General features: G+C 66.7%; 47 protein-coding genes and 3 pseudogenes (1 of these 50 only partly in view). 17 read left to right on the top strand and 33 right to left on the bottom strand.

Annotated elements, in window-relative coordinates; genetic code table 11:
- The first annotated feature begins 8 nt into the window (after positions 1-8).
- The 5 genes from QXK92_RS28870 (at position 9) to QXK92_RS28850 (ending at position 10,064) form a co-directional block, all read left to right on the top strand.
- The gene (locus QXK92_RS28870; protein ID WP_306247543.1) at positions 9-1,247 is read left to right on the top strand and encodes a cation:proton antiporter; all 1,239 of its coding nucleotides are present in this window, start codon (positions 9-11) and stop codon (positions 1,245-1,247) included.
- A 91-nt stretch (positions 1,248-1,338) separates the two neighbouring features.
- Positions 1,339-4,518, top strand: a complete 3,180-nt coding sequence (locus tag QXK92_RS28865) for an adenylate/guanylate cyclase domain-containing protein (RefSeq protein WP_306247540.1) — start codon at positions 1,339-1,341, stop codon at positions 4,516-4,518.
- Between the two features lie 120 nt (positions 4,519-4,638).
- Positions 4,639-6,648: a PE domain-containing protein gene (locus QXK92_RS28860; protein ID WP_306247539.1), complete on the top strand. Its 2,010-nt coding sequence runs from the start codon at positions 4,639-4,641 to the stop codon at positions 6,646-6,648.
- A gap of 108 nt (positions 6,649-6,756) precedes the next feature.
- Complete coding sequence (locus tag QXK92_RS28855) at positions 6,757-7,506, top strand: ABC transporter ATP-binding protein (RefSeq protein ID WP_306247537.1); 750 nt, start codon at positions 6,757-6,759, stop codon at positions 7,504-7,506.
- Positions 7,506-10,064, top strand: a complete 2,559-nt coding sequence (locus QXK92_RS28850) for an ABC transporter permease (protein ID WP_306247534.1) — start codon at positions 7,506-7,508, stop codon at positions 10,062-10,064. The genes QXK92_RS28855 and QXK92_RS28850 overlap by 1 nt, the downstream gene beginning before the upstream one ends.
- A gap of 14 nt (positions 10,065-10,078) precedes the next feature.
- Here the strand turns inward: QXK92_RS28850 and QXK92_RS28845 are convergent, their stop codons facing one another.
- From QXK92_RS28845 to QXK92_RS28830, 4 genes are all read right to left on the bottom strand, one after another.
- On the bottom strand, positions 10,079-11,305 hold the full coding sequence (locus tag QXK92_RS28845) for an acyltransferase (protein WP_306248006.1): 1,227 nt from the start codon (positions 11,303-11,305) through the stop codon (positions 10,079-10,081).
- Between the two features lie 99 nt (positions 11,306-11,404).
- Complete coding sequence (locus tag QXK92_RS28840) at positions 11,405-12,799, bottom strand: cytochrome P450 (RefSeq protein WP_371934609.1); 1,395 nt, start codon at positions 12,797-12,799, stop codon at positions 11,405-11,407.
- Positions 12,800-13,099: 300 nt separating this feature from the next.
- Positions 13,100-14,341 (bottom strand): HNH endonuclease signature motif containing protein, encoded by a 1,242-nt coding sequence (locus tag QXK92_RS28835; protein ID WP_306247530.1) that lies wholly within the window; start codon positions 14,339-14,341, stop codon positions 13,100-13,102.
- A 105-nt stretch (positions 14,342-14,446) separates the two neighbouring features.
- Positions 14,447-15,100: a TetR/AcrR family transcriptional regulator gene (locus QXK92_RS28830; RefSeq protein ID WP_306247528.1), complete on the bottom strand. Its 654-nt coding sequence runs from the start codon at positions 15,098-15,100 to the stop codon at positions 14,447-14,449.
- A 105-nt stretch (positions 15,101-15,205) separates the two neighbouring features.
- Here QXK92_RS28830 and QXK92_RS28825 point away from each other — a divergent pair, with 105 nt between their 5' ends.
- From QXK92_RS28825 to QXK92_RS28810, 4 genes are all read left to right on the top strand, one after another.
- A complete protein-coding gene (locus tag QXK92_RS28825) occupies positions 15,206-15,952 on the top strand; it encodes a hypothetical protein (RefSeq protein WP_306247526.1) in 747 nt (248 codons plus the stop codon).
- Entirely contained in the window at positions 15,835-16,581 is a 747-nt protein-coding gene (locus tag QXK92_RS28820; protein WP_306248003.1) for an SDR family NAD(P)-dependent oxidoreductase, read from the top strand. Before QXK92_RS28825 ends, QXK92_RS28820 begins: the two co-directional genes overlap by 118 nt.
- Positions 16,582-16,680: 99 nt before the next feature.
- On the top strand, positions 16,681-17,658 hold the full coding sequence (locus QXK92_RS28815) for an alpha/beta fold hydrolase (protein WP_306247524.1): 978 nt from the start codon (positions 16,681-16,683) through the stop codon (positions 17,656-17,658).
- Between the two features lie 118 nt (positions 17,659-17,776).
- A complete protein-coding gene (locus QXK92_RS28810; RefSeq protein WP_306247522.1) occupies positions 17,777-19,792 on the top strand; it encodes a serine/threonine-protein kinase in 2,016 nt (671 codons plus the stop codon).
- A 58-nt stretch (positions 19,793-19,850) separates the two neighbouring features.
- Here the strand turns inward: QXK92_RS28810 and QXK92_RS28805 are convergent, their stop codons facing one another.
- From QXK92_RS28805 to QXK92_RS28780, 6 genes are all read right to left on the bottom strand, one after another.
- Positions 19,851-21,569, bottom strand: coding sequence for a PE domain-containing protein (locus QXK92_RS28805; protein WP_306247520.1), 1,719 nt, complete (start codon positions 21,567-21,569; stop codon positions 19,851-19,853).
- Between the two features lie 107 nt (positions 21,570-21,676).
- Positions 21,677-22,450: an enoyl-CoA hydratase gene (locus tag QXK92_RS28800; protein WP_306248001.1), complete on the bottom strand. Its 774-nt coding sequence runs from the start codon at positions 22,448-22,450 to the stop codon at positions 21,677-21,679.
- 2 nt (positions 22,451-22,452) lie between these two features.
- The gene (locus QXK92_RS28795) at positions 22,453-23,922 is read right to left on the bottom strand and encodes a wax ester/triacylglycerol synthase family O-acyltransferase (RefSeq protein WP_306247518.1); all 1,470 of its coding nucleotides are present in this window, start codon (positions 23,920-23,922) and stop codon (positions 22,453-22,455) included.
- A gap of 180 nt (positions 23,923-24,102) precedes the next feature.
- Entirely contained in the window at positions 24,103-24,975 is an 873-nt protein-coding gene (locus QXK92_RS28790) for an alpha/beta fold hydrolase (protein ID WP_306247516.1), read from the bottom strand.
- Between the two features lie 60 nt (positions 24,976-25,035).
- The gene (locus QXK92_RS28785; RefSeq protein ID WP_306247515.1) at positions 25,036-25,191 is read right to left on the bottom strand and encodes a hypothetical protein; all 156 of its coding nucleotides are present in this window, start codon (positions 25,189-25,191) and stop codon (positions 25,036-25,038) included.
- Between the two features lie 181 nt (positions 25,192-25,372).
- A complete protein-coding gene (locus QXK92_RS28780; RefSeq protein ID WP_306247513.1) occupies positions 25,373-25,825 on the bottom strand; it encodes a hypothetical protein in 453 nt (150 codons plus the stop codon).
- 198 nt (positions 25,826-26,023) lie between these two features.
- On the opposite strand from QXK92_RS28780, the gene QXK92_RS28775 reads away from it, so the two are divergent.
- A complete protein-coding gene (locus tag QXK92_RS28775) occupies positions 26,024-26,428 on the top strand; it encodes a hypothetical protein (RefSeq protein ID WP_306247511.1) in 405 nt (134 codons plus the stop codon).
- A 41-nt stretch (positions 26,429-26,469) separates the two neighbouring features.
- On the opposite strand, the gene QXK92_RS28770 is transcribed toward QXK92_RS28775, so the two are convergent.
- Positions 26,470-28,689, bottom strand: a complete 2,220-nt coding sequence (locus tag QXK92_RS28770; RefSeq protein WP_306247509.1) for a serine/threonine-protein kinase — start codon at positions 28,687-28,689, stop codon at positions 26,470-26,472.
- Positions 28,690-28,885: 196 nt separating this feature from the next.
- On the opposite strand from QXK92_RS28770, the gene QXK92_RS28765 reads away from it, so the two are divergent.
- Positions 28,886-32,245, top strand: coding sequence for a patatin-like protein (locus QXK92_RS28765; RefSeq protein ID WP_306247507.1), 3,360 nt, complete (start codon positions 28,886-28,888; stop codon positions 32,243-32,245).
- Here QXK92_RS28765 and QXK92_RS28760 read toward each other — a convergent pair.
- Positions 32,229-32,903, bottom strand: a complete 675-nt coding sequence (locus QXK92_RS28760) for a GAP family protein (RefSeq protein ID WP_306247505.1) — start codon at positions 32,901-32,903, stop codon at positions 32,229-32,231. The two genes, QXK92_RS28765 and QXK92_RS28760, sit on opposite strands and share 17 nt — an antisense overlap.
- A 38-nt stretch (positions 32,904-32,941) precedes the next feature.
- The gene (locus tag QXK92_RS28755; protein WP_306247503.1) at positions 32,942-34,123 is read right to left on the bottom strand and encodes a TDT family transporter; all 1,182 of its coding nucleotides are present in this window, start codon (positions 34,121-34,123) and stop codon (positions 32,942-32,944) included.
- 139 nt (positions 34,124-34,262) lie between these two features.
- Between QXK92_RS28755 and QXK92_RS28750 the strand changes: the two genes are divergently transcribed.
- Positions 34,263-34,502, top strand: coding sequence for a hypothetical protein (locus QXK92_RS28750; protein ID WP_306247501.1), 240 nt, complete (start codon positions 34,263-34,265; stop codon positions 34,500-34,502).
- Positions 34,503-34,892, top strand: coding sequence for an integrase (locus QXK92_RS28745; RefSeq protein ID WP_306247499.1), 390 nt, complete (start codon positions 34,503-34,505; stop codon positions 34,890-34,892).
- Positions 34,893-34,895: 3 nt separating this feature from the next.
- On the opposite strand, the gene QXK92_RS28740 is transcribed toward QXK92_RS28745, so the two are convergent.
- Together QXK92_RS28740 and QXK92_RS28735 are read right to left on the bottom strand one after the other, a co-directional pair.
- Entirely contained in the window at positions 34,896-35,621 is a 726-nt protein-coding gene (locus tag QXK92_RS28740) for a DUF2510 domain-containing protein (RefSeq protein WP_371934354.1), read from the bottom strand.
- A gap of 51 nt (positions 35,622-35,672) precedes the next feature.
- Positions 35,673-36,341, bottom strand: coding sequence for an LppP/LprE family lipoprotein (locus QXK92_RS28735; RefSeq protein WP_306247495.1), 669 nt, complete (start codon positions 36,339-36,341; stop codon positions 35,673-35,675).
- Positions 36,342-36,702: 361 nt separating this feature from the next.
- Between QXK92_RS28735 and QXK92_RS28730 the strand changes: the two genes are divergently transcribed.
- Positions 36,703-38,196 carry an LCP family protein gene (locus QXK92_RS28730; RefSeq protein ID WP_306247493.1) on the top strand — a complete coding sequence of 498 codons (1,494 nt, stop codon included), beginning with the start codon at positions 36,703-36,705 and terminating at the stop codon, positions 38,194-38,196.
- A gap of 7 nt (positions 38,197-38,203) precedes the next feature.
- On the opposite strand, the gene QXK92_RS28725 is transcribed toward QXK92_RS28730, so the two are convergent.
- The 6 genes and pseudogenes from QXK92_RS28725 to QXK92_RS28700 all read right to left on the bottom strand — a co-directional run bounded on the left by QXK92_RS28725 (position 38,204) and on the right by QXK92_RS28700 (position 42,621).
- Positions 38,204-38,989 carry an SDR family NAD(P)-dependent oxidoreductase gene (locus QXK92_RS28725; protein ID WP_306247491.1) on the bottom strand — a complete coding sequence of 262 codons (786 nt, stop codon included), beginning with the start codon at positions 38,987-38,989 and terminating at the stop codon, positions 38,204-38,206.
- A gap of 22 nt (positions 38,990-39,011) precedes the next feature.
- Positions 39,012-39,620: pseudogene (locus tag QXK92_RS28720) on the bottom strand (hypothetical protein); the annotation flags it as partial.
- A gap of 39 nt (positions 39,621-39,659) precedes the next feature.
- Positions 39,660-40,028 (bottom strand): annotated as a pseudogene (locus QXK92_RS28715) (cellulose binding domain-containing protein); the annotation flags it as partial.
- A 243-nt stretch (positions 40,029-40,271) separates the two neighbouring features.
- Positions 40,272-40,541 (bottom strand): annotated as a pseudogene (locus QXK92_RS28710) (PE family protein); the annotation flags it as partial.
- Between the two features lie 250 nt (positions 40,542-40,791).
- A complete protein-coding gene (locus QXK92_RS28705; RefSeq protein WP_306247489.1) occupies positions 40,792-41,625 on the bottom strand; it encodes an SDR family oxidoreductase in 834 nt (277 codons plus the stop codon).
- 54 nt (positions 41,626-41,679) lie between these two features.
- Positions 41,680-42,621: an enoyl-CoA hydratase gene (locus tag QXK92_RS28700; RefSeq protein WP_306247487.1), complete on the bottom strand. Its 942-nt coding sequence runs from the start codon at positions 42,619-42,621 to the stop codon at positions 41,680-41,682.
- Positions 42,622-42,739: 118 nt separating this feature from the next.
- On the opposite strand from QXK92_RS28700, the gene QXK92_RS28695 reads away from it, so the two are divergent.
- Genes QXK92_RS28695 through QXK92_RS28685 form a run of 3 tightly spaced genes read left to right on the top strand, consistent with a single transcriptional unit; the run spans position 42,740 to position 45,024 of the window.
- A complete protein-coding gene (locus QXK92_RS28695) occupies positions 42,740-42,904 on the top strand; it encodes a hypothetical protein (protein WP_099051228.1) in 165 nt (54 codons plus the stop codon).
- Positions 42,904-44,397: a trehalose-6-phosphate synthase gene (locus QXK92_RS28690; RefSeq protein ID WP_306247477.1), complete on the top strand. Its 1,494-nt coding sequence runs from the start codon at positions 42,904-42,906 to the stop codon at positions 44,395-44,397. The genes QXK92_RS28695 and QXK92_RS28690 overlap by 1 nt, the downstream gene beginning before the upstream one ends.
- A gap of 48 nt (positions 44,398-44,445) precedes the next feature.
- Positions 44,446-45,024, top strand: coding sequence for a hypothetical protein (locus tag QXK92_RS28685; RefSeq protein ID WP_306247476.1), 579 nt, complete (start codon positions 44,446-44,448; stop codon positions 45,022-45,024).
- Between the two features lie 18 nt (positions 45,025-45,042).
- Here the strand turns inward: QXK92_RS28685 and QXK92_RS28680 are convergent, their stop codons facing one another.
- The 12 genes from QXK92_RS28680 to QXK92_RS28625 form a co-directional block, all read right to left on the bottom strand.
- A complete protein-coding gene (locus QXK92_RS28680) occupies positions 45,043-45,534 on the bottom strand; it encodes a mammalian cell entry protein (protein WP_306247475.1) in 492 nt (163 codons plus the stop codon).
- A complete protein-coding gene (locus QXK92_RS28675) occupies positions 45,534-46,265 on the bottom strand; it encodes a mammalian cell entry protein (RefSeq protein WP_371934608.1) in 732 nt (243 codons plus the stop codon). The genes QXK92_RS28680 and QXK92_RS28675 overlap by 1 nt, the downstream gene beginning before the upstream one ends.
- A gap of 11 nt (positions 46,266-46,276) precedes the next feature.
- Positions 46,277-47,947, bottom strand: a complete 1,671-nt coding sequence (locus tag QXK92_RS28670; protein WP_306247472.1) for a virulence factor Mce family protein — start codon at positions 47,945-47,947, stop codon at positions 46,277-46,279.
- Positions 47,948-47,958: 11 nt separating this feature from the next.
- Complete coding sequence (locus QXK92_RS28665; protein ID WP_306247470.1) at positions 47,959-49,113, bottom strand: virulence factor Mce family protein; 1,155 nt, start codon at positions 49,111-49,113, stop codon at positions 47,959-47,961.
- The gene (locus QXK92_RS28660) at positions 49,110-50,516 is read right to left on the bottom strand and encodes a virulence factor Mce family protein (RefSeq protein WP_306247468.1); all 1,407 of its coding nucleotides are present in this window, start codon (positions 50,514-50,516) and stop codon (positions 49,110-49,112) included. Before QXK92_RS28660 ends, QXK92_RS28665 begins: the two co-directional genes overlap by 4 nt.
- 10 nt (positions 50,517-50,526) lie before the next feature.
- Positions 50,527-51,603 carry a virulence factor Mce family protein gene (locus QXK92_RS28655; protein ID WP_306247466.1) on the bottom strand — a complete coding sequence of 359 codons (1,077 nt, stop codon included), beginning with the start codon at positions 51,601-51,603 and terminating at the stop codon, positions 50,527-50,529.
- A complete protein-coding gene (locus QXK92_RS28650; protein ID WP_306247464.1) occupies positions 51,590-52,645 on the bottom strand; it encodes an MCE family protein in 1,056 nt (351 codons plus the stop codon). Before QXK92_RS28650 ends, QXK92_RS28655 begins: the two co-directional genes overlap by 14 nt.
- On the bottom strand, positions 52,645-53,847 hold the full coding sequence (locus QXK92_RS28645; RefSeq protein WP_306247462.1) for a virulence factor Mce family protein: 1,203 nt from the start codon (positions 53,845-53,847) through the stop codon (positions 52,645-52,647). The genes QXK92_RS28650 and QXK92_RS28645 overlap by 1 nt, the downstream gene beginning before the upstream one ends.
- A 5-nt stretch (positions 53,848-53,852) precedes the next feature.
- Entirely contained in the window at positions 53,853-54,695 is an 843-nt protein-coding gene (locus tag QXK92_RS28640; protein ID WP_306247460.1) for an ABC transporter permease, read from the bottom strand.
- A 44-nt stretch (positions 54,696-54,739) separates the two neighbouring features.
- On the bottom strand, positions 54,740-55,504 hold the full coding sequence (locus tag QXK92_RS28635) for an ABC transporter permease (RefSeq protein ID WP_055581978.1): 765 nt from the start codon (positions 55,502-55,504) through the stop codon (positions 54,740-54,742).
- 97 nt (positions 55,505-55,601) lie between these two features.
- Entirely contained in the window at positions 55,602-56,687 is a 1,086-nt protein-coding gene (locus tag QXK92_RS28630; RefSeq protein WP_306239861.1) for an IS630 family transposase, read from the bottom strand.
- A gap of 137 nt (positions 56,688-56,824) precedes the next feature.
- On the bottom strand, positions 56,825-57,671 hold the 3' portion of the coding sequence (locus QXK92_RS28625; protein ID WP_306247458.1) for a 3-oxoacyl-ACP reductase. 59 nt of this gene lie beyond the right edge of the window; the window shows 847 of its 906 coding nt (coding positions 60-906); its start codon lies beyond the right edge, outside the window; its stop codon occupies positions 56,825-56,827.

The following is a 57,671-nucleotide window of genomic DNA, read 5'->3' as shown; positions in this document are numbered from 1 at the left end:
TGTAGCCGGTGAATACCCAAACCGCCTTTCTTCTCACGATCTCAGTGCTGTGCTACGCGGTCGTCTCCGGACTCGTCCGGCGCTGGTATGTGGCTCCCGCGCTGATCTTCACAACACTCGGGATCGCGCTGGGTCCCTTCGGCTTCGACCTGATCGAGGACGAGGCCAGCACCGGGGTGTTCACCACCCTCGCGCAGTTGGCGCTGACGGTGATTCTCTTCAACCAGGCTTCGGTGCTCGACCCGCGGGCGCTGCTGCGCCGGGGAGGCTTGACGCTGCGCCTGCTGGTGGTGGGAGTGCCGATTGCGATCGCCCTCGGGACCCTGGTCGCGGTTCTGCTCCTGCCGGTCCTGAACTTTTGGGAAGCGGTGTGTCTGGCCGTGATCGTGGTGCCCACCGAAGCGGCACTGATCGATGCCGTCCTGGAGGATCGGCGCATACCTGAGGACGTGCGGCACGCCCTGGCGGCAGAAAGCGGCTTCAACGACGGCATCGCGTTGGCGGCCCTGCTCGGCGCCCTGGCCCTGGCATCCGACCGGGCCCATCACGCGCCGGAACATTGGGCGTGGTTCGCTTTCCGCACCGAGATCGTCTCGGCAGCTGTCGGCGTCGGCATCGGGTTGATCGGTGCGACGGTGATCTCCCGATCACGGGAGCACGGGTGGATGAGTGACACGTGGGCCCAGTTGGCCACGCTGTCACTGGCGCTGATCTGCTACGGCGTTGGCGAGCGCCTGCACGCCAGTGGCTTCGTCACGGCATTCGCCGGTGGTCTGGCCTATGCGATGGTGTGGTCCAAAGCCGGCGATAGCAACAGAACCACCCAGGTCTCGGACGCGGCCGGCGAGCTCCTCGAACTCCTCGTCTTCGCCCTCTTCGGCGGGTTCGCGCTGATACCCGTGTGGCGTGAGGTCGACTGGCGACTGGTGCTGTTCGCCGTCGTGGCGGTGATTGTGGTGCGAGTGATCGCCGTCGCGACTGCCATGCTCGGCAGCCGCCTGAAAGTGCGGAACACGTTGTTCATGGGGCTGTTCGGGCCGCGCGGAATCGGAACGCTGGTCCTGGGGCTGATCGTGATCGAGCGCGGAGAGATTCAGCAAGGTGCCGTCATCACTCAGGCGGTCGTGGTGGCCGTGACGATAAGCCTTGTCCTGCACAGCCTCACGGCACCGCTGACCGTTCTGCTGGGCTACCCCTCAGGTGGTCAGGTCAGGAAAGCCCACCGGAAGCGGACGAAATCGCGGTAGCGCGCCGTCAAAAGAATGTTTGCTGCAGGCGTTGACGTCGGCGAAGATAAATCCGGATAGCACCGGGTTATCTCGTCGGGGGTGACGCCACGTGAACGATAGGGACGGGCCCGCACTGATCGACGCGCTGCTGGATCGCGCGGTGGCGGCACTCGGCAGCGGTGACCACGCCGCGGCGACGGCGTTGGCCGGGCAGGTGCTGGCCGCCGACGAAGGCAATGCCGACGCCGAGGAACTGCTTGCCGCACCGTCTCGTGGGGGCGAGATCCGGCGGCTGACAATCCTTTTCGCCGACCTGGTGGATTCCACCGCCTTATCGACCCGGATCGAGCCAGAGACGTACCGCTTGGTTGTCGGCCGGTATCGCGAACAGGTGCTGGACATCGTGAACCGCTTCGGGGGCCACATCGGCTCGACTGCGGGTGATGGTTTGCTGGCCGTGTTCGGCCACCCGGTCGCACACGAGGATGATGTGCGGCGCGCCGTACTCGCCGGCCTGGAGATCACCCGTGCGGTACCAAGGCTGAGCGCGAAAGCGAAGGCGCGCTTCGGGTTTGAGATCAGCGTGCGGGTCGGTGTGCACCGCGGTGTGGTCTATCTGGACACCACCGCGGCTGACGTGTACGGGCTGGGCGCCAACCTGGCGGCGAGGGTGTGCAGCCTGGCGCCGCCGGGTGCGGTCGTCATCTCCGAACCGGTGGCCCGCCTGGTGCACGACGCGTTCGACCTGGAGGCCCGGCCCGCCGCGCCGGTCAAAGGTGTCGAAGGCTTGATCGACCATCACCGGGTCGTCGGCGAACGGTCCCGGCCGGCCCGGGCGGCCACCGGCCCGCTCGTCGGCAGGGACCGCGAATGGCAGCACCTGCAGAACAGCTGGGGCCTGGCGCAAACCGGCCGGCTGAGCGCACCGGTGGTGTTCTGCGGTGAGCCCGGCATCGGGAAGAGCAGGCTGGCAGCGGCCGCCCAGGAGCTGGTCGGAGGACAATCCGGGAACACGGTGGTCGAGCTGATCGGCTCACCCTTCCACGCCGATGCCGGCCTGTATCCGGTGCGTGCCCTGATCGAACGGCATTGCGGCATCGGCCGTCTCACCGGTCCGGCCGAGCGCCTCACCCTGCTGAAGGCCGAATTGGCCAGGCTCGGAATGGATTCCGTTCGCCTCGTTCCCCTGCTGGCACCGGTGCTGGGCGTCGACGCGCAGCACGGGTATCAGGCCGCTGCCGACGAAGGCAGCGAACTTTACGAACTGATCGCCGAGGCGGTGCGGGACTACCTGCTGGCCTGCCTGCAGGGCGCGCCGGGGTTGGTGATCGCGGAGGACGCGCACTGGTTCGATGCCACCAGCCTCGAGGTGCTCGGCAGCCTGCTCGACGGAGGAGGCGTTCTGCTCGTCGTCACGGGACGAGACAAGGGCTGGTTGCCGGACAGCTGGCGGGCGACGGTGTTCGATCTGGAACCCCTGACGGAGCGGGAGTCCGATGAGCTGATCGTCGCACTGAATCCGGGGCTGACGCCGCAGGAGCGCGCCACTGTCCAATCCCGTTGTGACGGTGTGCCTTTCTACATCGAGCAGGTGGTATCCGGCATCACCGAGGTCGGCGTGCCCGAAGCGCTCTACGAACCGTTGTTCGCCCGGCTGCGGGCAAGTGCCGAGGTGGTGCCGGTCGTCGAAGCGGCAGCCGTCATCGGTCGCTACATCGACACCGGCCTGCTGACAGCCGTCGCCGAGGTGGACCCCGAGGATCTCCGGCGCGCCCTCGACGAGTTGGCGGACGCGCAGGTCCTGGAACGGTGGAACACCGACGGGTGGCGTTTCCGCCATGAGCTGTTGCGCGAGGTCGCGATCGAGTTGGCACCCCCCAGCGTCCGCCGGACGCTGCACGCCCGAGTGGGCGACGCCCTGTGCAGCGTCGGCGGTGAGCCGGACTGGGGCCTGGTCGCCGGCCATTACCGGCAGGCCGACCGCTTCGACGACGCCGCCTCCGCCTACCAGCAGGCCTCGGCAGCTGCGCGGCGCCGCGGCGCCCTGACCGAGGCGCGCGCCCATCTGAGCCAGGCGTTGGCGCAGCTGGACCAGTGTCCGCCCAGCCCGGACCGGGACCGCCGCGAGATCGCTTTCCGGTTGGGGCGGGGTTTCCTCACCGGAAGCGCGGTCAGTCCGTCGAGTCCCGTGGTGGCTCCGGACCTGGAGCGGTGCCTCGAACTGATCGGAGCCGACGTGCCCGTCAGCAACCAGGGGAAGACGTCGACCGCGGAGGAGTTGTTCTCCACGCTGGGCGTGTTGACCGGCTACTACACGGGGCGCGCGGATCTCAGCCGCGCGACGAAGGCACTCGAACTGCTCCGCGCCGCCCTGGATCAGTGGCAGCCGGGATCGTGGCCGCGCACCGATGCCTGGGCCGGCGTCCTGGCGTTCTTGCGGGGCGAATTCTCTTATGCACGTGAGAAATTGGAGCTGGCGACCGACCCCGGCCCGGCCGCCAATCGGCGCACTGAGACCGTGGGCTACCTGCCGATAGACCCGATCGTGGCGGCGCGCATCCATCTGGCTCTGGTCCGGCTGGTCCAGGGCAGCCTGCCCGCGGCCGAGGCGGAGTTGGCGCGCGCCGCGCAATCGGTTGAGGGCATGGGTTTCCCGCAGGGCCCCTACAGCCTGGCGTACCTGCGGTTCGTGGAGATCTGGGTGCACATCGAGACCGGTCAGTTCGATCGCGCAGCGGCACTGGCCGTCGAATTGATCGAAGACGCCCAGCGGCACGGCTTCAATCAATGGCGGCTGCGTGGCACGATTCAGCGGGCCGTCGCGGAAGCCCTGGCAGCGACCGGCGGACCATCGGCCGCGGTCGATGAACGCATCACCGATATCGCCGCGCTGGTCGACGAATTGCGCTCGGCCGATCTCAACGTCTATCTCACGTTCTTCGAGGGTGCGCTCGCCCGGGTGATGATCGCCGGCGGACACCGGGACGCCACACGGCTCGACGCCGCTCTTGCGATGGCCCGCGAGACCGGCATGTCTTTCTATGATTGCGAACTGCTCAGGCTTCGATCGCAGCTTCAGCCGGACCCCGAGGCGCAGCGCGCCGACCTTGAAAGTGCCCTGCAGCTGGCCCGCCGCCAGGGCGCGAACCTGTTCGAATTACGTTGTGCACTAGGCTATTTCGAACTGGTCGGACCGACCGCGGGCCTTGCTCTCGTGGAGGCGATGAGCCGCATCCCGGCAGACAGCGGCCTCGCCGAAGCGGCCCAAGCAGCCGCCGCGCTGGGCTGATCGCGAAGGCTCAGAGAGCCAGCGAGAGTGCGAAATTCGGCCCTGGCTCGGCGGTGATGCTGTGGCAAGATGCTCGTGTCGCCACCGACTCTGATCACTCACCGAGCGGAGAGAAGTCGCATGTCTTTTGTCATCGCAGGGGTTGAGGAGATCGCGACGGCGGTCGCCGACGTGTCGGGCATCGAAGCTGCCGTCACCCGGGCCAACTCCGCTGCGGCGGTGCCGACCACGGAGTTGTTGGCCGCCGCCGAGGACGAGGTATCGGCGGCCATCGCAAAATGGTTCGCCGACTACGGGTCGGCATATCTGTCGGTCAGCGGCCAGGTGGCACAGGCACAGACCCGGTTCGCGCAGTTGCTGAGCGCCGCCCAGACCTCCTACGCCACCACCGAGGCTGCGATCACGGCGTCATTGCGCGTCGCGACCGCGGAGGCGGCCGGTCCGGCGGTGATCGACGACATCCTGGCTGCGGTCAACGCGCCGACGAACTTCCTGTTGGGCCGCCCGTTGATCGGGGACGGAGCTGACGGCTTGCCGGGCACCGGGCAAGCCGGTGCGCCCGGCGGGATTCTGTGGGGCAACGGCGGCGCGGGTGGATCGGGTGCGGTGGGCCAGCGGGGCGGTAGCGGCGGCAGTGCCGGGTTGATCGGCAACGGGGGGGTGGGCGGCGAGGGCGGTATCGGCGGGGGCGCCGGCGGCACCGGCGGTACCGGCGGTTGGTTGCTGGGCAACGGCGGCGCCGGCGGTGTCGGAGGAATTGGCCTGGGGCCCATCACCGCCGGAAGCGGTGGGCTGGGTGGGCGGGCGCTGTCCTTCTTCGGCGCGCCCGGGGCCGCCGGCAGCGGCGGAGATCATCCGGCTGTTCTGCAGGTGTCGCAGCAACAAGCGCTCGCTCTGCTCACGACGGCGCCCGACATGAATTTCCTGCTGATCGGCACCGACGGCACGAATCTGGCCGCCATCCTGGCCGACCCGGCCGGCACCCCGAACTTCCACGCGTTGATGCAACAGAGCGTCACCTCCGCGTCCACGATCGTCGGGCACACCACCATCTCCAACCCGTCGTGGACGACCATCCAGACCGGCGTCTGGATGGAGACAGCCGGCGTGAGCAACAACGTCTTCACCCCGTGGACGTACGACACCTGGCCGACCGTGTACAACCAACTCGAGGCCACCTGGGGCGACCTGGTCAACACCACGGTGATCGCCAACGGCGAGGGCACCACAAGCGGCATCAACACCCGAATCGCCGGTGCCGGTGCGTTCCCCGCCGACCACATCGAGTTCGTCCCGCAGATCCCCGGCGACACGGACTGGATAGCGACGCAGAACCTGGTCGGCCAGAAGGCCCAGGCCGCGATCCTGGCCGCCGACCCGAGCAAGGGCAATCTGATCTTCGCGTCCTTCGCCGGTGTAGACAACAACGCGCATCAGTACGGCGGCGACTCACCGCAGTACGCGGCGGCCCTCCGGAACCTGGACTACAACCTGGGTAAGCAGTCCATCGGCGGCGGTGGCCTGTTGGGTGCGGTCGCGCAATGGGAGCAGGACTACGGCGAGCAATGGTCCACGCTGGTGGTCACCGATCACGGCGAGATAGGACCGGACCAGTTCGGCCGCGGTCACGGCTTCCAATCCCCGCGTGAGACAGCGACATTCCTGATCTTCGACCAGGCCGGCAACGATCTGCGCGACGGGTGGATCAACAATTCCTGGCAGACCGTCAGCACGACGCCGACGATCCTGCAGCAGTTCAATATGGCGCCGCCGTCGTACATGCAGGGGGCACCGCTGACGTCGGGGGTCTTCGACAACACCTACGTCGATCCCGGCAACAACCTCTTCAGCGTCCTCAATGCCACATTCGCCGCGCAGGGTTACCCCGACCCCGTGACGAACTACGTATTGGACTCGCGCACGGTTGCGGCCACGATCCCCTATCTGGTCTACGGGCCCATCCAGAACATCGTCGACGCGGTGCCCGAACTGTTGAAGGTCCCCGTCTCCTGGATCGGTGCGGGCGTCTATCAGGCGCTGAACATTCCCACGCAGATCTGGTGCCGGTTCACCGGAGTGACCGGGAACCAGATCATTCCGCCGGTGCTCAACCCCTTCCTTGGCGGGTAGAGCAGCCGAAGAAACCGGCGCGATTGCAGTAGTGCACTACTCAGACGGTCGTAACTGACCGGGACGACGATCAGGCGGTCACATCCCGAACGGGAAGGCCTGATTCAGATGATCTCTGATGCGATCCGCGACCAGCGCAGTGATCACAGCGGTGCCGCCACGGAGCCGGTACTGCAGCTCACAAGCGTCCACAAGACCTACTCGCGGGGCGATGAGCAGGTGCAGGTGCTCGTCGACTTCGACTTCACGCTGCGCGGGAGCGAATTCGTGGTGGTGACCGGGCCGTCGGGGGCAGGCAAATCGACCCTGCTGCACATCGCCGGCGGGTTGGACGCACCAGACGGCGGGACGGTCGCGGTGGCCGGCCGAGACGTCTGGTCAATGAGTGCCGGCGCGCGCGCCGCGTTCCGGCGGCGCAACCTCGGTTTCGTGTTCCAGTTCTTCAACCTGGTGCCGATGTTGACCGCAACCGAGAATGTCTCGTTGCCACTGGTTCTGGACGGTGTACCGGCCCGATCGGCCGACGCACGCGCACAGCAGCTGCTGGCGCGGGTCGGCCTCGGCGACCGCGCGCGGCACCGGCCGGGCGAGTTGTCCGGCGGTCAGATGCAGAGGGTGGCCGTGGCCCGCGCACTGGCGGCCCGGCCCGCCATCGTTCTTGCCGACGAACCGACCGGCAATCTGGACAGCCAGTCCTCCAATGAGGTGCTGGATCTGCTGCGCTCGCTGGCTGACGAAGACGGCGCGGCGGTCGTGATGGTCACGCATGACCAGGCGGCCGCGAGCTACGGCTCGCGGCAACTGCACCTCGTCGACGGGCGTTCCCGTGCAGCCGGCGCGCCCGCCGGGGAGCGATGATGCGAGGGCTGCGTGCCGGATGGGTGTCCTTCCGGCGTATCCACCTCGCAGCCCTGATCGCCGACTGGCGCCGCACCCTGCTCAGCGTGATCGGCGTCGCGCTCGGCGTGACAGTGGTGCTCGGAGTTCTGGTACTCAAAGCCGAACTCGTCCGCCCGTTCGACTCGTTCGGCCCGTCGCTCGCCCACGCAGCGGACAACGGGGTGATCGAGGTTGCGCCGAAGGTAAGTGGCCAGCTGCCGGTCGAGACGGTCAACCGGTTGCGCGCCGACGTGCCAGGAGCGGCCGCGGTGATCCCGGTCGTCGCCGGTCTGACCCCCGTGGATGTAGCCGGCGGTGCCCACGGCTTCTTCGTGCTCGGCGGCTCGTGCCAGATCGAGCTGCTGGTCGGCTCGTTCGATTGTGAGCGACGCGCCCACGATGCCGAACCTGCCGCGGGACCTGGTGTGCCGCTGCAGGTTCCGGCGGTGATCGCGCAGCGTCACGGCCTGAAACCGGGTGACGAGCTGCACATCCCCGGGCTGCCCCCCGGTGCCGCCCACCTGGGTTGGACGTTTCCGGAGTTCGACCGCGTCAAGGACATCAACGACGGCTACGTGCTGTTGGCTCCTTCCACGGACCTAGCGGCGCGTCTGGTCGGAGCACCCGGGTACGTCACAGCCGCGTTCGTCGTACCCAGACACGGCAGCGAGGTCACCGCCGACGTGGACCGCGCCATAGCCGGCGTCGCGACGGCCGGGCCGCCGCGACCGCAGCTACCGGCGGTGTTCGAGAACGGCAAACAGAGCTTCAACCTCACCGTGCTGGCCGGCATCATCATCGGGGTCCTGATCGCCGTGAACACCATCCTGCTGGCGGTGGAGGACCGGCGCGCGGTGATGGGCACCATCGGCGCTATCGGCGCGAAACCGGCCGGCTTGTTCGGCGGCATGCTCTGTGAAGGCGCCGTGGTGGGACTGCTGGGCGGATTATGTGGCGTGCCAAGCGGTTTCCTGCTCGGAACGTACCTGGTGGAAACTTTCGGACGATCGATGCTGGCGGGCTCCGGTGGCACCATCACGGCGCACTTCACGCCGAACTTGATCGTGATCGGCGCGGCGGCGGGGGTCGTCTGCGGAATGCTCGCGATGGCCGGGCCCGCGACCAAGCTGCTTCGCGAAGGACCACTGGCATCGATGACGACCGTCGGCGGCATACAGCGGGCCCGGACCATCCCGCTCTGGCCGCTGGTTGTCGGGGCGCTTCTGATGACCAGTGCCGTCGTTGTGCTGAAAGTTTTCGAACGCGGCTCGCTGCCACTGAACGTCGGCATCAACGGGATGACCGTAGGGCTGTGCGGACTGGTGTTGGTGACGGTGTGGGTTGCCCCGCGGGCCGCCGGACTCTTGATCCATGCACTCACAGTCGCGCGTCCTGCGATCGGCCGCCTGCTGGGCGCGGACTTTCGTCGCTATACGCTGCTTTTCGCCTGCTCCGCGGCACTACTGGCGGAGGGCACCAGCTTGGCAATCGGGTCACACGCCATGCAATTGCTCGGCACCGACCAGATCGCCGCGGAGAAGGCCGACCGACTGCCTTCGGCTCTGTTGATTTCTGCCCAATCTGTGCTGGATCAGCGGGATGGGCAGCTCTCGGACGACACATTCGAGCTGGTGACCGGCGCCGCCGACGGTCGGAGCGTCTCGACGCGCTGGCGATCAACGATCGCGTCGGGAACGTTGTCGCGCTTGGTCGTCGGGGTCACGCCGGGCGATTGGTACAGCCAGGCACAGTACGAGCCGACCGATGACCGCGACGCATTCTGGGAGGGGCTGCGGGCAGGGGAGGTCGGGCTGAGCGAGATCGCTGCCAGCCGGCTCGGCGTTGCCGCGGGCGACATCGTCGAGTTGCCTACCGTGAAAGGCCCGAAGCACTACCTGGTCGCCGGAACATTCCGGCCACGGATGGTCAATGACGCGGCCTTGGGTGACATCGCGCTGGTGTCCGAAAACCTGGCGCGTGCCGATTGGGCCGCCGTGCGCGATCAGATCGCGGTGGCATATTCCTCGGCGGCCGAGGCCACTTCTCACCGCGGCGACTTCGTCAGCCTCGGCGCCGGCCTGTGGGTGTACGACAACGAGCGCTGGCGTGCGGTGGCCACCAACGGAATCACCCGCTTCCTGGAGCCGTTCACGATCGGGGGGTACGTGGTGATGGCCGCCGCCGGCCTGAGCGTACTGAATGTGTTCGTGTTGGGACTGGTGCAACGCAAACGTGAACGAGCCGCGCTGCGGGCGATCGGGGTGACCACCGGGCAGGAGCAGGCCGTCATCCTCGCCAACGCCGGCCTGCTCGGCTTGCTGGTCGCTGTCGTCGCTGTGCTCGGCGGTGTGGGTCTCACCTACCTGTGGTCGCTGGGTTCACCGGTGTACTACGGCATCAGAATCGAGTGGGGTGTGCTGCAGACGCCGCTACGGACGGGGGTGGCTGCGGTTGCGGTGCTGATGCTGTCCGCCGCGGCGTACCCCGTGATCTATTCGCGCCGACTCGAGACTGTCGAGGTGTTGCGCAGCAGTTGATGCGGGCCGCCGCCTCAGGCGTGAATCGCACGGTGCACGGGCGGGATGTCGTCGCCGACGATCCGGAACCGGTGCAGGTGTTCCTGAATCGCCGGACTCGACAGGGCCTGAAACTCGTTCGGCGGCAATGCCATCTGGAAGACCAGTCCGCGGCCGCCCGCCCCGTCCATCAAGATACCGCCGCCCGCTACCGGTAACTGCATCACCGTCGTGCAGTAGGACGGGAAGGTGTCCTCGAACCGAATGCGATAAACACCGAAGCCACTCACGTTCGAGATAAGCGGATTCCATTGCGCCGGATTGAAGTTGGCGGTTACACAGCGAGCGGCCCGCCATGGGCCGGCATCGTCCAGGAATTGCTGGTTGATCCGCATGTCGCAGTGTTCATCGGCGAACCGGTTCACGTTGTGGCGAATGCGTCTTGCCAGAGAACCGGCAGGCTCGCCACTGCGCAGGTCCAGGTTCAGCGTCGTGACGATGTTGCCGACCAGCATCGGATCGAGGCCACAACGATTCCGCGCGTTTACCACAATCGCCAGAGTGCGACGATCCATCGCGGGCTCCGCCATCATCAGCGCTTCGCAAATCTGCGCGCAGACAACGTCATTGGCAGACAATCGCAGCTCTTCAGCGAAGACGTCGCGCATGCGGGCGATTTCGTCTTCTCCAAAGTAGAGCGTGAGGGTGCGCTGTTTGTGCGCATCCTTGGCCAGGTAGACCGCACTACGCGCGAGTTCCGCCAATCCGAGACAACGCACCCCGGGCTCCCGGGCACCGTCGGCGGGCAGATGCTCGTCCAGGTAGGCGGCGCGGTCTTCGACGATCAACGGTCGACTCAGTGGCTTGTCCGCTGCGGCGGCACTCCACGCGTTCATGAAGTGCATGAACGTCTGCATGTCACCTACTACGTGGTGCCATGAGAAACCGATCGCGGTCGCCTCGTCGGCGAAGTGCGTGACACGTACCTTGCATACCGGGCCCAGACCCCACCGGGCCGTGACGCCGTTTACGGAGTCGATGAGCCATCCCCCGCTGTCCTGGGTCACCGAACGGACCGCCTCAGCAAGCGTGCGGTCCGACGACACAGAGGTGAAGGGCACACCTTGGCTGTTGCACCGGATGTGCATCCTGCCGCGGACGATGGTCATTCGTCCGGCGAAGACCGGCAGTTTCGTGAGCGCTTCCGCGAACGCGTCGGCGAGCGCGCGCGTGTCCAGACGCCGTTCGAAGAAGAAGATCATGTGGGCCGCGAGGTTCGCCACGATGGCGTCACCGACATTGCAGCGAACATCGAACCGTTGCGCCTGAATTGGACGGATCACTTGAGTTGACATCAGAGGCTACTTTCTGCGATTCACGACAATGCGGGCGCCCGATTTCGGAGTGTGGGCGATCCCGCGGAAGTGGGACTTCTCGTCGGGGGCGGCGTCGGTCTGGATCCGGAAATGCCGCAGGACTGTCCGCAGCACGACGTCCATCTCGGTGAGCGCGAAGTCAGCGCCAAGGCACCGCCGCGCTCCACCGCCGAACGCCAGCCAGGCTGATGGCGGCGGTTTGCTTCCATAGAAGCGATAAGGATCGAATTGATCAGGGCACGAATATATTTCGTGGTCCTGATGCAGATCGGCAATTCGCACCAATACCGTGCGGTGTTGCGGAATCCGCCACCCGCCAAGCTCGAAGTACGGCGCGCGTACCCGGCGACCGGCCACATCGAGGACCGTGCGTACCCGCAGCAACTCCAGAATGGCGGCCCGCCGAAGGTCGCTGCCGCCCTCGTCGACCTCCGCGACCAGATCCGCCAGCACGTCAGGGTGCCGGCGCAATCGCTCGAACATCCAGCCCAGCGCTGACGCCGTTGTCTCGTGACCCGCACTGATGAACGTCAGCAGTTCGTCGCAGATGTCACGCCGCGACATCGCGGTGCCGCCGTCACGGCTGGCACGCAGTAATAGGGCCAGGATGTCCGTCCGATCGTCCAGGCATGGGTCCGCCTGGGCCCGGTCGATCATCGTGAACACGATCCGGTCGAATGTCCTGCGGTGCATTCTGCTCCAAGGGCTTTGGCGTCCGGGCCAGAAGCGCGGGGGTGGCACGAACGCGATGAGTTGGCCGAGTCTCATGTAGCGCGGAATGATCCGCCGAAGTTCCGCCATCTCAGGGCGGTCAGTGCCGTCAGTGCCGTCAGGGCCGTCAGGGCCGTCAGTGCCGTCAGGGCCGTCAGTGCCGTGAGTGCCGAAGGCGATTCGCAGGATGACGTTCAGAGTGATCCTGTTCATCGGCTCGAGAATCCGGAATTCCTTGTTCTCCGGCCAGTTCGCGCTTTCCCGCAGCGTCTCGTCCTCGATCAGGCGCTCGTAGTGCTTGAGCTTCGTGCCGTGAAATGCCGGCGCGAGCAGCCGCCGTCGATCGTGATGTCGGTGACCGTCGAGGGCGAATATCGATCCGGGGCCGAAGAGATTGCTCAGGTTCGGCTGGACGTTGACCAACTGCTCGGTGCCGGCTGTGCACACCGACCGCGCCAGGGCCGGGTCCGAAACGATAACGGTATGGCCGAAGAACGGAACGTTGATTCCGAAGACGTTGCCGTACCGTCCGATCCAATTTTTCATCGCTCGTCGGCGAAAGAACGCGAATTCGATGCCTTGCAGGAGTTTGGGCGAGTGTGAATGCGGCGGGTTCGGGCCCCTCGGTCTCAGTGTTTCGCACGCGGTGGCCGCCGTCGGATCGATCATGCGTATCCCTCTGCTCGAGCACCCTGCTCACGCCCTACGAACGAATCGTCGCTCGGCAACGGGGCGGCAACCTCGGTACTGCACTACTGGGATTTGATCCGATTTCGGGCGCGCGATACTCAAGCGGGCTTTGGCGGATTCCGCACTGCCCCAGTTCGGCAAACATCGGACCTGGCTTGCCGACGTTGATGATCCGGATTGCGCTGACGGCAGACACCGTGGGTCGGCAGCAGGCACCTTAGACGAGGATGTCCGCGCCGCAACATGTTTCAGCCTCGACCCGTGGCGGACAGATCGGCTTTAGTTCTCGGTGGGTGGTGGTTGGGGTTGGAAGGGGGTGTACCACTTCCATTGGGCGCGTTCGCCGCTGGGCCCGCGGTAGGGCGGGACATCGGGTGGGGTGGTGGTGGGTGGGCGGGCCAGGGACCCGGGGCGCAGGATGTCGCCGTCGCGGTCGGTCACGGTCAGATGCTCGGCGTCACCGGAGAGGGTGATCTCCCCGCGGTGATGCAACCGGTGGTGATACGGGCAGACCAGGATCAGGTTGATCAGCTCGGTGGGGCCGCCGTTCTCCCAGTGCCGGATGTGATGAGCGTGCAGGCCGCGGGTCGCCCCGCAACCGGGCACCGCGCAACAGCGGTCGCGGTGCTCCAACGCGCGGCGCAACCGCCGGTTGACCGTGCGGGTGCTGCGCCCGGCCCCGATCGGCCGGCCCTCGCGCTCGAACCACACCTCACAGGTGGCATCACAACTCAGGTACTGGCGCTGGCCCTCACTCAACAACGGGCCCAGGTGCAGCGCGCCCGCGGGCTTGTCGACATCGACGTGCACCACCACCGTGGTGTGCGCGGCGTGCGGACGCGCGGCAGCCTCGGCATCCCAACCCGCCTCCACCAGCCGCAAGAACGCATCCAGCGTGTCCGGCATCGGCGGTGCGGACTCCGACTCACCGCGTGCGGCGCGATCACTCTTCCATTCGGCGACCAGGGCCTCCCGATGCGCGCCCAGCGCCGCCTCAAACGTCGCCGCCTCGGTGTGCGGCAACGTGATCCGCCAGCACGTGGACTCCTCGGTGGCGGTCTTGACGATCGCCGGCTGCCGGCGCGGATCAGGCTTAGGCCGCGGCTCACACTTGATCGCGGTCCGCAGCTGATTGACCGAGGCATGCCTAGCCAACTGCTCATAATGGGCATCCGAGCCGTCCCCGGCCCGCGCGGCGATCACCCCCACCTGATCCAGCGACAACCGCCCCTCCCGCAAACCCGCCACACACCGCGGAAACTCCGCCACCCGATGCGCCACCGCCGTCACCGTCTGCGCGTTCGCCGGCGAGCACCCCAGCTTCCACGCCACCACCGCCGCCACCGACCGCGCCCCCGTCATCCCACACAACCCGTCACGATCCAACTCCGCGACGATCTCCACAATCCGCCCATCAATCGCGTTGCGCTGCCCCGCCAACTCCGCCAACTCCTCAAACAACACATCCACACGCTTCACCGCAGGCCTCTGAAAAGAGCCCGCCAAGGCCGTCACCGACATAACCCCATCCTCCCAACGGGGTCTGACAACTTCTGGCTGCCGACAGCTACGGCAGCAAACGATTGCGTCAATAGCCAAGCTAGACAGCCGGATTGGTCACCGCAGCTACGTCATCCGCGCCCGAGCCACCTGCGCGGCACCGTTGCCGGTAATCAGCCAGAGCGTGGCGAGCTGACCGATCAACTCGTCCACCGGCAGATCCACGTCACCGTTGACGAAGGCCAGGATCGCTTCGGCCGTCCCACCGACGATGAATGACGGCGCCACCTTGGCCAGCGGATCCGCTTCCAGCTCGACACCGTGGACCGCGCGACCGTGGCCGATCAGCACGTCGGTCAGCCGGTGCATCACCGTGGTGCGATGAGCCTGAAGTGCGGGTGAGGCAGCGACGCCGCCGAGCAGGATGCGCGCCCGCCGGGGATCATCGACCAGCGCACGGACGGCGGCGGCCACTCCCGCCAGCGCCTGAACCTCCAGCGGCTGCTCGATGACCGCCCCCACGGCCTCCAGGGTGGCCGTTCGTACTTCGTCGGCGATGTCATCGACCACCGCAGCGGCCAGCGAGTCGACGTCATCGAAGCTCTCGTAGAAGTATCGCTTGTTCAAACCGGCTGCGGCACAGAGCTTGTCGACCGTTGCTGTGCGCCACTCGGTGCGCGCCATCGCGTCGAGCGCCGCGTCCAGCAGCCGTCGCCGTCGCTGCCGGCGGCGCTCTGCCGCGGACTGCCCACCGTAGGCCCGCTGAGGTGACTCGGACACCGTCAGATCTTCGCAGGCGTTGACAACACCGGCTAAGTCTGGCACGTTTTCGTACCAGATATTTGGCACTGATTCGTACCAGAATTCGGCAGACCGGAGGGACACATGGCGAGACCCGGCACAACCACTGAACTCAAGACTTCGGTACTTGGCGACCTTCGGCAGCTGGCACGGACCGCACCCGCGCTGGCGCGCCGTCAGGGTTGGGACTACCTGCGGGAGCTGGGCAACGCCGGCCGGCGGGATCAGCTGGCTGCTCTGTTCGCCCGCGGCGATGCCCCCGACGGGCCGCACGGCGCGCTGGAAGGCCTGATCGTGGGCAATCTGTTCGGCATTCCCGAGGCGTACCTGGCCAACCCGCTGCTCAAGATCGACCCGACCTGGCGCGGCAAGACATTCGAGGGGGACACCGGATTCAACCGGCTGGCCCCGCTGGCGAGGTACGCGATGCCCGTGATCGCCCCGCTGTACCGGGGGTTGCGCCGGGTCGGTCCCGAAATGGTGGGCTTCGGCTTCACTCACCGCATCGAGACCGCCGCCATATCGCCGTACAACACGGTGCGCGCACTCGACTACAGCCCCGACGAATACCGCAATCCCAGCGTGCGGACATTCCCGATCAAGCGGACCCGTGACGAGATAGTGGAACTGCTGCCCGGCCTCTACCTGGGACGGGCACTGTTGACGATGCCTAACGGCGAAGTCCGGCTCATCGCCTACTTCGCGCTGCGGGAATTCGCCGACGAGAACTCGCAGCGCGTGGAGCCACCGTGTGGATCGGTGATCTCGATGTGGACGAGTGCCACCGCACCGCACACCAAATCGGCGCCACCGCGGTACATCTCGACGTGACCGACGAGTCCAGCGTGGCCGCGTTCCACCGCGCCGCGTCCGCGAACGGTCCGGTTTCGATGCTGGTCAACAATGCCGGGATCCAGCACATGGGCCGCTTCGCCGAGCAGAAGCTGTCGGCATACCACCGCGAAGTGGCGGTGAACCTGGTGGGCGTCATCAACGGAATGCACGAATTCCTGCCCGCGATGCTTGCCCACGATCGCGGCCACATCGTCAACGTGGCATCGATGGCGGCCAAGGTGACCACACCGGGAATGTCGGTCTACTGCGCGACCAAGTATGCGGTCGCGGCACTTTCGCGCGCGGTGCGCGCCGAGATCGCCGGAACCCGCGTGACCATCACCACGCTGATGCCGACGGCCGTGCACACCGACCTGACCTCAGGCGTGTCGCTCGATCTGCTGCCCACCCGGCAACCCGAAGAGATCGCCACGGCGATTGCGGACAGCGCCCGGCGGCCGGGGCGGGAAATCACCGTGCCATGGTGGCTGGCGCCGTTCGGGGCCATCGAAGAAGTGACTCCCGAGCCTCTGATGCAACGCCTGAAACGGATTGCGACCCGTAATGAGCCGCCCGGCCACTTCGACGCCCAGCAGCGCCGCGGCTACCTCGACCGGATCGGCTAGAAAGCTTTTAGAAGGACGCAAGAAAGGCACAAGGCCTGCCCCACAGACTCACTTCACCAGGAAATATCCGTCCACACCGAAGTGACCAAGCAGGCCAACATGACCACTCTCCGAACCATCGAACTGCACGGCGACCGGGTCGCATACCGCGACGAAGGTGCCGGCGAGGTACTGCTGCTGATCCACGGAATGGGCGGCAACTCGAACAATTGGCGCGAGATGATCCCGGCCCTGGCCAAGAAGTATCGGGTCATCGCCCCGGACCTGTTGGGCCACGGCCAGACCGCCAAGCCGCGCGGCGACTACTCACTGGGCGCCTTCGCGGTGTGGCTGCGGGATCTTCTCGACGCACTCGGTGTGCCGCGGGTGACGATCGTCGGCCACTCGCTGGGGGGCGGTATCGCGATGCAGTTCGCGCACCAGCACCGGGACTACTGCGAACGGCTGATCCTGATCAGCAGCGGCGGCCTGGGCAACGAGGTCAACCCGGCGTTGCGGCTGGCGTCGCTGCCCGGCTCGGGAATGCTGCTGCAACTGGCGTCCTCGAAGCCGGTGATCAAGGCGCGCATGGCGCTCGCGGCGCTCGGCAACCACTCGGACCTCAGCCACCACTGGGAGGCGCATGCCGCACTGTCCAACCGGGAGAACCGGCAGGCGTTCCTGCGCACCCTGCGCGCCGTCGTCGACGGCCGCGGACAGGCGGTCTGCGCACTCAACCGCCTGCAATTCAACGCCGACCGCCCGGTGCTCATCATCACCGGCGACGCGGACCCCGTCATCCCGGTCGCCCACGCGTACGCCGCCCACGAGGCGATGCCGCACAGCCGGCTGCACATCATCCCCGGCGTTGCGCACCATCCCCACACCGAGTGCAGCGAGACGGTGACTCGCCTTATCGACGACTTCATCGGCTCCGACGAGGAGCACGCGACCGAGGTGGCCGTCTCTTTGGCGGACTGGTCAGCGTCGCAGCGTCCCGGGGTTCGGTCCGGAGCGGCTGGTGAGCGGATCAGCCGCCGCCACTCGAGGCGCCACCTGCAGGTGGTGCCGGCATCGGACCAGTCGCTCTGCGGCTGATACGACACGTGTGTGAAATATATGACTATTCTCTGAGTTCCCTCGGCCATGGCTCGGCCGGTTCACTTTGCGGCTTCAATCTGTTCGCAGGATCGTGACGTTTGGTGCAGGGAGAGTTGTGGACGACGAGGGCACGCCATTCGGCCGATACCGGTTGATCGAGCTGATTGGCCGCGGTGGCATGGGCGAAGTTTGGCGAGCCTTCGACACCGAGACTCAGCGCGTAGTCGCAGTCAAGGTGCTGGCGGCGAATCTGGCCAGCGACCCGAGTTTCGTACAGCGGTTTCGCCGGGAGGCGCTGGCCGCGGCCGGGCTGAACGACCCGCACGTCATCCCGATTCACCATTTCGGGGAAATCGACGGCCGCCTCTACGTCGACATGCGCCTGATCAACGGACGCGACCTGCAGAGCATCATTGCCGACGGAGTCATGGATCCGGCACGGGCAGTGATGATCATCGATCAGATCGCCTCGGCGCTGCACGCCGCGCACCAGATCGGACTTGTGCACCGCGACGTCAAGCCGTCGAACATCCTGGTGACGCCCAATGACTTCGCGTACCTGATCGATTTCGGTATCGCCAGCGCGGCGGGTGAATCGCGGATGACCAACACCGGCAGCGTGATCGGCACCTGGGCCTATATGGCCCCGGAACGGCTGAGCCAGGGCCAGGCGGACCCGCGCAGCGACACGTACGCCCTCACGTGTGTGCTGCACGAGTGTCTGACGGGCAGCCAGCCGTACCCCGGGACGAGTATCGAACAGCAGATCGGCGGCCACCTCGGCTTGCCGACGCCGCGACCCACGGCGTTGCGCAAAGGCCTGCCGATACAACTCGATGGCGTGATCGCGATCGGGATGGCCAAGAATCCCGAGCAGCGCTATGCCACTCCCGTCGAGATGGCGACCGCGGCCCGGGCGGCGGTCACTCAACCGGCCAAGGTGCCCGGCTATCCCCCGGGCGCTGAGCCGATTCAGCACAACACCCAGGTGGTGTCGGGTCAGGCGAGCGTGCCGCGGAACTACTATCCCGCCGCGCCGGTGTCCAACACCGACGCGACCCAGTACCGGCAGTACGTGCCCCCGCGGGGTCCGGACGTTCCCGCCGGCCCACCACCCGGCCAGGTCCCGCCTCCGGCCGCCCCTGCCCGCCCGCTCGGCAGCGCAAGCGCACCCGCTAATAGGTCCTCGAACCCCAAGCGTCGACGGATCCTGCTGGCAAGCGGTATCGCGGCGGTCATCGCGGTGATCGCCCTCGTCGCCGGCCTCGCGTTGATCCCGGACAAGAAGTCCGGTACCTCCAGTACTCCGCAGGCAAATTCGGGACCCATCACCGGCACCTACACCCTGAGTTTCGGGCCCAGCATCGGTCTGAACGGTAAGCCGGAACCCGGCATGGAGCCGGCCGGCCAGGAAACGTGGAAACTGCGGTCAGAATGCGGCCCTAAGGGATGCGTGGCAACCGCGGCGAGGAGTTCGGGATCCTTCAAGCACCCAACCAATCTGGTCTTCGACGACATCAACGGACGCTGGATCGCGGTCGCGCTGGATACCGAACGATGCGGCAACGAGGACATCGAAGAGTGGCACTGGATCTATCTGCTGCCGCGCCCGGACGGCAGCCTGGCCGGTGAATGGATCGACGACTCCGTCAAGTGCTATAGCAAACGCAGTGTGACGTTCAGCCGGACGGGTGACGCCGACATCGCCAGCCTGCCCGACCCGGCGGGGCTGCCGGCGCGGGTGGCATCACCGGCATTGGGATTGCGCGGCTTCTACCGCTCGCGAGTGACGACGGCAAACGGCCAACCCAAGCTGGGTGACCAGGACTTCAGCGTGGACACGTTCTGCCTGCGCGCCGGGGACCGCTGCCTGAGCCGCTTCGTGCTGACCGACTTCACCGACCATCAACTGTTCATCTTTGCCAACAACGCGTGGACGGAGAACTCTGAGGAGGACGCCCCCTGTCCGGTCGGCGGAACGAGTCGCGTCCGGATGACCGGCGTGTTCCCGCTGCCCAAGCCGGCCCAGGACCCGATCACGTCGCTGTCCGGCCACGGCATGGAGGACGTCACGGGCAGCGCATGCAAGGGCGGCCCCTACGATCAGGTGTTCACCCGGATCAGGGACTGAGCCCCAACGGACCGAGCCCCAACGAACTGAGCCCCAAGAGACCGAGCCCCAACACATTTCACACCGGGACCGGTAGCCCGGTCAGGCCGCTGATGCTGGGGTGGGTCAACGAGTCGATGAAGTCCTCGGCCACCGCCAGCGGGAAGTTCGCCGTTGCGGTCCCGACGCTTTCGATACCGTCACGCAGCGCGATAGCGAACGTGGTCGGGTCGCCGGAGAGCAGGCCCCCCACCGCATTCCACACCGCGACCTGCGGGGGCACGATCAGGTTGCGGACGTCGACGAACAGCTTGGTCGGCAGGTTCGCCGGCCCCACGGGCACACCGTCCCAGCTGACCAGGTTCCAACCGCCCTGCGGATCACCCTGCACGACAACGACACTGGTGTTGTTGAGCTGATGGGTGAGCAGCAGTAAAGGGTTCGGGTTGTTGACGTTCATCAGTGTGCCGACCTCGATCGTGAAGGCGCTCGAGTAGGCCACGTCAGTGATGTGACCTGTCACCGGGGAGACGATCGGGTTGGCCATCGCGGTGTTGTACATCGTCTGCATCGATTGATTGAAGGCATTGTTGAACACGATGCCGTTGATGTCGGTGGAACCCGGCGCCAGCATCGGCATCAAGGGGAAGCCGAGCGTCCAGGCGATGGGGCCCATCAGGTAGAGGATGCCCGCGGGGCTGATCTGCGGGAGGCCCTCGTAAATGCCGGCGTTGATCTCGTTCAGGCCGGCAAGTATCTGCGGGTTCGCGGTCAGATAACTCGCCGTCTGCTGTGTGCGCAGCAACTCGGAGGAGAAGATCCCGGCGTAATTTGCTTGCGGTTGAAGGACATTCGCGATCGCCTGAGCCTGCTGCTGACCCAGGGCGGTGAGAGACACGCCCGGGACCGCGGTGTCGATCCAGCCCTGCGCGTTGGCGATCGACTGAGCATGGCGCACGAAGTCAATCTGGATGAGCGTGCCCGGCCCGGCGGTCGGCAGCGCACCGGTGCCCGACACGCCGACGAACAACCCGCCACGGCCGGCAAACCCGCCGGGTGCGGCGGCGCCGCCATTGCCGAAGAACAACGCCTGCCCGCCACTGCCTCCGGTCGCACCTGCGCCACCGAGACCGCCGTTGCCCATCAGCCAGCCGCCGACACCGCCCGTACCGCCCGCCCCGGTGCCGAACCCGACACCGCCGGCACCGCCGTTGCCGATGAAGCCGGCATTGCCGCCATTGCCGCCTGCCACATTGCCCGCTGTCGGGGAATAACCTGTGCCGCCGTCACCGAACAGGATTCCGCCGTTCCCGCCGGTGGGATGGGCCGCGGTGCCCGGGGCGCCGTGGCCGATCAACCCGCGGCCGAACAGCAAGGTGGTGGGCGCGTTGATGACCGGGTCCAGCGTCTGCCCCAGCGGGCTGGCTATCCACAGGTCGCCGGCGGTGTGGATCGGACCGTAGAGGGTTTGAAACCCGTTCGCGACAACCGAATCCAGGGCACCCAGTGCGTCGGCGGCCGCGGCCTCCGCACCCGTGTACGACGTCGCGGCGACGCCCAGGTTCTGCAGGAACTGCTCGTAGTACGACGCCGCCTGAACCGCCGCCGTCTGGTACTTCAGGCCGTGCGTGCCGAACAACGCCGCGATGGCCGCCGATACCTCGTCAGCGGCGGCCGCCGCCAGCTCGGTCGTCGGCAACATCGCCCCAAAATTCCCGGCCCGCAGTGCCTCACCGATCTGTGCCAAATCCGTCGCCGCCGTCGTCAACAAGCCCGGCGCCGTGGTCACATATGACATCGCCCACCCTCGTTGGTATCGCGCTTTCGGTCATCATCGCGCCCCGCGCCGCGAAATGAGCGCATATCCGAGAATTGGGTGAACAATCCGTGAGCACGCGGTTGCGATTACGGTTTTTGGCTTTTCCGGTCAAGAAACGCCTGCATGTGCCGCTGCGGTTCGCCGGTGAGGAACGCCGTCCCGAACTCTTCAACGCTGTCTTCGACCGCTGCGTGCACCGACATGTCGAACCACTTGTTCAGCAGACGCTTCTGCTGCCGGACCGCGGCCGGGCCGAATCCGCTCAGTCTTGTTGTGAGCTGGGCGATACGGGAATCGAGCGCATCGGGCGCAACGGCCTCGTGAACCAGACCCCAGGCCAGCGCCGTGGCGGCGTCGATCGTCTCGCCGGTGAGCAGCATCCACGCTGAGTGCCCGGCTCCGATCAGTGCCGGCATCAGTGCCGCATGGATCACCGACGGGATTCCGACTGCAACCTCGGGCATGCCGAACCTGGCGCCGGATTCGGCGATCCGCAGGTCGCAGGACATCGCGACTTCCAAACCGCCACCGAGACACCAGCCCGCGAGCCGGGCGATCACCGGAACGGGGCATTCGCGAATCGCCTCGCACAGACCGGCGAGCCGGCGGATGAACACCTTGCCGCTGTCCTGGTCGAGGTTGACCATCTCGTTGATGTCGGCGCCGCCGATGAACGCCTTGTCCCCCTCCCCGCGCAGCACCACCACGCGCACGTCACTGTCCTGCCCGACCGTTTGCAGCACTTCGGTGAGTTCCGAAATCGCCGGGCTGCCAATGATATTCAGCGTTCTCGAGTTGATCAGCTCGATGGTGGACACGCCGCCGTCGTGACTGAGCCGGACGTAGCTGGTTTCCGTCATGGTCACGCGCCGGAACTGGCGTCCTCCAATTCGTCGAGCGCCTCGCCGGTATAGACGGCCAGTCGCTGCAGGTGAGGCAGCGTGTCGCGGCAGCCGATGAAACCGAAGTTCAGCGTGCTCGCATAGCTCTGCAGGGTGATGTTGAGCGCCTGGCTGTGCGCGACGAGCGAGACCGGGTAGGACGCCTCCATGCGGCTGCCCCGGAGGTAGAGCACGTCCTGCGGGCCGGGCACATTGCTCACGCAGAGGTTGAAGGCATGCGGCAGGGGCGTTTTCACCCCGCTGAGCGCGCTGGCCAGCTGCATGGTGAACGGCGCCATCAACGCCGCGGTGTAGGCCAGGATCGCGTCCCGGTTCATCTTCGCCAACTCGGCCTTGGCCATCCGCGTCGTCGCGGTGACCACCGCCAGCCGCTCCAGCGGGTCGGCGATGTCGGTGCCCAGCGAACCCAGGATGGCGGCGACGGCGTTGCCGCCGCCCTCGTCGTCTTTCGGGCGCACGTTCACCGGCAACATCGCGATCAGCGACTTCTCGGGCAACTCGCCCAGCTCGTCGAGGAAGCGCCGCAGACTGCCACCACAGATCGCCAGCGCGACATCGTTGACCGTCGAATCATTGGCAGTACCAATCTTTTTCAGACGATCGAGCTCGTACTGCTGAGTGGCGAAGCGGCGGTTGCGGCTGATCCGGGTGTTGAGGATGCTGTGCGGCGCCTGCACCGAGCCGATCAGGTTGCGGTACTCGTTGTCGCTGCGTAGCTGCGTGTTGATCAGCGCCTTGGTGAGATCGAAAGTGGACCGTCCCGCGCCCGCCACCGATCCGAGCGCGCTGCCCACTCCGCTCACCATCCCGCCGAGGTTGCTGACCACACCACCGAGACTGTTGAGCAGACCGCCCGCGATACCGCCGCCGGACTCTTCCTTCACCGCCGAGACCCGGCCGGGCGTCGGGATGTTGAAGAACAGTGGGTGCGTGGTGTCATGCGGGTCGGTCGACAGGCTGCGGGCCAGCATCTTCTGCCCGGTATAGCCGTCGATCAGCGCGTGGTGCATCTTGACGTAGATCGCGAACCGTCCGCCCTCGAGGCCCTCGATGAAATGCATTTCCCACGGCGGACGGCGCAGGTCCAGCGCATTACTGTGCAAGCGCGACACCAGGATTCCGAGTTCACGCTCGTCGCCAGGACTGGCCAGCGCCGATCGCCGGACGTGGTAGTCCAGGTCGAACTTGTCGTCGTACACCCAGGACTGGATCGGACTCAGCAGCAGGTCCGGATGGCTGAGCTTCAGGTTCCACGGCTCGACGACGTCGTTGGCCTTGCTCTCGTCAACGAGCTGGCGCAGGAAGTCGCGGGGTGCATCGGGCGGCGGGGTGAACGGCATGAGCCCACCGACGTGCATCATCGTGCTGGAAGTCTCGCCGTAGAGGAACAGCATGTCTTGCGGACCCAGCCGCCGGGCGGTCTTGCTCACGGGCTACTCCTTCACTGGCGGTATCACCGGTGATTGTGACCGTAGCCCAAAGTAGGCGCCGCGGACCCGCGGATTTCAGGTCGTGCCGCGACCGGATTCGGCGGCGCTATCGGAAGCGACCGGGACGCGACCCCCCGGAATCCACCTCAGCGCGGCGAAACTTCCCAAGAACGCGGGTCGTCAGTCTCCGATGTGGCGGGTGAGGAAGTCGAGCACCGCTCCGGCGAAGATGTCGTTGCGGTCGCCGGCGACCATGTGTCCGGCGCCGCGGACGTCGGCGAACTCGACCTGCGGGAAGCGCGCCAGAAACTCCTCGGCGCGTTCCTGGCTGACCAGATCACTCATCTGGCCCCGAATCAGCAACATGGGCAACCCATTTCGCAGGATCGCCGCGACGGCCGTATGCATGCGGTCGGCGTCGGTCACCTCGAACGGTGGGAAAGCCGCTGTGCCACTGATGAATTGCGGATCCCAGTGCCAATACCAGCGGTCGCCCCGGCGACGCAGATTGGTGGTCAGCCCCTCCAGATCGGTGGGGCGGGGCCGATGTGGGTTGTACTCGGCGATGGCGTCAGCGACCTCTTCGAGCGACCCGAACCCCGATTCCACCCGGTCGGACATGAAGGCGTGGATCCGGTTGGCGCCGGACTGTTCCATATTCGGCACGATGTCGACGAGGACAACCGCGCTGGCCAATTCCGGCGCGATCTCACCGGCGAGCAGCATTGAGGTGAACCCGCCGAGCGAGGCACCCACCAGCACGGGCCGGGGCGGCAAGCCGCGCAGCACCTCGACGACGTCGCGCGCGAAGCTGGTCACGCGATAGTCGCCTTCAGAGGACCAGTCCGATTCGCCGTGTCCGCGCAGGTCGACGGTGACGGCTTGATACCCGCGGCGCGCGACGGCCGCGGCCGCCCGGCCCCAGGATCGACGGGTCTGGCCGCCACCGTGCAGGAAAACCACCGCACGAGCCGCCGGATCGCCCTGGCGATCGGCGACGATACGGACTCCGCCCACGCCCTCGGTGGCGAACAGCTCGGGTTCGGTGTCCATCAGTGGGGATCCTATGACCCGCCCGACTGACGGTATCGCTACCGGGGTGCGGTTAGCCCGTCAGCCACGCGCGCCGGGCACCAGCTTCAACAGGCGCCGGCCGATACGGCTCAGCGGATTCGACGTCGATCCCCGCGACTCGTTGATGCGGTTCAATGTCTGCTCGCCTTTGGCGGCGTAGTCCTTGACGCTTTCGTCGCCCTCTTCAGCGCGCATGCGCAGCCTCCGTCCCTGAAGTCTTTCTAGCGGCGTGACGTTGCACCCGCGGCACTGATGGCCGGCGAGTGCGGCACGTCCGCAACCATGCCCTGTCGCCGTTAGGCCTACCCGCCGGTCGCGTGGTTCGAAACAAACCCGCTGGGCCGGACGTGACGTCAGCGCCGCCGGCCTGCCAGGTTCAGTCGGCCTCGTTTTCCCCGGCCTCGTCGTGTCGGCCGGCATCCGGACCGGCAGGAGATTCGTTCGACGCCATTCTCAGAACCGCGTCGGCCAGGGGGTAGTCGCCGCCGTCAGCGCGGGACTGGATGTAGCGACGGACTCTTTCGTGGGCGAACAGCGCCGCGCCGGCCTGATCCATGAACTGCCGGACCTCATCGGTGTCGAGCAGGACCAACTCGTCCTCTCCGCGCCAGCCGAATGCGATCTGTAACACCCGGGCGGACAGGCCGAACGCATTGCCCACGTCGATCAGCTCCGCGTAGCTCGGAAAGTCGGCAGCTTCCTTGCGCCGCGAGTAAGTGGCTTTCGCCAGGTTGAGCGCCGCCCCGATCTCCGTATCCGGAACATCCCGGTTCAGCAACCACTCCAGGACGCGGCGCAGGTCCCTCCCGGCCTTGTTCGTCCTTGGCATCTCACAAACGCTAGTACGTGGCCAGATAGGCGTCAAAAGACTCACCGACGAACCTTGTGGACCGGTTCCAAGGATCTAGTAACTATTTTTGAGTCCGGTGTTCCATTTTTAGAACTATTTGTTGTAATCTGATGATCAGCGGTCTGATATGGCACCGAAGATCGCTGATGGAATCACTACCCACTACCGGGAGACACCATGAACACACGTTCCGGCGACACCCGCCCCCAGCCGTCATCAAGGCGTTCCACTGGCCGGCGGCTCGTGATGCTGTCGATCCTCCCGTTGGCAGCTGCCGTCATGGCGACCAACACCGCGTATGCCGACCCAGCCGGAGGCGTCCGCGCGGAGGGCGCCGGCAACAGCCGCCCGTCGTACCAACTGGGCTACACCAAGACGTTCAACGACCTCGATATCCTGGCCCGCCGGGCGCGCGCCGAGGGACTTGCGCTCGAAGACCTCGACTTCTCCAGCCGCATCCCGGCCGTGTGCGCGAGGGAAGCCCAATCCGTCGGTGACTCGACGGAACTCAACGGTCCCGACTTCCTGCGGGGCTGCGCCGACGGAATCAACAGCCTGGTCCGGGCCGGCCTGGTGTCCTGACGGACTCCACGCAAGGTTGCACCGGAGACGCACGCACCGGTTCAGCCCCCGGTGCGGTTGAACTTCATGTCGTAGGGCCCGCCTTTACAGGCGCTACCAGACTCGTCTTTGGTGCCGCTGCCGGTGAGCACCATGATCGGGTCCTGCTCCGGCTCCGGAAGCGGGAAGGTGCCCTTGATTTTGACGTGCGACGTCCCGCCGGCCGGACAGGAAGCGTCGTACTCGTCGTCCCTGGTCCACACGTTGTTGGCGAACAACAACAGTTGGGTGCCGCTGCTGCCGTTGCGGACGAACCGGCTCAGGCAGCGGTCGCCGGTGCGCAGACAGATGGTGTCGACGTTGTAGTCGGCTTCCTGGGGCTTCGGCGCACCGGGGCCGGTGTAGGTGGTCAACAAGTGGTAGAAACCGTGCAGCGCCTCGGCCGGCGAGATCTGGCGGGCGGCCTGATCGGCAGGGTTGGGCAGGCTGTCCAGATCGGCGTCTCCGACTCGGGTGAAGGTCACCGAGCGCTTGCTGTAGCAGTCCAGTGAATCGGTGATCCATTCGCCGACCATGGTGCCGTCGGCATGAGGCTGCAGCCAGACGTAATTCCACTTCTCGATCGGCTTGTCGTTGCAGTTGCCGCCCTCGAGCGCCACGGCTATCCAGCGTCCGCGCACGTCGTCGAACACCAGCTTCGGGATGTGGTTGTAGGGCCCGTCGGTGCGCTGCGCGGTCGCGACGCATCCGCTGTTGTTGTTGCCGGTGCAGGCCGACCGCAGCACCCAGGTCTCCTTGGCCGGCGGTTCGGAATTGGGCACCTCTTTGCCCGCCAGGGACAGCTTCGGGCCGAAATCGGCCGTGTACGTACCGGTGAACGGACCGCCGTTGCCGGGTGCCGCGGACGGCTCCGCCGTACCCGAATGTCCGCCGGGCTGTTCGTCTCCGCTCTTACCGCCGCCGCTGAGCGCGATGCCGGCGACCACCGCGATCACCACAAGTAGGGCGCCGGCGCCGGCGATGATCAGCGGGATCCGGCGATTCTTCGCCGGCTTGCCGGACGTGGCGGGCGGGGCTTCGCCGGCCGACGACAACCTGGCGGCCGGTAGCTGCGGCTCGCTGCTCACCCGGAACTGGGTCGGCTCCTCGTTGCCGTGCCGGGGCTGGTTGGGGTCCAGGTTGGGGCGACGCTGGGTGGGGTCGGTGGGCGGCCGTTGCGGACCGGGCTCGACGGGCGGCCGGTACAGCTTGGGGTCCGAGGGCGGACGGTATGGAATGGGCTCGGGAGCGGGGCGGCGCTGCGGCGGCTCTGGGGGTGGTCGCCGCTGGGGCGGCTCGGCATACCCTTGGCCACCGCGCCGGGGTGGGTACTGCCTCGGTGGGGGCGGCCCGGGCGGCGGCTGCTTGTGCGGCGGCGCCTGCTGGGTTCGCTGCTGCACCGGTTCGGGCCGGCGCAGCGGAATGGGGCGGGTGCCGGTGACGGCTTCCCTTGCGGCCGCGGCCATGTCGGTCACCGTCGCATAGCGCTGTTGGGGAGTCTTGGCCATCGCGGTGGCGATGACGTTGTCGAGTTCTTCAGGTATGCCGCGCCGGATGGTGGACGGCCGGGGCGGCGGCAGACTGAGGTGCCCGCCGATTTGCTGCTCGAGACTGCCACCCGGGAACGGCTGGCTGCCGGTCAGACATTCATGGAGCACACACCCCAGCGCGTAGGTGTCGCCGCTGGGGTCGGTCTGGCCGGTGGTCACCCGCTCCGGCGCCATGTAGGCCCAGGTGCCGATGACGTTGCCGGTGCCGGTCATGTGCGAATCCCCCTCGGCACGGGCGATGCCGAAGTCGATCAGGTAGGCGAAGTCGTCTTCGGTGACCAGAATGTTGGACGGCTTGACGTCGCGATGCACCAAGCCGATGCGGTGGGCGGCGCGCAGCGCCGAGGCGATCTGCTCGATGATGTTGACCGCGCGTTCGGGTTCCAGCGGACCCTCGGCGATGATGGCCTGCAGATCCCGGCCGACGACCAGGCGCATGTCGACATACAGGCGGCCTTCGATCTCGCCGAAATGGTGAATCGGCACCACGTGCGGATCGTTGAGCCCGGCGGCCGCCAGCGCTTCGCGGCGGAACCGCTGCTCGAAGGTCGGGTCGTTGGCAAGGTTGGCGGGCAGCACTTTTACCGCAACGACACGCTGGGTCTCGGTGTCGTAGGCACGCCACACTTCGCCCATACCGCCGCGGCCCAGCAATTCGATGAACTGGTAGCGGCCGAATGTCGTACCTTGCACTCCGCCCCCCTCAGCGAAAGTCTCGGTGAATACTCAGCAAAAACATTAAAGCCGCACCAGCGGGGATGTACGGCCGTATCGCCTAGCTAATCACGAAACCTTTGAGGCCGGGATAGCGAGGCGCGGCACCTCCGGAGAGGCGCAGACTGAAACGGAGAGCCGGGAACTCCCGAAGTACGTCCAGGGGGGTGCGCACATGACATTCGAGACACCGTCACCGGTGACCGAACTGACGCAGGAACTGCGGCTTGCCACCACGATGACGGGCGGGGTGAGCCTGGCGATCTGGATGGCCGGAGTCACCCGCGAGATCAACCTGCTCGCGCAGGCGTCGCAGTGGCGCCGCGAGGGCGGTCCGTTCCCCGCCGACAACCGCCTCAGCAAGGAGTCGACCGCATCGCTGCGGCTCTACGCGAGTCTCATCGATCTGCTCGACGTGATCGTCGACGTCGACGTCTTGTCCGGCACGAGCGCGGGCGGCATCAACGCGGCGCTGCTGGCATCCTCCCGGGTGTCGGGGTCGGACCTGGGCGGGTTGCGGGAGCTCTGGCTCGATCTCGGCGCCCTGACCGATCTGCTGCGCGATCCGCGCGACAAATACACTCCGTCGCTGCTCTACGGCGACGAGCGAATGTTCGCCGCCCTGGCCAAGCAGATCCCTAAGCTGGCGCCCGGACCATTTCCGCCGGCCGAGTTCCCAGGCGGCGCACGCACCCCGTCTACCACCCTGTATGTCACGACCACGCTGCTGACCGGCGAGGCCAGCCGCTTCACCGACTCGTTCGGCACCCTTGTCCAGGACGTCGACCGGCGCGGCCTGTTCACCTTCACCGAGACCGACCTCGTCCGCCCCGACACCGTTGGGGCGTTGGCGCTGGCCGCGCGCAGTTCTGCGTCCTTCCCCATCGCGTTCGAACCGTCATTTCTGCCTTTCAACAAGGGCACGCCGGCCAAAGGAAAGGTGCCGGCGCGACCGCCGATGGCGGCGTTCAGCAACATCACCCGACCGCACTGGGCGGCCGACGGCGGCCTGCTCGATAACCGGCCGATCGACGTGCTGCTGAAGCGGATTTTCGACCGACCGGCCCGGCGGCCGGTGCGCCGGGTGCTGCTGTTCGTCGTGCCCTCGGCCGGCCCGGCGCCGGACCTGGTGGCCGAGCCGGCGCCGGATGACGTCGACAGACCGCTCGGCCTGATCGACGGGCTGCTCAAGGACCTGGCGGCGATCACCACCCAATCGATCGCGGCCGACCTGCGCGCCATCCGGGCGCACCAGGACCGGATGGAGGCGCGCACGGACACCAAGCTGCGGCTCGCGGAACTCGCCGCGGCGATGCCACACCCCTCGCGACTGCTCACCGCCGCCCTGCTCAACGACTATGCGACCCGGGAAGCCACGCGGCTCGCGCAGATGCTGACGGATGCGCTGCTGCGCCAGCTCGGTACATGGCCTCCCTCTCCGAGCCGGCTCGCCGAAAGCATTCCACCGAACTGGGAACCCGAACTGGCCGTCGGCGGCGACTCGGACCGGGCCTGTCGGCACCGGATCAGCGGGGCGATCATGAGTCGCTGGGCTCTGCCGCCCGAACAGACGCTGCCGCACGGACCTGCCGACCTGGCCCGCTATGGCCAACCCGCCTACGACCTGGCGAAGAGTTGCGCGCTGGCCGTCGTGCTCGCCGCATATGAGGTGGCGCGATCCGACACCGACGTCGCGGCACTGGCCGATCTCACCCGGGGAATCCACGCGGCGTGGCCGCCCCCGGCGCCGGTTGACCTAGGTGCGGTGGTGCACTCGGTATGCACCAACGCCACTGTCCGGCAGGGGTCTTTGACGAACGCGGCCGCTTTGATCGCCGCGGATTATCTGCAGCAGATCACGGTGCCGCCGGTCGGCTGGAGCAACCTCGGCCGGGTGCTGTTCGACAGCTTCGGCATGCTGACCAGTTTGGCGTCCAACGGTTCTGTCACCGCCGACGCAGCCGGCCCGCTGCGCACCTATCTGGGGTATCTCGACCAGGCGACCGACGCGGAGACCATGGCGCTGGCGCTGTTCGATCTCGCCGCGACACAGCGCGCGATGCTGCCGGCCGAGGCCGACATCGAGCAGTCCGTTGAGCTCGTGCAGGTGAGCGCCGACTCGCGCAACCTGCTCGCGCCGGACTGGCAGACCGCGCAACAGAAACTCACCGGGATGCAGTTCCACCATTTCGGTGCGTTCTACAAGCGGTCGTGGCGGGCCAACGACTGGATGTGGGGCCGGCTCGATGGTGCCGGCTGGCTGGTTCATGCGCTGCTGGACCCGCGGCGGGTGCGGTGGATGGTGGATCACCGCGCGGCGCCATCAGACCGCGCCGGCGACGATGCGCAACGCGCAGCGGTGCGAGGAGGAGCGGCGCCATCAGACCGCGCCGGCGACGATGCGCAACGCGCAGCGGTGCGAGGAGGAGCGGCGCCATCAGACCGCGCCGGCGACGATGCGCAACGCGCAGCGGTGCGAGGAGGAGCGGCGCCATCAGACCGCGCCGGAAACACCGACAGCGGCGCGCAATGGTTCCTCGATCGCCTCAAAGAGCTTGGCGCACCGGACTTTCCGAAATCCGGTTATCGTCTGCCGACGGTCGGTGAGCAATCGGAGCGGCTGACCGAGGACATGGTGCTCGCCGAACTGTCCTTCCTCGACGACGCGTCAGCGGCCGTCCCGCCCAGCCTGCCCCGCACGTCGCTGTGGTTGGCACAGGCGTGGCAGCAGCGGGTCCTCGACGAGGAACTCGATGACCTGGCCGCCACCGTGATCGATACCGAACCGGGTGAGCGGCCCGACTGGAGTCCGGCCACCTCACGAACCTGGGCGAAGAAGGTGCTTGCGGCCCACAGCGGGCCGGCGAAATACGCTCTGCTGAACGAAGATCCGGTGGCGGCCGAAACCTTCGCCAGCGACCGGAATTCGCCGCTGATGGCACACACGCTGTCGAAGGCGGCCGCGACCACATCCGGCGCGGCAGGCTCGATCCGGCAACTACCGGGTGTGGTCAAGCCGCCGCTGGCCACCCTGAAGACGGTGGCGCTCGGTGCATACCGGGTGGTGTCACTGACCCGGGGCGTGGCCAGGTGGACTTTGCTCTCCGGCACAGCGCTGCTCGTGCTCGGTGTCGCGGCCGCGGTCGCGTCGGCCGACACGTTCGGCGCCCTGGGTCTCGTCGCGGCGGGGATCGGCGGCTACCTCGTGGTCCTGGCAACCTGGCAGTTCTCCGGCCGGCTGCTGTTCGCGCTGCTGTCGACAACGCTTGTGGGCGCGGTGCTTTCGCTGGCCACCCCGGTGGTGCGCCGCTGGCTTTTCGGCGACGTGAAACATCCGGGCTGGGTCGGTGCCCACGTCTACTGGCTGGGCGCGCAGTGGTGGCACCCGCTAGCCGTGGTGGCGGCGATCGCGTTGGCCCTCACCCTGGTGGCCGTCGCCAGACCGTCGTCAACGCCGGCACGGCGGCGACCAGATCGGGGGCGCCCACCTCGAGTGCGTAAGCCGCACCGGGGCGACGTCACTTCAGGGCGCTGACCCCGTTGTAGACGACCATCGCACCGATGAGCACCAGGACTGCGGCCAGCATTGCCGCGTGGTTGGTCTCCATCCATGCCTTGAGCCGCTCCAGCGGTTGATCCAGCCGGTCGCCGGCACCGGCATAGGCCAGGATCGGGATGGCGACCGTCGACGTCGAGATTGCGACGAACACCGCCCCGGCCACCCATCGGCCCACTGGGCCGAGCCCATTGGTGCCGATGGCCAACCCCGCCGCCACGCAGAGCAGCGACACTTCCAGCCGCAACACGGTGAGTACGAAGGCTGTCACCGCGGCGCGCTTCGGGGTGATGGTGTCGAACGCCCGCATCCACCGCGGCGCTTCGGACTCGCGGTGCCGGGTGAACCACCGGTAGATGCCGAACAGGATCAGTACCGAGCCCAGCACCACGCGCAGCCACGACGCCCACGCCGGCGGCGACTTGTGCGCATCACCGATGGCGCCCGAAGCCGTCACGAAAATCCCGGTCAGGACCGACATCCCCAGCACCCAGCCGCCCAGGAACGCCAGACCGGTCGGCCGCGGTCGCGGCGCGTGCAGCACCAGCACCGCCGGGATGATCGTCAACGGCGAAACCGCGATAACCAGAGCCAGCGGAATGAGCGTGGCAAGCAGCGAGCCCCAATTTCCCGTCACGGGCAGCAATCTTCGCACTGAACCCGCGCGCGCACCCGTCAAACCGGGTGAGCGCCCGAGATCGGGTCTTCCTTACGGGCTTTGACGGGAGCCGAGCTCGGCGGGACGGTGAGCAGGTTGCCGCGCAGACTGCCGCGCGTGGTGCGGGCGGTGACCAGGATCCACGTCAGCAGCAGGCCGACGTAGGCGACGGCGCCCGCGACCCGGAACGCCGGCAGGTGGGTGTGCGCGGCCAGCTGGGACGTGCCGGTGACGAAGGTGCCGACCGGAAAGGTGAGACTCCACCAGGTCAGGGCGAAAGGCATGCCGCGCCGCAGCGTGCGCACCGTCAGTGAGGCGGCCAGGGCGATCCACAGCACCGCGAACCCCCACACCGGCACCCCGAAGATGACGGCGAAGTCGTTCATCGCCCCCACGAGTTGGTGATCGACCGCACCGGTGGCCGCCGCCGTCCCGAGAAGCCCTGCAGCGGTGATGGATTGGCCGAGCGGACCCAGCACGATCCACAGCGTCGGCACCCGTGCCGACCCGGAGGTGCCGTACAGCACCAGCCTGCTCCAGATCATCGCGATGATGTTCAGCGAGGCGATCAGGGACAGGCCGAACATCGCATAACAGCCGTACAGCATGGTCTCTCGGCCGGTGCCCGGCGGCATGTGCGGCAACAGCAGCGCGCCGGTCGCGGCCGACACCATCGGCGGCACCACCGGCATCAGCCAGCCCCCGAACGCGGCGTCGGGCTCGACGCGCAGCTGGGTGAACATCAGAAACGGGATGCTCACTGCGGTGAACAACCCGCCGGCAGTGCCCGCCGTCCACAGCACCCAGTCCAAGTCGATCGCGAGGCGGCGGCCGATCAGGTCCCCGCCCACCAGCACCGCACCGGCGCCGACCGTCATCAACGCCATCGGCGCGGCTCCGTAGAAGTGCGCCATCTGCGGATTGCGGGCATGCGTGCGCGCCACCGTCGGGTTGCGCAGCCAGTGGCCGCCCACCAGAACGATCAGCACCACCAGCAGTGCCGCGGCCAGCACCCAGACGCCCGTCGTGAACCCGCGCAGTCCGGGCACGTGCACCGGCAGCGTCGCCCCGGCGATGGCGACGATCCCGGTGCCCATCACCGAGGCGAACCAGTTGGGCCCGATATTGCCCAGGACCTCGATGCGCGTGTGCGACTCGTTCGGTGCTGACACCGCTTCATCCGGGCTGGGAGTGGCCATAGCTGAGCAACCTACTGCCGCGGGTCGCTGTCCGGGGCAGGCGGGGAGAACATGTCGAGGAACATTTTCCGAAGGCGGCACCGACAATTTCGGTCGCCTACACTGCCGGGGTGCGTCCCTGGTTGAACCTCGCGATTCGATGACAAAGCGGATCGTGATCGGAATCTCGGTGCTGCTGGTGATCGTGGCCCTCGCAATGCCGATCAAGCAACGCTGCGGCGCCCCCGGCCGCTCCTGCGCCACCGCCGTGGACGCCAATGGCGACGTACACTATTACTTTGAAGTGGAACCGTTCGGCATATTCCTTATCGAAAGTGTGATTGGTTCGAATATCCCGTTGTATTACACGTCCGGCGAGGAGATCGAGAGGGTCCGCTGAATGGCAGGACATGGGCGCCTGGCCTTACTGGTCGGGTCGGCGATGGTGATCGGCGGTGCCCTCGCATCGGTGCCGGTCACGGATATAGCCCTGGTGACCGCGCACGAGGACTTCTGCGCAGCGGTTTCCCGGTGTCCCGCGGACCCCGCGCCCGACGGCGGCGACCAGGCCACCGCGGAGCGCAGGGTCATCGACGGCTATGTCTCCAAGCAGGCGGGTTGCACGCCGGACATGACCGCCAGCCCGCAGTCGGTCACCTGGGATCCGCCGGGGTTCACGCCGAACACCGGGGGCTCGGGAAACATCACCGACGCGAATCCACAGCTCGGCGGGCACTTCGTCGCCGACTACGTCAACGGCCGCTGGCACATCGACTACCAGTACTGCTGATTCTCAGTTGCTGCACACCTGTGCGGCAAAGCGCACCGTCGTAGTGGACGGCGTATTGAACTGGGCATCGAGCGTGAGCTCGGGCCGCACCGCCTGGTTGTCGACGCCCAGACGAGTGAGGTCGAGCAGGACCTGAACGGTGTCCGGCGCTACCCTGCGGGCGTTGGTGTCCCGGTCCGGCCGGATCCGCGCGTCAGCCCCCGGGGCGGCCTGCGTGCTCGTGATGGCCAGGTCGTCGGTGTCCTGGTCGGGACCCAGTTCGGCGAACTTCTTGCCGTTATTGGCGACGCTGTAGGTCAGGACATACCCGACGAACCGGGTCGACTCCGTTCCCGTGGGCGATGAGGGCAACGGCTTTGCGAAGTGAATCGTCAGCTGCAACACGCTGCTCCGCGGATGCCTGACATCGACTCCGGACACGGTGATGCCGTCGGGCGGTTTCGGGCCCTCCCCCACCCGGCAACTCAGCCGGTTCGGCAAAGCCGCCCACTCGTCGCGGGGCTGGTCGGACCAGAGGGCCCAGCCGGCTGCGGCCAACACCACGACCAGCACGACGGGCAGTGCGACCCGCAGCGGGACCGGCAGGGCGTCCCAGTGCCGGCGCCACCCGGGCGGCCGCGGCGGCCGATCGGGCCGCCGGCTCGTCGTCCAGCGCTCACCATCCCAATAGCGCTTGCCCCCGGAACCGTCGGGATCGACATACCAGCCTGCCGGCGGCGAATTCGGCACGGTCAAGCTCCATTCGATCGGTGGTCTGGGCAAACCGGGGGCTCGGGAGGGCTAGGGAGGCGAATCCAGCGATTCGGGCGGCCAGTCGAGCATCTGCACCTTCTCGCCCTTCCACTGGAAGCCGACCGTGGTCAGAACGCCGTCGGTGCAGGTGGAACAACTCTGCTGCGTCCGATACGTGAGCACCACGATGTCGTTGGTGGAGGCGGGCGCCTCGAGTGCGGTGAACGGGTAGGCCCGGGGCGTGGCGGTGCCGACGAATGCGCCGCGGTGGAACATCAACGCCAGGTCGGGTGAGCTGCCGGTTGCGTCCTGCACCGTCACCACGATCGCGGACAGATCGGCGCACGCGTTGTAGTTGCTGGCCTTCGGTGTGCGATCCCATTGCTTGCCGGTCTTGCGATCCGGTGGGACCTGACCGAGCGCCGCGGACAGCGCGCCGGCCTCGTCCGGGCCGCACCCCGTGGAACCGCCGGCGCCGGTGGTCGTCGGCCCCGACGGGGGTGCCGCGGTCGAGGAGGGTGCCGCCTTGGACGCTCGGGGATCACGGTGCTCACCTCCGAACGCGAACACCGCCATGGCGCCCAGGCACACCAGCGCAACCAGCGCCACGACCCCCCAGACAGCGGTGCGACTGCGCGTGGGCGCGCTGGTATCCAGGTCGTCGGACGGGTCGTACACCGGGGGCGGCCAGTCCGGGTCGACCTCCTCAGCAACCATTCCTGAACGGACCCTTTCGACCAGATCGTGCCCCGGCGGCTCTTTCTGCCCGCCGAGCTTGGCGGATTGTAGCCCGAAACCGCAGGTAGCGACATTTTAGCCGCGGCCGCGCGGACGCTGTTCCCAGGTGAATCTGCCCACATCAGCAACTTTTTGTTGGGGGGTTCGCAGCAAGCTACCGCATACTAGACGGCATGCGCCGAACGACCCCACCGCAAACCGCCGGCCCGGTGCCGGCCGGTGAGCTGGTGTTCGGTCGGGGCCGCTAGTGCCGCGTTCCGGCGGCGCACACCGCCTTCAGAAGAATCAACGTGCAAAACGGCAGCACTCGCGACTGCGCACCCGGCTGTCGCGCGGCTTCATGACGCTGGTGTCGATTGTGGCGCTGGGTATGACCGGCGCGGGCTATTACGTGGCGCACGGCGCACTCGGCGGCATCACCATTTCGCAGGCCTTGACCGCCGAGGACCCCCGGTCCACCGGCAACACGATGAACATCCTGCTGATCGGGCTGGACTCCCGCAAAGACCAGGAGGGCAACGACCTGCCCTGGTCGATCTTGAAGCACCTGCACGCCGGCGACTCCGATCAGGGCGGCTACAACACCAACACCCTGATCCTCGTTCACGTCAGCGCCGACGGGAAAGTCGTCGCCTTCTCCATCCCCAGGGACGACTGGGTGCCCTTCAACGGCGTTCCCGGCTACAACCACATCAAGATCAAAGAGGCGTACGGGCTCACCAAGCAGTACGTCGCCAACCAGCTGGCCAACCAGGGTGTGAGCTCACAGCACGAACTCGAGACACGCGGCCGCGAAGCCGGGCGGGCCGCCACGCTGCGCGCGGTACGCAGCCTGACCGGTGTTCCGATCGACTACTTCGCCGAGGTCAATCTGGCCGGTTTCTACGACCTGGCCCAGACGCTGGGCGGCGTCGAGGTGTGTCTGAACCACCCCGTGTACGACTCGTATTCCGGCGCCGACTTTCCGGCCGGCCGGCAGCGCCTCGACGCCTCGCAGGCACTTTCCTTCGTCCGCCAGCGGCACGGCCTGGAGAACGGCGATCTGGACCGGACCCACCGGCAGCAGGCCTTCCTGTCCTCGGTCATGCATGAACTGCAGGACACCGGCACCTTCACCAACTTCGACCGGCTCAACAGCCTGATGGCCGTCGCACGCAAGGACGTCGTGCTGTCGGCCGGCTGGGATGAGGCACTGTTCCGCCGGATGGGCGACCTGGCCGGTGGGAACGTCGAGTTCCGCACGCTGCCCGTGGTGCGCTACGACAACATCGACGGCCAGGACGTCAACATCATCGACGCGGCCGCCATCAAGGCTGAGATCGCGGCGGCTCTCGGGGCCGATTTGCCGACGACGGCGCCGAACACCTCGAGCGCCAAGCCGAACCCGTCGACCGTCGTCGATGTGGTCAATGCGGGCAGCATCAGCGGCCTGGCAACCCAGGTGTCCAACGCGCTGAAGAAGCGCGGCTACACCGCAGGGCAAGTTCGCGACCGGGAATCGGGCGATCCCTCGACGACCACCATCCAGTACGGCGCGGGCGCGGAAACCGACGCGCAGAACATGGCCAACCTGCTCGGCGTCGACGCTCCCAAGCAACCGGATTCGTCCATCGCGCCCGGGCACATCCGGCTGACCGTGGACACCAACTTCTCCCTGCCGGCCGCCGACGAGATGTCGGACACCACGAGCACGACGAGTACCACGACGACGACCACCACCACCACCACCAAGCCGAGCAGCAACGGCTACTACTACAACGGCACCTTCACCAACTACCCGACGCCCGATCAAGGCAAGCCGATCGACGGCGGCGGGGTGCCCTGCGTGAACTGACGCGCAGTCAGGCGTGGGTGCCGCCGTCGATACGGATCTCGGTGCCGGTGATGAACCTGCCGTCCTCGGAAACCAGCATCGCGATCACGCCGGCGATCACCGACGGGTCCGCCATGCCGGCGCCGCTGGATTTCTCCGTGGTGGGCAGGATTGGCATCAAGCGGCTGAACAGCGACCAGTTGGCGTCTTTCGGGATGTATCCGCCAGTGGCGTCGGTGATACCGGACTTGATGCTGCCCGGAGCCACACAGACCGCGCGGAGTCCGGCGGCGGCGTATTCCAGGGCCAGCGAGTGGGTGAACGCCTGGACCCCGCCTTTGCTGGCGGCGTAGGCGGCCATGTACGGGTGCGCGAAGCTCGCCGAGGTGGAGCTGAAGTTCACGACGGTGCTGCGCGCGTTGTCCAGCAGGGCCGGTAACGCTTCGCGGACCATCAGGAAGGTGCCGGTCAGGTTGACGGTGACGATGCTGTTCCACAGTTCCAGGCTGGTCTGGTGGGTGTGCGCGGCGCGCAGGATGCCGGCGGCATTCACCAGCGAGTCCAGCCCGCCTAGGGTATCGATGGCGCTGCGCACGCCGGCAGTGACCGAACGCTCGTCGGCGACGTCGATGACGCTGGTGGTGAACCGGTCGGCCGAGGCCGCCGCGCGGTCCCGGGTGGCGACCAGCCCGTCCACCACGACGTCGGCGCCCACCACCGTGGCCCCCTCGTCGAGCAGGCGCAGGGCGGTGGCCTGTCCAATCCCCGATCCGGCACCGGTCACCAGGATCCGCTGACCGCCCAGTCGCTTCATGCCGGAAGCGTAACGCGGAGCCTCAGTTCACCGTCGCGGAGAACGAGTCGACACCCAGTCCGACGCCGCCGCTCCACGGCTCGAACCCGGCCTGGATGCTGGTCAGGTACCACGAATCGGTGATGGGCTCCATGGTGGCGGTGTGGTCGATGAAGTCCATCGCGTCGAAGGTCCACACTTCGATGGGCTGGCTGGCGACGTAGGACATGACGTTGTTCTGCCCGTTGCTGCCGTCCCACACCGTGAAGGTCTTGCCGTTGATCGTGGTGGTGCCGACCGGCGCGCCCACCGGCTGAATGGGGCCCTGGTGGTTGAACCAGATCATGATCTCCTGGTCGTTGACCCCGGTGGTGGTGTACGTGGAGTCCAGCCAGATGTCGTAGGACGCGTTCCAGGTGCCGGTCGGCACATAGTTGTAGTCGATGCTGGTCGTTGCGGAGTTGATCTGCCCCAGCTGAATCGGGAGGTTGGTGCCCGTCGACGAGGTGCCGTAGTGGACGCCCTCGAATATCGACGGATATCCCAGCGGAGCGCCGTTGGTCGGGGCCGAGCCGTTCATCTGGGTGATGGAGAACCCGGTGGGCGTGACGTTGATGGTTTGACCAGCGGGGTTGTTCCAGGCGTTGTTCTGAACCACGTAGCCGCCGTTGACCGTCGTCGTCCCGTACTGGGTGGAAATGACCGTCCCACCTGTCGGGGGCGTGGTGGGTGGGGTGGTGGGCGGCGTGGTCGGCGTGGTCGGCGTGGTGGTGACCGGGGTGCCGTTGATCAGTGGATTCGTCGGTGGCGAGTACGCACCGGTCTGGGCGGCTTGGAAGCCGACCTCGACGGAGGTACCGGGCGCGATCGTCCCGTTGTAGCTCGCCGGGGTCACGCTGTACTGCTGGGCGCCGGTCGAGGCGAGTTGGCCGCCCCACGCGCTCGTTACTGACGATCCGGTGGGCATGGTGAATTGCAGCTGCCAATTGTTTATCGGCGTCGCACCGGAATTGGTGATCGTGTACTTGCCGATGAATCCGCCGTCCCATTGCGAGGCCGTCGTGTAGGTCGCGGACAGCCCGGCCGGGGTCGTCGGCGTGGTCGGGGTGGTCGGCGTCGTCGGGGTCGTCGGGGTGGTCGGCGTGGTGGGGGTCGTCGGGGTGGTGGGGGTCGTCGGCGTGGTGGGCTCGGTCGGTGTCGACGTCGACGGGGTGGTGGGGGCAGGACGGCCCGTCAACAGGCTCACGACACCCTGCAGCTGCTGCTCGGCGTTGCGCAGCGAGCCTGCGATGGCCGCTTCGGTGCCGGCATACCATTGCGCGCCCGCGTTCAGCGCCTGCACGATCCGGGCGTTGACGGTGGCCGCGAGCTGGGCGCTGATGGCCTGATACTGCCTGGCCTGCAGGTTGAGGAACCCGTTGACCGCCGCCGATATCTCGTCGACACCGAGCGCCGCCAACTGGGTGGTCGGTGCCGCGGCGGCGGCATTGGCAGCGCTGAGCGTCGAGCCGATATCGGCGACATCGGCCGCCGTGGCCGCCAGCAGTTCTGGTTCGACAATCACATATGACATGTCTAATTCCTTAGATCACGAGACATATTTGCCTATAACAGGCATATATCGAACGGATAACAATCGGATCGGCAGAACGTAGCACGCACTGGTCCACGAGGTGGAAGGAAAACAAGAATTTGAACACACAGCCGGGTGTTGTCAAAAGACTTCACGAATTATCGGCAATGTGCAACGCACGTACCAGAATGGCGCCGCCAATTAGTCGGCGCAGCGCAATAACGACGAGCTATCGGCCGCTAGGGCGGCCCTACACCACTCCGCGCAGCGCCTCGGCGCCGAACATCTGCTCCATCATCGACGAGTAATCCGGGCCGCGGCGCAGCATGTGGCCACCGTCGACGTTGATGCACTGGCCGGTAATGAAGCTGGCGGCATCGCTGAGCAGGAACATGGCCAGGTTGGCGACGTCCTCGACCTCGCCCACCCGGGGCAGCGGCGTGCACAGCGCATAGTCGCCGCTGATCTCCGGAGACTGGATGACGCTGGCATCCACCAGGTCGGTACGGATCAGGCCGGGACGGATGCTGTTGGCCCGCACCCAGGACGGCCCGAGTTCGTCGGCGGCCAGCCGCATCATGTGATCGATGGCGGACTTGGTGACACCGTACGGCCCGAACCAGCGGTGGGTGTTGCTGGCGGCGATCGAGGAGATCGCCACGAAAGACCCGCCGCCGCCGCGCACCAGCTCCCGGGCGACGTGCTTGAGCACGTACATGGTGCCGTTGACGTTGAGGTCGACAGTGCGTCGCCAGGCCTCGGAGTCGGTGTGGGTGAGCGGCCCGATGGTCAGGGAGCCTCCGGCACTGTGCACGGCTCCGAACAACCGGCCGTGCCACGCCGTCGCGGCATCCACCACCCGGGCGACCTCGTCTTCGTTGGTGACGTCGGCCGGTTCGTAGCGAATGGATCCGGGCAGTTGCAGACCCTCGATTTCGGCGACGGCCGAGGCCAGCCGGTCCGCGTTGCGGCCGACGATCATGACCGATGCCCCGCCGTCCACCAGGCCGGTCGCCACCGCCTTGCCGATACCGCTGCCGCCGCCGGTGACCAGATACGTCCGGTCGGTGAATGAAAGCTGCACGGGCCGCCCTCTCGCCGAAAACTGAAACAGGTTCTAACTATCGAACCATGCTCCTTACGGCGTATCGCGGCGGGCGACCTTAGTCGGCCGCGCGGTGCGCCAGTCCTCGACGTCGGGCGGCAGGCCGACGGGGAACCTGTTCTCGTTGTGGGCCGCCCAGTGCGCGTGCCCGAGTTCGTGGACGTGAAACGCATGGCGCAGCGCCTCGGTGAAACCCATCGCATCAGCAGCGGCGTTGACCGACGCCTTCACCAGAAGCGATGCCATGGTGGGCCGTTCGGCGATGCGCCGCGCGAACTCCAGGGTCTTCTCCTCGAGGTCGTCGAGCGGGAAGACCTTGGACACCATGCCCAGTCGATAAGCCTCGTCGGCGTCCAGCGAATCACCGGTCAGCAGCAGCTCTTTGGCCTTGCGGGCACCGAATTCCCAAGGGTGGGCGTAATACTCGACGCCCGGCATGCCCAGCCGCACCGCGACGACGTCGCTGAACTTCGCGTTGTCGGCCGCCACGATCAGGTCGCACGCCCAGATCAGCATCAACCCGGCCGAGATCGCGTTGCCCTGCACCTGGGCGATGGTGATCTTGCGCAGGTCACGCCAACGGCGGGTGTTCTCGAAGAAGAAGTGCCACTCCTGGTGGTAGAGCTTCTCGACCACCGGCTCGAGGGTGCCACCGTGCGAGCGGAAGGTGGGGTGCTGATGCGGGCCGGGCTTGCGCTCGAGCACCGCTTCCTCCGACCCGAGGTCGTGGCCGGCAGAGAAGTTGCGGCCGCGTGCCGCTAGGATCACCACGCGCACGGTGTCGTCGGCTTCGGCGCGGGAGAACGCCTCGTCGAGCTGCACCAGCAGGGTGCGGTTCTGGGCGTTGTGAGCCTCTGGCCGATTCAGCCAGATCCGCGCAATGCGGCCCTCGTCCAGGGTTTCGTAGACCACCATCTGCGGCGGTTCGGCATTCTGGGACTCAGCACCGGCGCTGGTCTGATCGGAAACTGTCATTCCGCCCACCTCACTTGTCACGACGTGGCTTTACACATTACGGCGAGTGTGTAAGCGGGGAGCCGCTGGGTTGCGGACTCCGGACGGGCTATAGCACGTCTTGGCTTACAGTTAGTTAATGCCAACAAAAACGGACCATGGTGACATCGGCGACGTGGAACCGCTGGCCGACAGCACCGCAAGTCAGGCCCGGCGTGTCGTGGCCGCCTACGCCAACGACGCCGATGAGTGCCGCGTCTTCTTATCCATGCTCGGTATTGGTCCGGCGAAGCACGAAAGCTAATGGCTGCCAGGAGCAGCCGGGCTGCGAAGGCGGGCTTCGGCGACTCCGACTTCGTGGTGGTGGCCAACCGGCTGCCCGTCGACATGGAGCGGCTGCCTGACGGCAGCACCACCTGGAAGCGCAGTCCCGGCGGGCTCGTCACCGCTCTCGAGCCGCTGCTGCGCAAACGGCGCGGCGCCTGGATCGGCTGGCCCGGACTGGTCAGCGACGCCGTCGCCGAACCGGACGACGAGCCGATCATCCAGGACGAACTTCAGCTCCACCCGGTGTGGCTGAGCGCCCAGGACGTCGCGGACTACTACGAGGGTTTCTCCAACGCCACCCTGTGGCCGCTGTACCACGACGTCATCGTCAAACCGATCTATCACCGCGAATGGTGGGACCGCTACGTCGACGTCAACCGCCGATTCGCCGAGGCCACCGCCCGCGCGGCCGCCAAGAACGGCACCGTCTGGGTGCAGGACTATCAGCTGCAGCTGGTGCCCAAGATGCTGCGGAGCCTGCGGCCGGACCTGACCATCGGATTCTTTCTGCACATCCCGTTCCCCCCGGTCGAACTGTTCAGGCAGCTGCCCTGGCGCACTGAGATCATCGAGGGTCTGCTGGGCGCCGATCTGGTGGGCTTCCACCTGGCCGGCGGCGCCCAGAACTTCCTGGTCCTGGCGCGGCAGCTGATCGGCGCCAACACCTCCCGGGGTTCGGTCGGCGTGCGGTCACGGTTCGGAGAGGTGGAGTACGACTCCCGCGTGGTGCGGGTGGGTGCATTCCCGATCTCGATCGACTCCGGCGCACTCGACCACGCTGCCCGCGACCGCAACATCAGGCGGCGGGCCCGGGAGATCCGCGCGGAACTCGGCAACCCGCGCAAGGTGCTGCTGGGCGTCGACCGGCTCGACTACACCAAGGGCATCGACGTGCGGCTGCGAGCCTTCAACGAGTTGCTCGAAGAGGGCCGCGCCAAGCGGGACGACACCGTGCTGATCCAGTTGGCCACCCCCAGCCGCGAGCGTGTCGAGAGCTACCAGATTCTGCGCAACGACATCGAACGGCAGGTGGGGCATATCAACGGCGAGTACGCCGAGGTCGCCCATCCGGTGGTGCATTACCTGCACCGCCCGGTCCCCCGGGACGAACTCATCGCGTTCTTCGTCGCCAGCGACGTCATGCTGGTCACCCCGCTGCGGGACGGAATGAATCTGGTGGCCAAGGAGTACGTCGCGTGCCGCAGCGACCTCGGCGGCGCCCTGGTCCTGTCCGAATTCACCGGCGCCGCAGCAGAACTGCGTCAGGCCTATCTGGTGAACCCGCATGACCTGGAGGGCGTCAAGGACGCCATCGAAGCGGCGCTCACCCAGACCGAGGAAGAGGGCCGGCGCCGCATGCGCGCGATGCGCCGGCAGGTGCTCGCCCACGACGTAGACCGTTGGGCCCGTTCGTTTCTCGACGCGCTGGCGTCCGGGGCCGAAGACGCGCAACCGACCGCGCGCAGCTGAGCGCCCGATTCGATGGTTTTCGCGCCGGATCGCTGTGATACTGGACGCGTGAGAATCCGTCGCGGGCTGGCCGCCGGTGCCGCCATCGGCTCGGCCGTCGCAGCAGGCATGGCGTTGCAATCGGAAAACCCGGCGTATGCCATCGGTCCTCCCGCGGACGGCGCCTACACGTTGAACGAGGCGGGCGTCTCCGGCGCCACCTGGAACATCACCGCGCTGTGCGCGCAGCCGTCGGGCACCCGCAATATGAACAACTATTCCGACCCGATCGTGTTCGCGATGAACTGCGCGCTGAACGTGGTGAGCACAACGCCGGCGAACAACAGCCGCGCCGAGCACCTGCAGAACTTCAGCGCGCGGGCGCGGATGAGCAGCATGCTGTGGACCTTCACCATCAGCAAGGCCGAGGGTGTGGCCTGTCCCAGCGGCGGCTTCGGCGAGACCACCGAGACCTACGCGTTCAGCGACGAAACCCTGACGGGTACCCACACCACCTTGCACGGCGCGGTGTGCGGCATGCAGCCGGACATGAAGAAGGAACCGTTCTCGCTGCAACTCGCCGGACCGCCGCCCAGCCCGGTGCAGCGTTATCCGATGGACTGCAACGAGATTGCGATCTGCTTCTAGAGCGGTTCTAGAGCAGGTCTAGATCGGCGTGATGTAGGAGATCAGCCACTTGCCGTCGACGCGCTTGAACTCCACCCGCAACCTGCTGCCGTCATAGTGCGGCTCGCGTGACTTGTCGGTGACGATGCGGTTCATGTAGACCATCGCGGTCGCCGAATCGCGTTTGGCTGCCATGACTCCCACGCCGACCACGTTCGCCTGGACCACCATCTCGCGCTTCTTGGCCTCGGGGATGATCTGCGCGTTGACGACCTTCTTGAACTCCTGGCGGTAATCCGGCGTCAGCAACGGATACACGTCGTTGAGGCTGCGCTCGATGGTCTGGAAGTCGTAGCCGAAGAACTGCGGGATCTCCTTCTCGGCCAGCTTGGGCAATTCCGCCCGCGCGGCCTGTTCACCCCTGGCCTCCACCCGGTCCCAGTAGAACCAGCCGCCGACTGCCGACAACCCCACCACCGCGGCGATGGCCAGGGCACCGGCGACCGAGAACAGCCACCGCGACCAGCGCATCAGTTGCCCCCGTCGGGGTAGGTCAGGTCATAGCCGGTCATCTGGCCGCGCTCGTCCTGATGCACGATGACCCGCAACCGGTACGGCTGGGACGGCTTGTTCACCCCGTCGATGTCGGCGACGGTCACCCGCACCGCGACCAGCACCGAGGCGTTGTCGCTGACGTTGTCGATGCTCTCCAGGGCGGCACCGTTGATCACCGCTTCGGAGGTCGCGTTGGTCTTGCGGAACAACTGCTTGAGGAACTCGACGTTCTCCGCCCCGAACTTGCTGCGCAGCGGGCCGCTGGTGCCGTTGACGAACCGGTTCACCGACTCGTCGATGGTGTCCTGGGTGTAGCTGAACATGTTCACCACGGTCTGCGAGGCGGTGTCGACGAAGCGCTGCTCGCGGGCCTGCCGGGCCTCGGCCGCGCGGTGTTGACCGACCAGAACCACGACGCCCCACACCAGTCCGGCGATCACTACGACCGAGGCGGCCAGGGAGACCCAGCCGACCATCCGGCCGTGCGGCCGGCGTCGCCGCGGCGGCCGCGCGCTGATGGTCTTCTTCTTGGACGGTCGCTTCGGCGCGGTTTTGTTAGCCTGCCGGGTCCCGGAGCCGGTGTCGGTTTCTGACCCGGTGGCGCCGTCGACCTCCGCCCCCGCGCTGACCTGCGCGCCTTTCGGCGGACCCGCCGCGCGCGACGCCCGGCGGCGGACGCGCTGGGTCGTCGCCTGTTCTTCTGTCACCACTGGATCCACTAAGAGGTTTTCGGAGCGAGCATGAGGTCCACCCAGCTTTCGGCGCTGGAGGGACCGGTAACGCCGGACGCGAAGATACCAGTGCCGCCGGAAGGATCCTTGAACCGGCCGGTAGACGGGTCGTACGTCGTGGTGTAGCCGGCCCCGTTGGCCTCTGCCGGACCGGTGCCGACCGGCGGCCCCGGCGGCTCGATGTACTTGGGGTACGGGAGCTGCGGTGGCTCCGGCGGGTAGTTCGGCGGCATCCACGACGGATTACCCGGCGGCGGCGGGACGTTGTTGGGCGGCGGCGGGTCGTAGGCCGGCTGATGTGGTGCCGGACCCGGGCCGGGTGTCACCCCCGGGGGCGGGGGCCCGACGATCGGCGTCCCCGGATCGGGATCGGCTCCCGGCGGGATGAACGGGAAGTGGTTCGGCGGCAGGACGTTCAGCCCGTTGGTGACCGGGGTGCCGTACGGGATCGGTGGTCCTCGCCAGGGGTTGGTGCCGACCGGGACGTACCCACGCGGGTCGCGGCACAACTGCACCGTCGGTGCCCGCTTTCCGGGGAACTCCTGGCACGGGTAGTTGCGCGCGCCACGCACGGTGCTTGGATCATTCTGCGCGGTCTTGCAGTACATGTCGCGCGGGACTTCCCGCACCGTCTCGTCGGCCGGCGTGCGCATCAGGGGCGCCGGAATGAAGCCGGTGCTGCACGGCGGCGGGTCGTTCAGGTCGAGCTTGAAGTCCAGCTTCGCGCCCTCGTCCTGCGGTTCGCCGCCAGCCGCCGTCGTGATCGCGGCGAACAGCGCCGGGAACACGACGAGGAGTTGCTCGATCGATTTGTGGTAGATGACGCCGACCCGGCCCAGATTCGCCATGTTGGCCGCGAGCGCCGGGAACGACGGGCGGATACCGCTGAAGGTCTCGTTGGCCTCGTCGAGCGCACCCGGCGCGGTGGCCAGCGTGTCGCGCAGCCGCGGGTCGGCCCGGCGCACCTCGGAGGTGAAGCGGGCGAGCCCGTCCGACAGCGACTTGATGTCGGCGCCGGCGCGCACCTGGGCCTGCAGGAACGGTCCGGCCTGGTCGATCAGCTGGGAGACCTGCGGGTAGTTGGTGTTGGCCTCGTCGACCAGCAGCCGGGCTGATTCGACCAGCCTGGCCAGTTCCGGACCGGTGCCGTTGGTCGCCAGGAACGCCTCGTGCAGCACCTCGCGCAAGCGGGTGTCGCCGAGGCTGTTGACCAATGTCTCGGCCTTCTTGAGCAGGTCGGCGACGTCCTGACCGATGCGGGTGTTGGCACGGTCGATCTTGGCTCCGTTGCGCAGCTTGCCCGGCGCGGGGTTGGCCGGCGGCACCAGGTCGATGTACTGCTCACCGATCGCCGACACGCTCTTGACCGTCGCGGTGACGTTCGACGGGATCGGGGTCCCGCTGTTGAGCCGCATCTCGGCGGTGACGCCGCTCGGGTTCAGTTGCACCGAGTCCACCCGGCCCACGGCGACGCCGCGGTAGGTGACGTTGGCGTTCTTGTAGATGCCGCCGCCGGCGACGAAATCGGCGCTCACACCGTAAGTTCCGATGCCGAACGTGGACGGCAGGCGCAGATAGAAGATCGCCATCACGGTCAGCGTGATCACGGTGATAGCCGCGAATATGGACAGCTGGATCTTGGTAAGTCTGTCGATCATCGTCCCCGCCTCTACTGCGCCGCCGTGCCGGGCGGGATCTTGAACGGGTCGGCCGCTTGTCCGGACAGGTTGGCCATTTCGCCCATCAGGAAGTCGGGTGCATTGAGCACCTCATCCATGTGCATCATGTTCGGGTCCATGGCGTAGCTGGTGGTGAAGAACGTCTCACCGAGCCGGCGCAGAGTCAGGTCGAACGTGGTGAAGACGTTCAGGTAGTCGCCGCGCACCGCCTGCTTGATGCCGAAGTTCGGGAACGGGAACGTCAGCATGATCTGCAACGAGGTGACGAAGTTCTTCCTGTTGTCGTTGAGCGCCTTGATCGCCGAATACAGGTCCTTGAGGTCGGCGGCGAAGTCGGCCTTGGTCTTGGACAGCACGTTGGAGGTGACCATCGCCAGCTTGTTCAGGGCGCTGAATGCCTGAACGATGTTGTCCCGGTTCTTGTTCAGCACCCGCAGCGCGTCGGGCAACGTGTCCAGCGCCCGGCCCAGATTGTCCTTGTCGCGGGCCAGGATCGAGGAGAACCGGTTCAGCCCCTCGACGGCGGAAATGATGTCGTTGACCTGTTTGTTGAGGCCCGACGTCAGCTCCGCCAGCCGCGGCACCAGGTCGACGAACTGGCCCTGCCGCCCGGCCACGGCCTGATAGGTCTCGTCGGTGATCTCTTCCAGCGCACCGACATTGCCCTTGTTGACCACCACGCCCAGCGCCGAGAAGACCTCCTCGGTGGTCGGGAAGCGGCCCGTCCTGGACTCCGGAATGCGCGATCCGTTGCCCAGCCGGCCCGTCGGGGCCTGGTCGGTGGGCGGAGCCAGGTCGATGTGCAGAGAACCCAGCAGCGAGGTCTGGGCAACCTTGGCGACCGCGTTGGCCGGCAGCACCACGTTCTTGTCCAGCGCGAGTTTCACTGCGGCGTAAAAGGATCCGTCGGAACGCTGCTCTGCCGAGATGCCGGACACACTGCCCACCGTGACGTCGTCGACCATGACCGGCGAGTTCTGCGGCAACGTCGACACATCGGGCAGTTCGACGGTGATCGAATAGGCGCCTCCACCGTGACCGGCGGTGCCGGGCAGCGACAGGGAGTTCAGGCCACCGAACGAGCAACCGGCCAACAGAGTGCTGCCCGTGACGAATACGCCGGCGCGCAACAGGATTCGCTTCATCGACCCGCTCCTTGCTCGGCAGGCAGCGGTCCGGGTGCCGCAGCGGGGGCGGCGGGGGCGGGACCCGGCGCGGGCCCGTACCCCGGTGGCGATGCCGGGCCGGGACCGGGGGCATTCGGGACGAACAGGTTCTGCAGGTCCGTGACGTTGCTCGGCGCCGGCTGGCCCGAACCCTTGGCCGGAATCCAGGTCAGTTCCGGAACGGGCGTCTCCGCCTTGGCCGCGGTGGCCGGGGTGTCATAGATGATCTGCCCCTTGTAGGCCGTGATGGTGTTGATCGGGTGGAACATGATCGGCGGGAAGTTCACGGTGAGCCGGCGCAGCACCGGGCCGAGGCGCTCGCGGCAGATCTCGGCGCGCTTGAAGTATTCCGGTCCCGACGGGCCGGCCGCGGTGTCGAAGGAACCACCGCAGATGAACTGCACCGGGTTCAGGAAGTTGGGCAGTGAGAGCAGACCGTTCAGGGTGCCCTGCGCGGGGTCATAGATGTTGTAGAAGTTCGTGATACCGGGACCCGCGACGTGCAGCACCTGCTCGATGTTCTCGCTCTGGTCGCTCAGGGTCTGGGTGAAGTCGGTGAGCTGGTTCACCGTCTCGATCAGCGTCGCGTTGTTCTCGTGCAGGAATCCCCGGACGTCCGACAGGGCCTGGTTGAGCGATCCCAGGGTGTGGTCGAGGTCCCGGGAACTGTCGGCGAGCACCTGCGACACCGACGCCACATGCCCGGCGAATTGCACGATCTGTTCGTTGCTCTGCGACAGCGCGTCGACGAGCACCTGCAGGTTCTTCACCGTGCCGAAGATGTCGCTGCGCGAATCCCCAAGTCGCCCAGCGACTTGCGCAAGCTCGCGCAAGGCGTTGTGGAAGGAGTCGCCGTTGCCGTTGAGGGTGTCCGCGGCCTGGTTGATCGCCGCGCCCAACGGGCCCTGCATCTCGCCGGCCGCCGGGCTCAGCGAGACCGACAGTTGGGTCAGCGCTTCCTTGACCTCGTCCCACTCCACCGGGACCGCGGTGCGGGTCAGGTCGATGCTGGCGCCGTCCGGCAACGAGGGGCCGCCGGTGAACGCCGGGGTGAGCTGGATGAAGCGGGCTGCCACCAGGTTCGGCGACATGATCACGGCCTTGGCGTCCGCCGGGATCTTGAGGCCGTCCTTGACCTTCATGGTGATCTTGACGTCGGCCGGCCGCGGTTCGATCGACTCGATCTCGCCCACCGGCACGCCCAGGACGCGCACCTGGTCACCGGGGTAGAGCCCGACGGCCGAGGTGAAGTAGGCCGTGAGCTTGCGTCCCCCGCCGCCGGCCGAGAACAGCACGTAGGCGCCACCCACCAGCACCGCCACCAGGACGACGATGGTGACGGTCCGCCAACCCTTGCTACCGAAGCGCTTCGCTGTTGTCATATGGACTCGATCATGGTGATTTCGGCCTAATCGTCCACCGTTCCTGGATCATGCCGCGCAGGTAGTCGGCGAAGCTGTCCGGCAGCTTGCCCGGCTGGAAGACCGCGTCGAACATGGTGGCCACCAGCGGCGCCGGGATGGCGCCGAAGACGTTGACGTTGAAGCCGGGACCGGAGCCGACCACCTCGCCCAGTGTGGTGGCGTACGTCGGCAACCTCTTGAGTGCCTCGGTGATGTAGTCGCGGCGCTCGTTCAGGTTGGCCAGCACCTGGTTGATCTTGGTCAGGGCGGGACCGAACTCCTTGCGGTTGTCGTTGACGAAGCCGGACAACTGCGCGGACACGTCGTCGATGCCGGAGATCAGCGCGCTCAACGCGGAGCGGCGCTCGTCCAGCGCGGCGAACAGTTGATCGCCCTGGTCCACCAGCTTCTTCACCTGCCCGGCACGGTCGGACAACACCGCCGTCACCGACTTGGCGTGCGCAAGCAGACCCTGCAGCGCTTCGTCACGGCTGTTGAGGGTGCGCGACAGGGTCGTCACGCCGTCCAGCGCGCCGCGCAACCCGGGGGTCGCGTCGTGCAGCGTCTCGGTGAGCACGTTCAGCGCGTGTTCGAACTGTGGCTTGTTGAGGTTGTTCGCGTTCTGCCCGAGGTCCTCGAGCGCGCCGGCCAGGGTGTAGGGCGTGGTGGTCCGGCTGAGCGGAATGGTGGTCGCGTTGCCCGAGCCGCCGGGGCTCACCGAGATCGAACGCTCGCCGAGGATGGTGTCGGTGCGGATCGCGGCCAGCGACTGGTCGCCGACGACGACGTGCCGGTCGACGCTGAAGGTGACCTTGGCGGTGTCACCGGCCAGTTCGACGTCGGACACCTTGCCCACCTTGACGCCGGAGACCAGCACGTTGTTGCCGGGCGTGATGCCGCCCGCGTCGCTGAAGTACGCCGTGTAGGTCTTGCCCTGCGGCCAGAACGGCAGCCCCGAGTAGCCGAAGGCGATGAGGACGACGAAGGTCACGACCGCCAGGCCGATGATGCCGGTGCGGAGCGGATCCTGGTCGCGCTTGCTGCCTGGCTTCTTATTGCTTGGCAAAGGCGCACCTCCCCTTGCTGGAATCCACCTGGCCGCCGAGGCCCAACCGGATGTCGGAACCCGCCGGCCCGTTGATCTTGATCGTCACCGAGCAGAAGTAGATGTTGAAGAACGACCCGTAGGTGCCCAGTGCCGCCAGCCGCAGGTAGTCCTCGCCGAGTTGCTCGACGTCGTTGTTGATCTCGGCTTTGCGGGTGTCGAGCTCGGTGGCGAACGGCCGTGCATTCTCCAGCACCCCCTGCAGCGGGCGGCGCGAATTGCGCAGCAGCTCAGTGAGATCCGTGACGGTCGAGGCCAGCGGCGGGATGGCTCCGGCGATGGTGTCCTTGTTCTTGGCCAGCCCCTCGATCAGCTGCTGCAGCTGGTCGACGCTGGCCGAGAACTGGGCGCTGCGCTGGTCGACGGTGCCCAAAACCGTGTTGAGGTTGGTGATCACGTCGCCGATCAGCTGGTCGCGCTTGCCCAGCGCGTTGGAGAAGCTGCTGGTGTCGGCGAGCACGTTGGCCAGCGCGCCGCCCTGACCCTGCAACAGTTCGATGACGGCGCTGCTGATCGTGTTGATCTTGTCGGCGTCCAGGCCTTTGAGCACCGGCTTGAGCCCACCGAGCAGCGCGTCGAGATCGAGCGCGGGCTGGGTGTGCTGGGAGTTCATCGTCCCGCCGGGCGGCAGCTTGCGCAGTTCACCGGGGCCGGAGGTGATCTCCAGGAACCGGTCGCCGACCAGGTTCTCGTAGCGGATCACTGCGCGGCTGGATGAGTACAGCGTGTAGCGGGCGTCGACACCGAATTCCACGTCGACGGTGTTGTCGGGGTTGAGCTTCACCCCGGACACCGCGCCGACGGGCACACCGGCGATACGCACCTTCTGGCCACCCTTGAGCTTGGAGGCGTCCAGGAATGTGGCGTGATAGGTGTTCTCCGAACCGAACCGGAAGTCGCCGAACACCACCACCAGGGCGGCACTGGCCAGCACCATCGTCACGACGAAGATGCCGACCTTGATCATCATCGACCGGTGCGACGGCATTGCTCCGGAGGCCATCAGAAATCGTCCCGCTCTGCGAAGGCGCCATGGAAGAGGAACTGCAGGGTCGACGGCGCGTCGAACTGCAACTCGGTGAACGGCTCGTAGGGGATGTTCGCGTTGTCGGTGACCAGGAACGGCGCCCGGTAGTACGACCCGCCGGTCTGCTTGGTGGGGATGTCGGGCAGGCCGCGGCAGTTCGGGCCGCCGGAGGCGTTAACGTTCGGCAGGCTCTCGGGATACGTGTAGGCCGGGGCGCCGATCACGAAGCTCGACGAGGTGAACAGGCCCGCCTTGCGCACGCCGATCAACGGGGCGAACTCCTTGATGCCGCGGTCGATGCCGGCGAGCAGGCAGCCGAACTCCGGCGAGTAGTCGGCCGCCACTTTCAGCGGGGCCCGCAGCCGGTTGATGGTGTCGATCAGGTTCTGCTCGGCCGGCGCTAGTGTCTCGTAACCGTTGTTGGCCAGACCGATTGCGGCCAGCAGCGTGGTGTTGAGGTTGGTCTGCTCGTCGACGACCGTCTTGCTGATCGTCGGGAGATTCGCGAACACCGTGTTCAGATCGGGCGCGGCGTCACCGTAGATGTTGGTCACGATGCCGGCCTTGCGGAAATCCTCCTGCAGTGTCGGCAGTTTCGGATTCGCTTGGCGCGTCAGCGTATTGAGTCCGGACAGCAGCGCCCCCAGGTCGTCGCCGTGGCCGCGCAGGCCTTCCGACAGCGCGCTCAGGGTGCCGTTCAACTCGACCGGGTCGACTTTGTGCAGCAGGTTGGTCAGCGACTGGAACAGCGTGTTGACCTCTAGCTGTACCGCGGAGGCCTCCACCGTGGCGTTCGGGCGAATCGACGTCGGCGACGGGCTCTGGGGCGGGATGAACTCCACCGACTTGGCACCGAAAATCGTGTTGCCCGCGATGTGCACCGTGGCGTTGGACGGGATGAAATGCAGGTCGTCGCTGTAGATGGCCAGCTTGAGGCGCGCCTGGTCGCCGCTGTAGCTGATGTCTTCGACCTTGCCGATCTGGATGCCGCGGAACTTGACCTTGGCACCCGGCTCCATCACCAGTCCGGCGCGCTTGGACGCGACCGTCACGGTCTGGGTCGAGGTGAATGCCGCGGTGTAGGACAGGTAGGTCAGCACCGCCGCCGCCACCATCAAACCAGCGAGCGTCGCCGCGGCCAGTCGGCCCGCGGTTCGTCGTGATCCTATGCCTGCCATAGCCCTTACCCCGAGAGGTTGAAGTTGCCGGACGCCCCGTATACAGCGAGCGAGATGAGCAGGGTGATGACGACGACGACGATCAGCGAGGTGCGCACCGCCTGGCCGACGGCAATGCCCACGCCGACCGACCCGCCGCTGGCGTTGTAGCCGTAATAGGTGTGCACCAGCATGACCGCGATCGACATGGCGATGGCCTGCGCGAACGACCACAACAGGTCCGAGGGGATCAGGAAGGTGTTGAAGTAGTGGTCGTACAGGCCCGCGGACTGTCCGTTGATGAACACCGTCGTGAAGCGGGCGGCGAAGAAGGCGGCCAGCACCGACAGTGAGTACAGCGGGATGATGGCCACCAGTCCCGCGATCAGCCGGGTCGACACCAGGTAGGACACCGAGTGCACCGCCATGCATTCGACGGCGTCGATCTCCTCGGAGACCCGCATCGCACCCAGCTGGGCGGTGGCGCCGGCGCCGATGGTGGCGGCCAGCGCGATGCCGGCGATGACCGGGGCGACGACGCGAACGTTGAGGAACGCCGAGAGGAAGCCGGTGAGCGCCTCGATACCGATGTTGCCCAGCGACGAATAACCTTGCACGGCAATGACACCGCCGGAGGCCAGCGTGAGGAAGGCCGCGACGCCGACGGTGCCGCCGATCATGATCAACGCACCGGCGCCCAGCGTCATCTCGGCGATGAGGCGGATGGTCTCCTTGCGGTACTTCGTGACGGCGTTGGGGATGTAGCGCACGGTTTCGCCGTAGAACAGCGCCTGCTCGCCGAAGTTGTCGACCGGCGCGGCGAACCTCGAGAAGAAGCGCTTGAAGCGGAGTGTGGCGTCGTAGCTCATCGCATCTTCACCATCGCTCGTTGGCCGTCATCTGTTACCCGCACCTACTTGGCCGAGATTCTGACGCCGATGGCGGTCATGACGACGTTGATCACGAAGAGGCAGATGAACGCATAGACCACCGTTTCGTTGACGGCGTTGCCGACTCCCTTGGGTCCGCCCTTGACGGTGAGGCCGCGGTAGCAGCCGACCAGTCCCGCCATCACTCCGAACAGCAGCGCCTTGACTTCGGCGAGGATCAGCTCACGCAGCCCGGTGAGCACGGTCAGTCCGTTGATGAACGCGCCCGGGTTGACGCCCTGCAGGAAAACGGAGAACGCGTAACCCCCGGACAGGCCGATGATGCAGACCAGTCCGTTGAGCAGCAGCGCGACCAGGGTGGAGGCCAGCACGCGGGGCACCACCAGTCGCTGGATGGGATCGATACCGAGGACCCGCATCGCGTCGATTTCCTCGCGGATGGTGCGGGCACCCAGGTCCGCGCAGATGGCGGTGGCACCGGCTCCGGCCACCACCAGCACGGTGACGATCGGGCCGAGCTGCGTGATGGTGCCGAATGCCGTTCCGGCGCCGGACAAGTCGGCGGCGCCGATCTCGCGCAGCAGGATGTTCAGGGTGAACGCGACGAGCACCGTGAAGGGGATGGACACCAGCAGGGTGGGAACCAGTGACACCCGCGCGACCATCCACGTCTGGTCCAGGAACTCCCGCATCTGAAACGGACGCCGGAAAGCGGCACGTGCGGTCTCGATCGACATCTCGAAGAAGCCGCCGACAGCTCGGGCCGGAACGGCAACTTTTTGCAACAAGCCCGGGTCCCCCAATCTGTTGCTCGCGGCGAAGTTCGGTCTGCCCTGAACACACCGTTGGATGACTCGTTGCTTGGTGTGAGCCGGCTCATACTAACTAGTGTCCTGAGTCATTAATTCTGGTGCAGTAGTTGCCGATGCTGGCTAGGATTTGGTCGGCGGTCTTGGTCCAGACGTAGGGGCGGGGGTTGTCGTTCCAGCTTTGAATCCAGGCGCGGATGTCGGCGTTGAGTTGGCGTACCGAGGTGTGGGTGCCGCGGCGCAGTTTCTTGGTGGTCAACTCGGCGAACCAGCGCTCGACGAGGTTGAGCCATGAGGAGCTGGTCGGGGTGAAGTGCAGGACGAATCTGGGATGGGTTGACAGCCAACGCTTTACCGCTGGGGTCTTGTGTGTTGAGGCATTATCGAGCACCAGGTGAACATCGAGGTCGGCGGGGACTTCGGTATCGACCTTTTTCAGGAATGCCAAGAACTCCTGGGACCGGTGACGGGCGTGCAACGAGCCGATCACCTGACCAGAGGCCAGGTCCAACGCGGCGTACAAACTCGAGGTGCCGTGCCGAACGTAATCATGGCTGGCCCGCGCGGGCGTGCCGGGCAGCATCGGGAACACCGGCTGAGTGCGGTTGAGCGCTTGGATCTGGGTCTTCTCATCAACACACAGCACCAGTGCGCGCTCCGGCGGATCCAGATAAAGCCCGACCACGTCGCGGACCTTCTCGACAAACAGCGGATCCTTGGACAGTTTCCACGAATCTTGTTTGTGCGGGGCCAATCCGAACGCCCGCCAGACCCGCGAGACCATCGACTGACTCAACCCGAGATGCTCAGCCATCGACCGCGTCGACCAATGCGTGGCATCCCGCGGAGCGCTCTCCAGCGTCTTGGTGATCAGCGCCTTGATCTGCTCGTCACCTACGACCCGAGGCCGGCCGGGACGCGGTTCGTCGAGCAGGCCGTCACAGCGCAACTCCACAAATCGGTTTCGCCACCGCTTGACCGTTGACCGCGAGATCCCCATCCGAGCGGCCATGTCGGTATTGGACTCACCATCAGCAGCCGCCAACACAATTCGCGACCTCAAAGCCAACCCCGCCGCACTGGTCCGACGCCGCGCCCACCCCTCCAACTCGGCACGTTCAGCATCGGTCAACTCGATCACGGCAGCCTGCGGATTGGGCACAACTCAGTTTACCAACTGAGCCGTAATTAATGACTCAGGACACTAGAACAAGTTCTGAGTGTCGATGAAGCTCGAAAAATTTTGTGGCAATTATGCCTAGCTGGTATTTCCCCTCTACCTGTGTCCGGTACGGCGGGTCAGTCCATCAGACCGGTGGCGGCGAAGTTCACTTCGGGGTCGCGGTCGGCGAAGTAGCCCTGCAGCGTCTGGCTCAGTTGCGCCGGATCCCAGGCCGCGCCGCCGGCGTCGAACTGGTGCTCGGCGGTGGGCGCCGCCACCAGAGTGACGCGCGGACCGTAGACGATGAACACCTGACCGTTGACGTCGGCGGCCGCCGGCGAGGCCAGGAACTGCACCAGGCTCACCACGTGCTCGGGCGACAAGGGGTCGATCTCGGCGTCTTCAGGTGCCGCGCCGAACACGTCGGCCGTCATCGCGGTGCGTGCGCGGGGGCAGATCGCGTTGGCGCACACGCCATATCGGCCCAGCGCCCGGGCCGCCGACAGGGTCAGGGCGGTGATGCCGGCTTTGGCGGCGCCGTAGTTGGCCTGCCCCACCGGGCCGACCAGACCGGCCTCTGAGGAGGTGTTGACGATGCGGCCGAAAACCCGGCCGTCGCCTTCCTTCGCCTTGCTGCGCCAGTAGGTGGCGGCGTTGCGGGTCAGCAGGAAGTGTCCGCGCAGGTGCACGGCGATCACCTGGTCCCAGTCCTCGTCGCTCATGTTGAACAGCATCCGGTCGCGGGTGATGCCGGCGTTGTTGATGACGATGTTCAGGCCGCCCAGACCGTCGGCCGTGGCGACGAGTTCGTCTGCCGTCTCGCGCTTGCTGATGTCGCCGGCCACCGCCACCGCCTTGGCGCCCGCCGAGCTGATCTCGTCGAGGACGTCGGAGGAGTCCAGGCCGGAGGCGATGTCGTTGACGACGACGGTCGCACCCAGCCGCGCCAGGCCGATGGCCTCGGCGCGGCCCAGGCCCGCGGCG

This window comes from Mycobacterium sp. TY815, from assembly GCF_030755135.1.
GTDB lineage: Bacteria > Actinomycetota > Actinomycetes > Mycobacteriales > Mycobacteriaceae > Mycobacterium.
The sequence above is the reverse complement of the archived record's forward strand: the minus strand, read 5'-3'. Positions and strand labels throughout refer to the sequence as shown.

Bases quoted from the DNA above. Each gene is read 5' to 3' on its own strand.
- QXK92_RS28765 (WP_306247507.1), top strand. From the start codon at position 28,886: ATGACATTCGAGACACCGTCACCGGTGACCGAACTGACGCAGGAACTG.
- QXK92_RS28700 (WP_306247487.1), bottom strand. From the start codon at position 42,621: ATGACAGTTTCCGATCAGACCAGCGCCGGTGCTGAGTCCCAGAATGCC.
- QXK92_RS28800 (WP_306248001.1), bottom strand. From the start codon at position 22,450: ATGACGGAAACCAGCTACGTCCGGCTCAGTCACGACGGCGGCGTGTCC.
- QXK92_RS28695 (WP_099051228.1), top strand. From the start codon at position 42,740: ATGCCAACAAAAACGGACCATGGTGACATCGGCGACGTGGAACCGCTG.
- QXK92_RS28780 (WP_306247513.1), bottom strand. From the start codon at position 25,825: ATGCCAAGGACGAACAAGGCCGGGAGGGACCTGCGCCGCGTCCTGGAG.
- QXK92_RS28855 (WP_306247537.1), top strand. From the start codon at position 6,757: ATGATCTCTGATGCGATCCGCGACCAGCGCAGTGATCACAGCGGTGCC.
- QXK92_RS28860 (WP_306247539.1), top strand. From the start codon at position 4,639: ATGTCTTTTGTCATCGCAGGGGTTGAGGAGATCGCGACGGCGGTCGCC.
- QXK92_RS28785 (WP_306247515.1), bottom strand. From the start codon at position 25,191: ATGCGCGCTGAAGAGGGCGACGAAAGCGTCAAGGACTACGCCGCCAAA.
- QXK92_RS28790 (WP_306247516.1), bottom strand. From the start codon at position 24,975: ATGGACACCGAACCCGAGCTGTTCGCCACCGAGGGCGTGGGCGGAGTC.
- QXK92_RS28840 (WP_371934609.1), bottom strand. From the start codon at position 12,799: ATGATCGATCCGACGGCGGCCACCGCGTGCGAAACACTGAGACCGAGG.
- QXK92_RS28835 (WP_306247530.1), bottom strand. From the start codon at position 14,341: ATGTCGGTGACGGCCTTGGCGGGCTCTTTTCAGAGGCCTGCGGTGAAG.
- QXK92_RS28745 (WP_306247499.1), top strand. From the start codon at position 34,503: ATGGCAGGACATGGGCGCCTGGCCTTACTGGTCGGGTCGGCGATGGTG.
- QXK92_RS28755 (WP_306247503.1), bottom strand. From the start codon at position 34,123: ATGGCCACTCCCAGCCCGGATGAAGCGGTGTCAGCACCGAACGAGTCG.
- QXK92_RS28660 (WP_306247468.1), bottom strand. From the start codon at position 50,516: ATGACAACAGCGAAGCGCTTCGGTAGCAAGGGTTGGCGGACCGTCACC.
- QXK92_RS28640 (WP_306247460.1), bottom strand. From the start codon at position 54,695: ATGAGCTACGACGCCACACTCCGCTTCAAGCGCTTCTTCTCGAGGTTC.
- QXK92_RS28845 (WP_306248006.1), bottom strand. From the start codon at position 11,305: ATGATCTTCTTCTTCGAACGGCGTCTGGACACGCGCGCGCTCGCCGAC.
- QXK92_RS28775 (WP_306247511.1), top strand. From the start codon at position 26,024: ATGAACACACGTTCCGGCGACACCCGCCCCCAGCCGTCATCAAGGCGT.
- QXK92_RS28690 (WP_306247477.1), top strand. From the start codon at position 42,904: ATGGCTGCCAGGAGCAGCCGGGCTGCGAAGGCGGGCTTCGGCGACTCC.
- QXK92_RS28730 (WP_306247493.1), top strand. From the start codon at position 36,703: ATGACGCTGGTGTCGATTGTGGCGCTGGGTATGACCGGCGCGGGCTAT.
- QXK92_RS28750 (WP_306247501.1), top strand. From the start codon at position 34,263: ATGACAAAGCGGATCGTGATCGGAATCTCGGTGCTGCTGGTGATCGTG.
- QXK92_RS28650 (WP_306247464.1), bottom strand. From the start codon at position 52,645: ATGGCCTCCGGAGCAATGCCGTCGCACCGGTCGATGATGATCAAGGTC.
- QXK92_RS28805 (WP_306247520.1), bottom strand. From the start codon at position 21,569: ATGTCATATGTGACCACGGCGCCGGGCTTGTTGACGACGGCGGCGACG.
- QXK92_RS28680 (WP_306247475.1), bottom strand. From the start codon at position 45,534: ATGCGCTGGTCGCGGTGGCTGTTCTCGGTCGCCGGTGCCCTGGCCATC.
- QXK92_RS28850 (WP_306247534.1), top strand. From the start codon at position 7,506: ATGCGAGGGCTGCGTGCCGGATGGGTGTCCTTCCGGCGTATCCACCTC.
- QXK92_RS28825 (WP_306247526.1), top strand. From the start codon at position 15,206: ATGGCGAGACCCGGCACAACCACTGAACTCAAGACTTCGGTACTTGGC.
- QXK92_RS28735 (WP_306247495.1), bottom strand. From the start codon at position 36,341: ATGGTTGCTGAGGAGGTCGACCCGGACTGGCCGCCCCCGGTGTACGAC.
- QXK92_RS28670 (WP_306247472.1), bottom strand. From the start codon at position 47,947: ATGATCGACAGACTTACCAAGATCCAGCTGTCCATATTCGCGGCTATC.
- QXK92_RS28725 (WP_306247491.1), bottom strand. From the start codon at position 38,989: ATGAAGCGACTGGGCGGTCAGCGGATCCTGGTGACCGGTGCCGGATCG.
- QXK92_RS28815 (WP_306247524.1), top strand. From the start codon at position 16,681: ATGACCACTCTCCGAACCATCGAACTGCACGGCGACCGGGTCGCATAC.
- QXK92_RS28665 (WP_306247470.1), bottom strand. From the start codon at position 49,113: ATGAAGCGAATCCTGTTGCGCGCCGGCGTATTCGTCACGGGCAGCACT.
- QXK92_RS28645 (WP_306247462.1), bottom strand. From the start codon at position 53,847: ATGGCAGGCATAGGATCACGACGAACCGCGGGCCGACTGGCCGCGGCG.